The 57,671-nt window shown below is 61.5% G+C and carries 47 protein-coding genes, 3 tRNA genes and 1 pseudogene (1 of these 51 running past the window's edge); 10 read left to right on the top strand and 41 right to left on the bottom strand.

The window, feature by feature from the left end; all coding sequences use genetic code 11:
• The 4 genes from ACK4S9_RS16545 to ACK4S9_RS16530 form a co-directional block, all read right to left on the bottom strand.
• Window positions 1-148: the start of a hypothetical protein gene (locus ACK4S9_RS16545; protein ID WP_036215886.1), read on the bottom strand. The gene continues 269 nt to the left of window position 1, outside the view; 148 of the gene's 417 nt are visible here — the first part of the coding sequence; its start codon is at window positions 146-148; its stop codon lies beyond the left edge, outside the window.
• A 467-nt stretch (window positions 149-615) separates the two neighbouring features.
• Entirely contained in the window at window positions 616-1,401 is a 786-nt protein-coding gene (locus tag ACK4S9_RS16540; protein WP_229413188.1) for an extracellular solute-binding protein, read from the bottom strand.
• Window positions 1,402-1,517: 116 nt separating this feature from the next.
• Complete coding sequence (locus ACK4S9_RS16535; RefSeq protein ID WP_036215862.1) at window positions 1,518-2,960, bottom strand: 5'-nucleotidase C-terminal domain-containing protein; 1,443 nt, start codon at window positions 2,958-2,960, stop codon at window positions 1,518-1,520.
• A gap of 627 nt (window positions 2,961-3,587) precedes the next feature.
• Entirely contained in the window at window positions 3,588-4,379 is a 792-nt protein-coding gene (locus tag ACK4S9_RS16530; RefSeq protein WP_229413187.1) for a metallophosphoesterase, read from the bottom strand.
• Window positions 4,380-4,510: 131 nt separating this feature from the next.
• Between ACK4S9_RS16530 and ACK4S9_RS16525 the strand changes: the two genes are divergently transcribed.
• A complete protein-coding gene (locus tag ACK4S9_RS16525) occupies window positions 4,511-5,155 on the top strand; it encodes an HAD family hydrolase (RefSeq protein ID WP_084416571.1) in 645 nt (214 codons plus the stop codon).
• A 232-nt stretch (window positions 5,156-5,387) separates the two neighbouring features.
• Here the strand turns inward: ACK4S9_RS16525 and ACK4S9_RS16520 are convergent, their stop codons facing one another.
• From ACK4S9_RS16520 to ACK4S9_RS16495, 6 genes and pseudogenes are all read right to left on the bottom strand, one after another.
• The gene (locus ACK4S9_RS16520) at window positions 5,388-6,683 is read right to left on the bottom strand and encodes a tyrosine-type recombinase/integrase (protein ID WP_169728152.1); all 1,296 of its coding nucleotides are present in this window, start codon (window positions 6,681-6,683) and stop codon (window positions 5,388-5,390) included.
• A 368-nt stretch (window positions 6,684-7,051) separates the two neighbouring features.
• A complete protein-coding gene (locus tag ACK4S9_RS16515) occupies window positions 7,052-7,981 on the bottom strand; it encodes a hypothetical protein (protein ID WP_273029194.1) in 930 nt (309 codons plus the stop codon).
• Window positions 7,982-10,090: a tyrosine-type recombinase/integrase gene (locus tag ACK4S9_RS16510; RefSeq protein WP_084416570.1), complete on the bottom strand. Its 2,109-nt coding sequence runs from the start codon at window positions 10,088-10,090 to the stop codon at window positions 7,982-7,984.
• Complete coding sequence (locus tag ACK4S9_RS16505; RefSeq protein WP_409727682.1) at window positions 10,083-12,224, bottom strand: hypothetical protein; 2,142 nt, start codon at window positions 12,222-12,224, stop codon at window positions 10,083-10,085. The genes ACK4S9_RS16510 and ACK4S9_RS16505 overlap by 8 nt, the downstream gene beginning before the upstream one ends.
• A 93-nt stretch (window positions 12,225-12,317) precedes the next feature.
• A pseudogene (locus ACK4S9_RS16500) lies at window positions 12,318-12,557 on the bottom strand (radical SAM protein); the annotation flags it as partial.
• 227 nt (window positions 12,558-12,784) lie between these two features.
• Window positions 12,785-13,390 (bottom strand): tRNA-uridine aminocarboxypropyltransferase, encoded by a 606-nt coding sequence (locus ACK4S9_RS16495; protein WP_409727679.1) that lies wholly within the window; start codon window positions 13,388-13,390, stop codon window positions 12,785-12,787.
• Window positions 13,391-13,846: 456 nt separating this feature from the next.
• On the opposite strand from ACK4S9_RS16495, the gene ACK4S9_RS16490 reads away from it, so the two are divergent.
• The gene (locus tag ACK4S9_RS16490) at window positions 13,847-15,106 is read left to right on the top strand and encodes a dienelactone hydrolase family protein (protein ID WP_409727676.1); all 1,260 of its coding nucleotides are present in this window, start codon (window positions 13,847-13,849) and stop codon (window positions 15,104-15,106) included.
• Between the two features lie 252 nt (window positions 15,107-15,358).
• Window positions 15,359-16,543 carry an esterase/lipase family protein gene (locus ACK4S9_RS16485; RefSeq protein ID WP_409727673.1) on the top strand — a complete coding sequence of 395 codons (1,185 nt, stop codon included), beginning with the start codon at window positions 15,359-15,361 and terminating at the stop codon, window positions 16,541-16,543.
• 23 nt (window positions 16,544-16,566) lie between these two features.
• Here the strand turns inward: ACK4S9_RS16485 and ACK4S9_RS16480 are convergent, their stop codons facing one another.
• Complete coding sequence (locus ACK4S9_RS16480; RefSeq protein ID WP_409727670.1) at window positions 16,567-18,474, bottom strand: PAS domain S-box protein; 1,908 nt, start codon at window positions 18,472-18,474, stop codon at window positions 16,567-16,569.
• Window positions 18,475-18,667: 193 nt separating this feature from the next.
• On the opposite strand from ACK4S9_RS16480, the gene ACK4S9_RS16475 reads away from it, so the two are divergent.
• Window positions 18,668-20,911: an ATP-binding protein gene (locus ACK4S9_RS16475; RefSeq protein WP_409727667.1), complete on the top strand. Its 2,244-nt coding sequence runs from the start codon at window positions 18,668-18,670 to the stop codon at window positions 20,909-20,911.
• A gap of 8 nt (window positions 20,912-20,919) precedes the next feature.
• Window positions 20,920-21,375, top strand: a complete 456-nt coding sequence (locus ACK4S9_RS16470) for a response regulator (RefSeq protein ID WP_409727664.1) — start codon at window positions 20,920-20,922, stop codon at window positions 21,373-21,375.
• Here ACK4S9_RS16470 and ACK4S9_RS16465 read toward each other — a convergent pair.
• Complete coding sequence (locus ACK4S9_RS16465) at window positions 21,357-23,012, bottom strand: response regulator (RefSeq protein WP_409727661.1); 1,656 nt, start codon at window positions 23,010-23,012, stop codon at window positions 21,357-21,359. The genes ACK4S9_RS16470 and ACK4S9_RS16465 overlap by 19 nt on opposite strands.
• 134 nt (window positions 23,013-23,146) lie before the next feature.
• On the opposite strand from ACK4S9_RS16465, the gene ACK4S9_RS16460 reads away from it, so the two are divergent.
• Entirely contained in the window at window positions 23,147-23,476 is a 330-nt protein-coding gene (locus ACK4S9_RS16460) for a hypothetical protein (RefSeq protein WP_409727659.1), read from the top strand.
• Window positions 23,477-23,523: 47 nt separating this feature from the next.
• Here ACK4S9_RS16460 and ACK4S9_RS16455 read toward each other — a convergent pair.
• A tRNA-Asn gene (locus ACK4S9_RS16455) sits at window positions 23,524-23,599 on the bottom strand.
• Window positions 23,600-23,723: 124 nt separating this feature from the next.
• On the opposite strand from ACK4S9_RS16455, the gene purT reads away from it, so the two are divergent.
• Window positions 23,724-24,932 (top strand): formate-dependent phosphoribosylglycinamide formyltransferase, encoded by a 1,209-nt coding sequence (purT, locus tag ACK4S9_RS16450; protein ID WP_409727656.1) that lies wholly within the window; start codon window positions 23,724-23,726, stop codon window positions 24,930-24,932.
• A 242-nt stretch (window positions 24,933-25,174) separates the two neighbouring features.
• On the opposite strand, the gene ACK4S9_RS16445 is transcribed toward purT, so the two are convergent.
• From ACK4S9_RS16445 to ACK4S9_RS16430, 4 genes are all read right to left on the bottom strand, one after another.
• Window positions 25,175-25,250: transfer RNA gene (locus tag ACK4S9_RS16445), tRNA-Asn, on the bottom strand.
• 68 nt (window positions 25,251-25,318) lie between these two features.
• Window positions 25,319-26,077: an alpha/beta fold hydrolase gene (locus tag ACK4S9_RS16440; RefSeq protein WP_409727653.1), complete on the bottom strand. Its 759-nt coding sequence runs from the start codon at window positions 26,075-26,077 to the stop codon at window positions 25,319-25,321.
• 125 nt (window positions 26,078-26,202) lie between these two features.
• A tRNA-Asn gene (locus ACK4S9_RS16435) sits at window positions 26,203-26,278 on the bottom strand.
• 113 nt (window positions 26,279-26,391) lie between these two features.
• Window positions 26,392-27,603, bottom strand: a complete 1,212-nt coding sequence (locus tag ACK4S9_RS16430) for an aromatic amino acid transaminase (protein WP_409727651.1) — start codon at window positions 27,601-27,603, stop codon at window positions 26,392-26,394.
• A gap of 125 nt (window positions 27,604-27,728) precedes the next feature.
• Here ACK4S9_RS16430 and uvrB point away from each other — a divergent pair, with 125 nt between their 5' ends.
• Together uvrB and ACK4S9_RS16420 are read left to right on the top strand one after the other, a co-directional pair.
• A complete protein-coding gene (gene uvrB, locus ACK4S9_RS16425; RefSeq protein ID WP_409727647.1) occupies window positions 27,729-29,837 on the top strand; it encodes an excinuclease ABC subunit UvrB in 2,109 nt (702 codons plus the stop codon).
• Window positions 29,838-29,958: 121 nt separating this feature from the next.
• On the top strand, window positions 29,959-31,059 hold the full coding sequence (locus ACK4S9_RS16420; protein WP_409727645.1) for a DUF4268 domain-containing protein: 1,101 nt from the start codon (window positions 29,959-29,961) through the stop codon (window positions 31,057-31,059).
• 308 nt (window positions 31,060-31,367) lie between these two features.
• Here the strand turns inward: ACK4S9_RS16420 and ACK4S9_RS16415 are convergent, their stop codons facing one another.
• The 20 genes from ACK4S9_RS16415 to ndk all read right to left on the bottom strand — a co-directional run bounded on the left by ACK4S9_RS16415 (window position 31,368) and on the right by ndk (window position 52,232).
• Entirely contained in the window at window positions 31,368-31,832 is a 465-nt protein-coding gene (locus ACK4S9_RS16415; RefSeq protein ID WP_409727642.1) for an RES family NAD+ phosphorylase, read from the bottom strand.
• 81 nt (window positions 31,833-31,913) lie between these two features.
• Window positions 31,914-33,929, bottom strand: coding sequence for an ATP-binding protein (locus tag ACK4S9_RS16410; protein WP_409727639.1), 2,016 nt, complete (start codon window positions 33,927-33,929; stop codon window positions 31,914-31,916).
• Window positions 33,930-34,014: 85 nt separating this feature from the next.
• Complete coding sequence (locus tag ACK4S9_RS16405) at window positions 34,015-34,611, bottom strand: MarC family protein (RefSeq protein WP_409727637.1); 597 nt, start codon at window positions 34,609-34,611, stop codon at window positions 34,015-34,017.
• A 65-nt stretch (window positions 34,612-34,676) separates the two neighbouring features.
• Entirely contained in the window at window positions 34,677-35,162 is a 486-nt protein-coding gene (locus tag ACK4S9_RS16400) for an Lrp/AsnC family transcriptional regulator (protein ID WP_409727634.1), read from the bottom strand.
• 273 nt (window positions 35,163-35,435) lie between these two features.
• The gene (locus ACK4S9_RS16395) at window positions 35,436-35,975 is read right to left on the bottom strand and encodes a phosphoribosyltransferase (protein WP_409727631.1); all 540 of its coding nucleotides are present in this window, start codon (window positions 35,973-35,975) and stop codon (window positions 35,436-35,438) included.
• A 32-nt stretch (window positions 35,976-36,007) separates the two neighbouring features.
• Window positions 36,008-37,324, bottom strand: a complete 1,317-nt coding sequence (locus ACK4S9_RS16390) for an adenylosuccinate synthase (RefSeq protein WP_409727629.1) — start codon at window positions 37,322-37,324, stop codon at window positions 36,008-36,010.
• A gap of 3 nt (window positions 37,325-37,327) precedes the next feature.
• Window positions 37,328-38,482, bottom strand: a complete 1,155-nt coding sequence (locus tag ACK4S9_RS16385; RefSeq protein ID WP_409727626.1) for an ATP phosphoribosyltransferase regulatory subunit — start codon at window positions 38,480-38,482, stop codon at window positions 37,328-37,330.
• Between the two features lie 347 nt (window positions 38,483-38,829).
• The gene (gene hflC / locus ACK4S9_RS16380) at window positions 38,830-39,702 is read right to left on the bottom strand and encodes a protease modulator HflC (protein ID WP_409727624.1); all 873 of its coding nucleotides are present in this window, start codon (window positions 39,700-39,702) and stop codon (window positions 38,830-38,832) included.
• Window positions 39,702-40,988: an FtsH protease activity modulator HflK gene (hflK, locus tag ACK4S9_RS16375; protein ID WP_409727622.1), complete on the bottom strand. Its 1,287-nt coding sequence runs from the start codon at window positions 40,986-40,988 to the stop codon at window positions 39,702-39,704. Before hflK ends, hflC begins: the two co-directional genes overlap by 1 nt.
• Window positions 40,989-40,991: 3 nt before the next feature.
• The gene (gene hflX, locus ACK4S9_RS16370; protein ID WP_409727691.1) at window positions 40,992-42,170 is read right to left on the bottom strand and encodes a GTPase HflX; all 1,179 of its coding nucleotides are present in this window, start codon (window positions 42,168-42,170) and stop codon (window positions 40,992-40,994) included.
• Window positions 42,171-42,202: 32 nt separating this feature from the next.
• Window positions 42,203-42,439, bottom strand: coding sequence for an RNA chaperone Hfq (gene hfq, locus ACK4S9_RS16365; protein ID WP_026354376.1), 237 nt, complete (start codon window positions 42,437-42,439; stop codon window positions 42,203-42,205).
• Window positions 42,440-42,579: 140 nt separating this feature from the next.
• Complete coding sequence (gene der / locus ACK4S9_RS16360; RefSeq protein ID WP_409727618.1) at window positions 42,580-43,923, bottom strand: ribosome biogenesis GTPase Der; 1,344 nt, start codon at window positions 43,921-43,923, stop codon at window positions 42,580-42,582.
• A 9-nt stretch (window positions 43,924-43,932) separates the two neighbouring features.
• Window positions 43,933-45,114, bottom strand: coding sequence for an outer membrane protein assembly factor BamB (gene bamB, locus ACK4S9_RS16355; protein ID WP_409727615.1), 1,182 nt, complete (start codon window positions 45,112-45,114; stop codon window positions 43,933-43,935).
• Window positions 45,115-45,197: 83 nt separating this feature from the next.
• Window positions 45,198-45,869 carry a YfgM family protein gene (locus ACK4S9_RS16350; protein WP_409727612.1) on the bottom strand — a complete coding sequence of 224 codons (672 nt, stop codon included), beginning with the start codon at window positions 45,867-45,869 and terminating at the stop codon, window positions 45,198-45,200.
• Between the two features lie 49 nt (window positions 45,870-45,918).
• On the bottom strand, window positions 45,919-47,277 hold the full coding sequence (gene hisS, locus ACK4S9_RS16345) for a histidine--tRNA ligase (RefSeq protein WP_409727609.1): 1,359 nt from the start codon (window positions 47,275-47,277) through the stop codon (window positions 45,919-45,921).
• Between the two features lie 105 nt (window positions 47,278-47,382).
• Window positions 47,383-48,666: a flavodoxin-dependent (E)-4-hydroxy-3-methylbut-2-enyl-diphosphate synthase gene (gene ispG / locus ACK4S9_RS16340; RefSeq protein ID WP_409727606.1), complete on the bottom strand. Its 1,284-nt coding sequence runs from the start codon at window positions 48,664-48,666 to the stop codon at window positions 47,383-47,385.
• Window positions 48,667-48,677: 11 nt separating this feature from the next.
• On the bottom strand, window positions 48,678-49,691 hold the full coding sequence (locus ACK4S9_RS16335; protein WP_409727603.1) for a helix-turn-helix domain-containing protein: 1,014 nt from the start codon (window positions 49,689-49,691) through the stop codon (window positions 48,678-48,680).
• Window positions 49,692-49,715: 24 nt separating this feature from the next.
• Window positions 49,716-50,513, bottom strand: coding sequence for a type IV pilus biogenesis/stability protein PilW (gene pilW, locus ACK4S9_RS16330; RefSeq protein ID WP_409727600.1), 798 nt, complete (start codon window positions 50,511-50,513; stop codon window positions 49,716-49,718).
• On the bottom strand, window positions 50,513-51,682 hold the full coding sequence (gene rlmN / locus ACK4S9_RS16325; RefSeq protein ID WP_409727597.1) for a 23S rRNA (adenine(2503)-C(2))-methyltransferase RlmN: 1,170 nt from the start codon (window positions 51,680-51,682) through the stop codon (window positions 50,513-50,515). The genes pilW and rlmN overlap by 1 nt, the downstream gene beginning before the upstream one ends.
• 124 nt (window positions 51,683-51,806) lie before the next feature.
• Window positions 51,807-52,232: a nucleoside-diphosphate kinase gene (gene ndk / locus ACK4S9_RS16320; protein WP_027867147.1), complete on the bottom strand. Its 426-nt coding sequence runs from the start codon at window positions 52,230-52,232 to the stop codon at window positions 51,807-51,809.
• A 232-nt stretch (window positions 52,233-52,464) separates the two neighbouring features.
• Here ndk and ACK4S9_RS16315 point away from each other — a divergent pair, with 232 nt between their 5' ends.
• A complete protein-coding gene (locus ACK4S9_RS16315; protein WP_409727594.1) occupies window positions 52,465-53,163 on the top strand; it encodes a Bax inhibitor-1/YccA family protein in 699 nt (232 codons plus the stop codon).
• 139 nt (window positions 53,164-53,302) lie between these two features.
• On the opposite strand, the gene rlmD is transcribed toward ACK4S9_RS16315, so the two are convergent.
• From rlmD to ACK4S9_RS16295, 4 genes are all read right to left on the bottom strand, one after another.
• Window positions 53,303-54,688 (bottom strand): 23S rRNA (uracil(1939)-C(5))-methyltransferase RlmD, encoded by a 1,386-nt coding sequence (rlmD, locus tag ACK4S9_RS16310; protein ID WP_409727591.1) that lies wholly within the window; start codon window positions 54,686-54,688, stop codon window positions 53,303-53,305.
• A gap of 114 nt (window positions 54,689-54,802) precedes the next feature.
• Window positions 54,803-55,795, bottom strand: a complete 993-nt coding sequence (gene rpoS, locus ACK4S9_RS16305) for an RNA polymerase sigma factor RpoS (protein ID WP_409727588.1) — start codon at window positions 55,793-55,795, stop codon at window positions 54,803-54,805.
• A gap of 23 nt (window positions 55,796-55,818) precedes the next feature.
• A complete protein-coding gene (locus tag ACK4S9_RS16300; protein WP_409727585.1) occupies window positions 55,819-56,730 on the bottom strand; it encodes a peptidoglycan DD-metalloendopeptidase family protein in 912 nt (303 codons plus the stop codon).
• Window positions 56,731-56,934: 204 nt separating this feature from the next.
• On the bottom strand, window positions 56,935-57,671 hold a 737-nt coding region (locus tag ACK4S9_RS16295), incomplete at its 5' end, for a protein-L-isoaspartate(D-aspartate) O-methyltransferase (RefSeq protein ID WP_409727582.1).

Here is a 57,671-nt window from a genome sequence, read left to right as displayed (position 1 = left end):
CACGATCAAGTTCTCTCAAGCGCTGCTCTATCGCCTGCTTGTCTGCCCCCTTGAGTCGCGCGATATTCTCTCGTAACTGCTGGTCGAAGCGCTGCATAGCGGCCACTGACGTATTGCGTTCGGCTTTTTCAGTTGTTGCAGGAAACATCGGAGCCTCCATTTCAGGGTTGAAGACTGAACAGCTTTATCGCCAGTCCGGGATACGCTTGATTGCTAAAACAAACAGGGCCGGATGAGGCCTTACAGCCGATCTTAGACCAGTTTAGGAGAACGGCATGTACCGTTCCCCTTTGCAAAATTCGTGATTTTCCTTGTCAAGTTGTGTACTCCGGCGCGCGTTTGATTTACCGATGAACGCTGAAGGCTAATGTACGCTGCTCATCCTGTAAGCAAACCCAGAGGCCTTGTGGGGACTCTCCTTTTCTCGGTTACCCCCTGGTGCAGGGGTAGTGTCCAGAGAAGCGTCGTGTTGAACAGACGCGCGGACCACAGCGATCTGCATCGAACGGCGTCATGTACGCCTCTCAAGCTGAGCTCGCGATAACTATGCCTGGTCGGATACTCGGACACAGGACGCGGCACTTGCCGCGCCGTCCTTGTCGCACCGGATAACAATCAGGTTTTCCATCCCCACTTGGCAAAGATCCGTGCGCCCTCCTTCGATTGCAGGAAGTCGACGAACTGCCTGGCCAGCGGCTTCTTCATGCCTTGCAGCGACAAGGCGACTCCGGTGTCCCGGTAGATCGCATAGTCCGGCTCGATCGGCACCGTGTCGGCCAACTTAGGGTTTGCTACCTGCCAAATATTCCAGATCAGCCAGACGTCGATGTCGGTCTTTTCCGTCCAGGTCGTGCGGGCCACCGCGCTGTTCGGTGCATAGCTGACGATATTGCGGCGCAATTGGCGCACGGTGCCGATATCGCCTTTGCGGCCGGCGATGTCCTCCCAGACGCCGTTCTGGCCAGCGCCGTTGACGACCAGGATCTTCGTGCCCGGCTTGAGCAGGTCCTGGAAACCGGTAATGCGCTTCGGATTCCCGGGCCTCACCAAGATCGACATCGGACGAAGGTACAGGGGCGTGATCGTCTTCTCGTCGATACGGCCCTCCATCGCCACCACGAAGTCGGTCATCATGGTCTCTGAACCGCTGTAGATGACGTCGGCGTTCTGCCTGGCCTTGTCGATCCAGCTCGGCGTGGGCCCGGAAGTCACTTCGACCTGCACGCCATGCTGCCGCTGGAAGGCTGCAGCGGCTTCCTTCATTGCCGGCGCTGGTCCACCTGGACCATAGACGAACAGCGCATCGGCAGCGAGCACGCTGCCCCCGCTGACGAAACAGGCCAGTCCGAGTGCCAGCATCGCGATCGTGCGACGTCCCTGCGAATGACCATTCTTGTCCATTTTCCCTCCAGAGTTTGATGAGATAAGGCGTCCACACCATGTACCGTGTTCATGGAGCGAGCCCCCCTCTATTGTATGCTTCGCATGAGAAGCATCGCGCACGTCAACCTGAACCGCTATACTGCGGTTACCGAACCATTGCTGCAACTTCCGGCTGTCGAGAGCGCCAGGTAGCGCTGAAGCGCTTCAATGGCGCGCGTGTCGAGCACTGTGCGATTGCATCCGAATTTCATGGGGACGCCCTGGTCGGTCACGAATGCCGCCGTGTAGCGGCGGTCGGGATCGACGGGTGCACCAAGTACGAACAGGCGATCGACGCGGCTCCCGACCGGGTTCTCGATCTTCACATACAGCCGGACGCCGCGGCAGCGCTTCACGTATCCACCCATCTGTTGGAAAGGATCGGACGAAAAGGTGCGCTCCAGGTTCTCTTCCAACATGACGCGAATTTCCTCGCCCGTCAATTCCACCGTCTCGACCGCTGGATTTGTCGGAATAATATTCCACAGATCATTGATGATAATCGGGCCAGGCGGGATTGGCGCACCATAACGCCAGCCATTCGAGAATGCGATTTCGGTGCCGGCGGCCAGTGCGATAGCGTCGAGCAGCAGATCGTCCATCGAACATTGCAGTGACTGATAACGAGTCAGCGCTACATTTGTATGCCCAACGATCTGAGAAAGTATGGTCCGATACGGGGCCATCGCAGTATCGACCTGCTGTTGCACTTCTCTGTCAGGAGCGAAGCGTTCGTCGACCGCGATCAGCTGGTGATGGTGCCGCACGATCTCACCATCATCGATGTCCAGATTGAGCCGGCCGATGAACGAGCCATGGCACCCGGACTGAAAAATGATGGCGCCATTTTCCATGACGGGCGCTTCCATCCGGTTGTGGGTATGACCGCTAACCAGGATATCGATGCCGTCTACTTCGGAGGCAAGTTTCACGTCCTGCGGAAAACCGAGATGCGAGAGTATAACGACCAGATCAGCACGCTCATGCTCACGTACATGACGAATCCATTCTGGAAGCTCTTCGCGGCCAACACTGAAGCGCAAGCCTTCGCTAAACGCGCGCGGCATCGTCTTGTCGACGATATGACAAGCGATGGCGATCACCGCGACACGCAAGCCGCTTCTTTCGCGAATCAGGTACGGTTGAAAAAACAGTTCGCCGTCGACCCGAAAGCAATTGATGGCAAGGATTGGATAGCTCAGCATGTTCGCCAGCCGTTGTACCTGGTCCGGGCCATATGCGAACTCCCAGTGCACCGTCATCGCATCCGGCTTAAAGGCGTTCATGAGCGGGGCAAGCGCTTCCCCATTTGACTGTACCGCAAGATAGGTTCGATGGAAGGTGTCGCCGTTGTCGAGAAGCAGTACTCCATCCTGCATACCGGTACGGATTTGTTTCACCGGCGCAGCAATACGTGCGAGTCCGCCGAGAGTTTGGAACTGGTCGCCCTGCGCACTTCGGACGAGTTCAGGATGTGGCTCGACGCAGCCGTGCAGATCGTTAATCTGCAGGATGGTTAGACGCTTTATCATCATCATCTCCAGTCGGTCTGTGGGACAGAATGGTGGATGCCGATTAAGCGCACATTAACCAAGGGCGGAGAATCGGAACAAAGCGATTCGAAGATATCGGCGCGTTTCGGCGGACCGAAGGCGGCAGTTTCCCCTCCTACGTCGACGCGCGGTACTGCAAGGCGGGCAGATCCCGGTACTGGGCAATGGCATCTTGCGCACAGCAGAGCAATCAAGTATTGCGCCTTGCTCATGTTAAGCGAGGTGAAGTGCAGCGAAAAGACAGTGCCTTGTCGCGATCCTGCATGGGGCCGCCTATAGGCGTAAGGATGACAGCCATGACTATGCCACAGCTGAGACTATCGACGGGTCCTAGACCCTGAGTCTTTTCAACGGCGGGGTCCTTGGCAGACACGTGATCTCGTCGAAATGGACAAGCTTGGATGCAGGGTTGAATTGTCGTGGTATTAGGGCTCACTCGGCTATATTCCGCTGGTTGCAGATGAGGCAAAGAGCCAACTATTCCAGCCGAAGGCGTAGCTGGGCTGCGTCAGGCAGACTCACACCGGCCGGTGGCTGTGTCCGGGAAAAGCTGGGCAAGATCAATGCACTGGACACTGTAAGTCCACTTGATGTGGTATAGACATCCTGACGTTAGCGTTTTAAATGAACAATGAAGTTTGGATCAAACTCTTCGTTCTCAGGATGGCCATTCTGCATTGGATATCCCAGAGGATTAGATACGACACGACATCCTTCCACGTCATAATTCGAGCTATTATGCGTATGACCATGTATCCAGACGTCAGCCTTCACTATCAAGTCTTCCATGTTTGAAGCGAATGCAGCAGAAAGTGGATCCGCTACGTATTTAGATGAAATCGAGCACATTGAAGGCGCCATGTGGGTAACGACGATGGTCGGCCCCGTGAACGGCTCATCAAGTTTTCCTTTAAGCCATGCTCGTTGTGCGGCATGTAGGCGAGCAGTATCTTGTGGATGTAACTTCCTATATCCTGCAGACGCGACCTTAATACGTTGGTAATCATTCATTGCAGTCCTGGCGTCAAGCATGGCACTCCACCTGCGATCAGGATTAAATAGAGCAAAGTCAGTCCATAAAGTCGCACCTAAAAACCGAACTCCACTATAAATGTATTCGCCACAGTTAAGATAGTGTATATTAGGGTAACAGATGCATTCTCGGGCAATTGCCTCACCCGTTTTTTCGATTGTTTCCCCATAAAACTCATGGTTGCCAGCTACGTAAACCACAGGTAATCCCGAGAATATTTCTGAAGCCCATGAAGGTGCACGAAATTTTGTGTGAATGTCACCGGCAAGAATGACGACATCTGGCTGGCTGAGCGATATATCGATTTTAGGCACTTGATCGCACCATACCTCTAGGTGGAGATCAGATAAAACTAATAACTTCATCGTCATCCTCGTGTCTTGTTGACGAACTTCGCGTATGTGTGTGATTTACCACTGTCTACCGGCTTTATTTGAGCTCGCCATGAATATGACGTATGCCCGCTGTATATTTTCAAGCTTAACTTCATTGCTGAAAACAAATGGAAAAATTCAACAGAAGCGCGGTAAAGGTCATTCTGTTTGATGTCTACGGTACGCTTGTGACCATCTCTAACAAGCGTGCGCCCTTTCGCCAACTTATCAAAATCGGCGCGGGCCAGGGTAGAATGCCCAATTCCAAGGACGCTGAAATACTTATGGGCCAGCCTATTGGACTGCTTGAAGCTGGTGAGTTATTGGGAATCGCATTAACAGATGACGAACGTGAGCAACTAAAACAAGAGTTGGTTGTTGAGCTCGAATCTATCTTGCCATTTGTAGACACGCTACCAGCACTTTATGACCTAAAAAACCGTGGATACAAACTAGGGCTCTGTTCCAATCTTGCCAAAGAGTACGCCGAACCGGTCTTGTCGGTGCTTCCCCCAGTTTTTGACGCTTATGTTTGGAGTTTCGACGCAGGCGCAATCAAGCCTAATCCAGCGATTTATGCACATGCTTGCCGGCAGCTGCGCTGCTTGCCTTGTGATGTTTTAATGGTTGGCGATACCCTCGAAGCTGACGTTGAAGGACCTCGCGCTTTCGGAATGCAAGCGCTGTTACTGGATCGCAAACAACGCTCGAGTTCGAAAAACTCGCTCTCCTCTTTGTTAAGGCTATGTGAGATTGTTGAACGCGTAATGTAATCGGAGGCCGACTTGGGCCCTTCGACTAAGGCTCCTTTTGTGTAATGACGAGCACTCACAGTGTAAACTACTCATAGAGGAACTCAACATCAAGCCCGACTATCGCCTAATTAAGATCATTTACATCGAGTGTACTTCTTTAAGATGTATGTTGCTCTCGTCCAAAGTCAACAATATAAAATCTAGCGCCCTGCTGATAAGAGCTCGATTCAAGTAAACTTGATAACGGTCTTCAATAATCGATAGCATCAAGAAGCGCGTTCAAACCTTGATTAACGTGAGATTTTTTAAGGTCTGCCAACAGATCATCGTGATGAAACCTGTTCACAAGATGAACGTAGTATTTGTAAGTTGTCCCGACATCCTCATGGCCAAGCATCTTCCGAAGATCCTCATCAATTACCGGATCGTACACGTATTCCTTTCCAACTCTTCCTTCTTTTTTCAAGCGTTCATAAACGAAATAGGTAGCACAAGAATGCCGCAGCATTCTAGGGGTGTACTTTCGCCCATGAAACACGACAGCATGTCTACTATCTTTTTGTTCAGCACCATCTTCCATGCGATCAACCGGCACGACTTTCGCAAAATTGTATCGAAGCATATAAGGCGTAACAACAACTCCATCACTACTTAAAAAGAGCTGATTGTTTCGTGGGCTTACCCCATTCTTTTCATAATGGATTTCGGCCCGCTCTCTTCGCAATGGAATATAGACTCGGCAAATCAATTCCCACAAAGCTCCAGGGAATTCAATTGACCTATTCTTACCCTTAGAACGAAAATAGAATCGAATATCTTTACGTTTTAAGTCTGAAGGTATTTCGTCTATATCATAAGGGACGAAGCCGAAATTCTCTTTATTCCCTCGATAAGGTATCTGAAAAAGATCCCTAGGTCGAAGACCCGTTATCCGGATAATTGTAGCGATAATCTTATATACCACATCATCCAGTAAGAAAAGAGCCGCTCGATGGTTACGCTCGGTCACAAACTTTTCAACTTCTTTTTCATGCAGCGCAGGACGTCCAATCGGAGTAGTAAATGGAAGTTTTTCTACTTCCACATGTGATTTGACATGTCCTAACAAGAGTTGGTCTTTGAGGTTAATTTTAACAAGAGCATCACACTCTTCAACATCCCAACTAAAATAATTTTCGTAGCCATTGCTAGTTGCCCACTTATAGAATGAGGCAATTCTTGCGCAATAATAGGTTGCGGTTTCTGCAATTATTTTACTCTGGCAAAGAAACTCGATATATTCTTCGAAGATCTCTTGATCAACAGCCATCCATTGATGGGCTCCATACCCAGAGTCCTCAAGCCAACGCAAATACCTTTGCATCAACTGAGAATATGTATGCAGCGTTGCCTTACTTCTTGAGTATTTTGACGCGAGTTTAATTGCCCACAAAGACGGCGCTTCAATTACCCGATGCGAATTGTCAAGAAAAATTGGAGTAGAGATGTCTAATGGATCATCTTGCGAATTGCGTCGCGAACCTTTAGCGAAGAAGACATTGACCATTATTTCATTTGATATAGTTTAAGGTGCTGCGCAACCAACTCAATTGTGCAATCCAGTTGAGTAATTCCTTCTTTAAGATTAGTCAAACGTTTATTGAGACTATCCAAAGTTGACAGTTGCTGAACGTCGTCTAACGTCAAGTCATTGTCTGAACAAACTAGTATTCCCTTCTTTCGCAATCTTTCCTCTAGATGCCAAAGAATGGACACGACCTGGGAATCTTTATATAAACTTGAACGCGAGACAGACGCTTCTCTTACAAGCAATGCACGTGATACTCGAAGACGATCTTTTGAAACATATAAATCCCAGTCACCGGCAACATCTCGTGCCTCGATGAAATCACTAAGAAGCGATGCATTACTCATTTAAATAATTATGAAAGAGTCAAATGGCTCATCAAAACTAGGGTGCTCGAAAAATTCTGTATTGAATCTTGATTTCGCAGACTCATCAGTATGCCGGGAATTTTTGCCGACGTCCTTCATGAGTTGATCTCTCATCAACACACAGTGGATTTCTCCCGAAAGCATCGCTCGAATCTGTTGTAAGAAAAAAAGTCTTGTATCGCTAGTACCCGCGACTGAGTTTATGTACAAATTTAGTCCAGTTGACTTCGGCTCATGGTTATGGATCCACTCATCTCTGAAGTTCGAATTTAAGCTACACAAAATATAACTTGCTGCAGGACGACCTGGCAACAGATAATGCGAAGTTATCGACTGGAGTTGATTCATGAAAGATCCGAAGAACTCGCCTGCAGTCAAGCCGTCTTTCAGTATAATGGTTTTTTTGTGTGAAAGCATCCGCATATTAGTCGGACTTTCAAGTTGCGCTAACATAGATGCGTTTTCTTTCCGCAGCCTCTCGCACTCGGCTTTCAATTTCAAAAGTTCCGCCGCATCATGAACTTTCTTCTTTTTATTATTTGGTGTTTCAGAAGCAGCGACAAACCAGCGCTGGATTTCATCAATCAACTCAGGATACACTTTATCAGCAACTGACGTTATCCTTGTTAATTCACTTTCTGCTTCAGTGAGCCGTTTTTCTAATTCTTCAATTGCTAAAGCAGATGCACTTTTGATATTAACGTCAAGCGCAGTGGCTGCCAGCCTTTCGGAATCTTTTCCAGCAATAACATCTCTGACTTCTTTCCAATCTTCATCTTTAAGGTAAATAGTTGACCTAGCGACACCAGCTATTTTTCGAACTAGTTCAACATTTAATCTTTGCATCCCTTTTGCTTTTAGACTTGCAATTGCCTTATAAACCTTCTCGAGGTTTTCTTCGTTTGCCATTTATGCCGCCTCCATCTCCGTCGAGCCATCAGACACCCCTACTTCAGATAGGCGCTTTTTTGCATCTTGAATGCGTCTTTGCGAAAAAGTCTTTTGTGCACTACTGCTTAGAGGATGAGCAAGATATTTTTGGTGAAATAAAATCTCATTCTTCAATGACGGAACATTTGCTTCGACAAATGCGGCAAAACGACAGTTGAACGGGTCACATGCAAATAAATTTGGATGCAACTTTGTAGTGGGGTCGTCGTTCTTTCCATCACACGGTGCAGTTTCATAATAGCCTGGCGTTTTCATGCAAATCGCTAAATTCGTCCTATGCAGCATTTTAACGCCCTCGTCGAGCATCGACTCTACATACTGGACTAGCGCTTCTCGCCCTTTGTCTTGGAGCTTTGCGATTAAACGAGGCGAACCTTCTACAGATTTGCGCAGACGATTACCGGCTTCGCCACCAAGACGCCCAGTTGCAGCACCCTCTAAGATTTCAACCAAAATTTCAAGATTTTGCTCCACAATGATCTTCTTCATCTCATCGTTGACTCCTGGCAACGATATAATGTAACGCAAAGTCATTTTCAAACTTGCGTGCGAAAACAAGTGTCGAATAATCTCGATGTTCTTAGAATCCTGATATATAAGATACATCGCTAGTGTTTTTCTGAACCTATGCGGGTGTATCCTTTCATCAGCACCGACCGCTTCACACACTCGTTTAACTGCTCGCTCAGGATAAGCCGCATGAGTCTCTCCCCCGAAGAACTGTCGGGTGACGGATGAAAAAAGCTTATTATGCTTACCGTAATTTCGCGACTCACCACAAATCAACTCAACAATAGCAATGGCTTTTGCAGTTAATGCAGGAATTGGGATTCTTTTGGCGTCGCCTTGCGAGGCGATTGATGTTTTGAAAACAGTGTAACGTAACCAAAAGCCGCTTTCATCTTCTTCAACGCAACCACTAAGAAGTCCCATGACTTCTGAGCGACGCATACCGGTGGTAGCGAGTATCGTTACGCAACACGCATCGAGCAACGAAACGATCAAACTAAGTATTGCTGGTAGCGATACATAACTCGTGGAAGATTTGTTTGCGCCTTTTGGGTTTGCTCGTTCCTGGATCTTTAAGGACCACCAAGGTTTTCCATCAACCAGCACAGGTTGATAGTCAATAAAAGCTTTAACCCCAGCCTCGCTTCCAGGGGAGTAACATACCGGGTTTGTAGTCCCTCGGTCTGAATGCTTCCAACCGCCGATGATTGAGCGATAGTACGTTTCATACAGCCAAGTTATGTCTTTACTATATACATTTACTAACCCTACACAGTGATTAACAATGTTTGAATAATCGTCAAGGGCAATAGGCAGGAACGGTGCACTTTCATCTTCGTACTCAGCTCTGAGTTTAGCGATCTGCTCTTTTGTAACAAGTGGTGAAGTAATCGAGTACTCATCTGGCAGGAGGCAACCAGTCGATACTTTCTGCCAAAGTTGAATGGCAGAGGCTAATTCCCATTTGATTCCTGCTGTTGGCAACCCTGCTATATACCCGGCGATCGTTTCCCTATTTAAATCATTGATAGTCCTGAACGTCGGACTGCCTAGATTTCCCATATACAACTGCTCTTTTTGGAAAAGAGCGATAAGCCGACCGAATTTTGTTCGCTTCGAGCCTAAAGACCCGTACGATCGCGCATAATTTGAAACAGCAAAATGAGGGATGTTATAAAAGATTAGAGCTTTGACAATATTTTCCCAGTGATTATATTCCGGTCTGGTTAGGTTGATACCATTTTGGTTGTCGAAATCAAAGTTTAAACGAACAGATCTTTTATCCACGTGTGGATATGAAAGGAAACTCCAGAGCTTGTCGCCGAAAATACTCTCTGAACTAACCTTAATGTTTTTCCACTGTTCAACTGGTATTTTGCGCAATGCAAGAACTGCCGGGATCTCTTCTGCATCTTCTTCGGCAATAATGTCTTGGTTAGGCCCTAAGTCAGCAAGAATTAACTGGTCCTCATCGCTGTCGACCTCAAGAGCGCGAGACGCCACAACATCAATGGCTTTCTGTAGATCATCTTGCAGCGGTACGATTTTTCTATTCATTACTACCTCGCATGGTCAATGGCAGAGCATAAACATCATTTTTCGCAAGCACCTTGGCGTCTAACACCTGCTCTTGTGGATTCCACTGATTTAAGATCTGTTCCCAAGCGGCTAATTCGTCACCATAGTTACTGGTCCACTCAATTACATTGAGTCTTGATTTCAGCCGAATTAAGTCATCGACTCGTCGAGCGATAAACGGTAAAGCCTCACGGAAAATAACCGCTTGTCTGCACATGCAGCATCGATTAAAAAAACTGCATCTTTTAGACTCAGAAACGAATCTCTCGTGTCCCTCCCAAGATGGTTTCTTTGAGTCTAGACAAGCGACAATGAAAGTTTGTCCCTGTGGAGAGAGTAGATGAATAATCTGCTGCTCATCAACAAGCTTTAGTTCGTTGACGAGGCGCGATTTCACCCGACTTGCGTTCGCAAGATTTGTTGCGTTGCGTAGATCGCTAAGAGCAATCGAAGTTGCCAATCTCACACCATAATTGGTAAAGTCTTCAGTCCATTGGTTTTGTAATTTGCGTAAGCTCTTATTTCGCAATGATGTACATCCACTATCACTATCATAATAAGTTACTGTGGTCTCTAAATTCGCATGTCCCATCATTGGAGAAATCTCACCTATACTCAGACCTTGCTCTTTTCTTTTCGTTTCCCACGTCGTTCTCAAACGACGTGATTCGATTGCAGGACTCTTTGCGTCCCCATCCAAAGTAATAGAATGACGGCTTAAAAATACGCGCGATGCCGCGCCACAATTTTTTGCATCGATCTCTGTGATGAGGCTTCCGTACTTATTCCACAAATTCTTTTGTATAACGACTTGCCAAAGAAATCCTGTCCTGAAATGCGGAGATTCCTTATGTGCACGAACACGTTCACTAACGAAACGAAGAACGTTATATACAGAATAAGGATGAACCTTATTGCTGCGATGCGCTTGAGCGGTTTCGGTTCTGTTCTTCGTACCATAGATCAGTACATACTGATCAGGATCCACTAAGTCTTCTGCCACATGCGTCTCAAAGTCGTCAGTCAGCGAGAGAACAGTTTCCTGGTTCCAACCAGTATTCAGTTGAACAAATAAGATAAAAGGATATAGGGTCTGCGTAGTGAAAAAATCATGCGCAATATATGCGATTTTTCCAACCTCGAAATCTGTCGCCACTTGATTTTTTTTGGAGATGTCCGAATTCACGCACTGAACTCGCATACTCGCTATCGCACGCGAAACTTGGCGCTTGACGTCTTTAACAGGTAACGACTTCATCCATTCATTGGATGTGATTTGACTAGCCTCATCAAAGGACGTGTAAAGAGGCCAACCTGGAAACGTTTTCTTACCAGCAAGTAAAATTATGGAATTTGATTGTTCTCGCGTGTTGCGATTAACAATACCATCTTTCGTAATTTTTAGCTTGGAAGGGAGATCGAAACTAGAATCGGAAATCAATTTCTGATAGTCCGTCATAAGTTTCATCACGTACTTTATATCCGTGAACGAGGCTTCCAACAATCGGTTAAAAATCTGATCCGAGTAACTTTCTGACGGAGTGTCACTAGTTCTAGGTGTGAGAGACCATTCAATCTTTTTCCCGATTGATGGTTCGTCCTTATATTTTTCTTGCAATGCCGAGACAGCATGCTTAAGGCTGGAGTAAATCTTTCGATTTGAAGTTCTTCCTGAAAAGCGCTCCAGCAAATACGCGGAAAAATTTCGAGTCGTTTGAAAATCGATGTCCGCAACGGTGGAAATTTTTTTTTGCTCTGGACCTTTTTCCGAGTTGAGAAACTTAACGAAATCTTCAATTCCGTAATAAGCATTTTGTTGGGTCTGATACGTAACATGACGCTTTGCATAATATATTTCAGCTCCGAACAAAAGCTGTTTCAGCAAAGTCTGGTGATGTTCAAATTTTTCTGCCAAATAACTCAACGAGCGCTGGAACTTGCCGTTGCTCGCTCGATTATTTACTTCAAACGTAATGTGGCTAATATCGAAACGACGTCGCCGAGCCGCCCTTGCTTGAAGACTTTCAGTATCATTTGACAACTTCGGACGTGGCTGTCCCTGACGAGGGGACTGCTTTGAAGAAGACTTCTTTGTGAAAGGGCTACGTGCCATATGTCGTGAGGTTGCTGTGTGTCAAGAGAGCTATCCTCTCACAGATCACAACAGAACACCAGACTAGACACACAACATCTATTCAACGTTAACGTGCTCGCAGCCCCGGTAGGGATTGAGCGAGACATTGAAGGGCACGTCGGGCGAGGCATTGCGCGTGAGGATGGTTTTGGCGTGCTCGTCGGTGACGATGGTCTTGATGCCGGCCGCTTCGTCCTCGTCACGGTCCCAGCCGTCGTCGAAGTCTTCGCGGCCGTTGACTTCGTAGCGCCCCTGCAGGTTCGATACCGCGCCCCGCCCTTTGCGGGCCGTAGGCGAACGCGGGCCGAGCATGGGCTGCTCGTCCACGGGGTGGCGCTGGCTGGCTTGGGGGCGGTCGGGCACGTCGGCTCCATACTGTATGTTTATACAGTATGGTACGCCTCCCGAAGGCGGAATTCAAGTAGGGTGGACGGCTACGCCGTCCGCGCGTCCAGCTCCGGTTAGCGCAGCCATATGGCATCCGAAAGTTGGACGCGCGGTCGGCAGAGCGTGATCCGGTCCACTGGACCAGATCACCCCTACACCGGCAGGTAGGCAGCCTGTTGTTGTACGAAGCCGTCGAAGGCCTCCAGCAGGGGCCGGAACGCGGCATCGTCCCCTTCCAGCTGGGCCAGCGCCAGCGCCCCCGCTTCCAGCGAGGACAGCTGGTGCGGCGCATGCGCCTTGCGGATCCGGTAATTCGACGGCGCGACCTCACGCAGCGCCAGGCGCGGCAAGGCTTGCAGGGCCGGGTTGAGGTACAGCATCTTGCGGCTTTTGCGCCAGGTGGCGTCGAGCAGCACCAGGCGCAGGCGCCCCGCGTCCGTCTCCTGGAACGGCGGCGGCGCCGTCAGGCCGGCGTCGCCCGGCGTGTCCGGATACAACAGCACCGGCACCCGTCCATCCGCATGCAGCAGCGCATCCAGTTCGGCGCCGTCGAAGCGCTCGCCCACCGCTAGCTTGCTTCCGGCCACGCTGAGGTGCAGCAGGCGCGCGCTGTTCTTGGCATTGGACACTTCGAGCGGATGCTGCAGCACCAGCAAGGCAGCGCGCGCTTCGACCCGGGCGATCCAGCGGCAGATGCAGGCCGACTGCGCGCGCAGGCAGGTGGCGCAGCGCGCGCGTTTCATGAATGTGTCGCTCATGGGGACGCTCATTGCCCCAGGCTCCAGCCGCCGCCCAGCCGGCGCCCAGGCGCACGATGTCGGCGCTGGTGAACCAGCGCACGATCAGGAGCGGACTGGTGCGGTTGTGCTCCACGCAGGTCGGCGAAGCGCAGGGGAGTCGGCTGGGCTGGCGTGGAAGGAGAGCCCGGGAGCATCGGTTTCTCGTCGGGCGCCCATTCGCGCCGCGCGTACTTGCTCATCCGATCATTCCCCTACCTCCTTGCCAGGTTCGCATGATAACCGCTCGGGAAAAACCACGTCGGACGGGCAGGAAAGGGCGGCGGCGTGATTACTTTGTCACGCCGCAAAAATTTACCTTCGGAATTGCCAGATTGAGTATTGCCCTGTGTTTTCTACGTACCTAGAATCAACTTATGCCATGCGGAAATTTGTTCCGTATTTCGCTTCACGGTACGTAGTCGAGACAGAGTCACCATGGTCCCACGCTTCACGCTTCGCAAGCTCCTCGCCGCCGCCCTGGCCGCCGCCGCATTCACCCCGGGGATCGCCGTCCAGCAGGAGTTGCAACTTGATCATCGCATGAACGAACACATCGAGCAGGTGCCCGCCGGCCCGCAGGGCCGCGCCATGCTCGAAACCACCGTGTTCCAGCCCAACGGCCCGGGACCCTTCCCGCTCATCATCATCAACCACGGCAAGGATCCGGGCCGCCCGAACCTGCAGCCGCGCGACCGCTTCTACCACATGGCTTCCGCCTTCGTGAAGCGCGGCTACGCCGTGATGGTGCCGATGCGCCAGGGCTTCGCCAACTCGACCGGGCGCTACCGCGACTTCGGCTGCGACATGACCGCCAACGGCTACGCCCAGGCGGAAGACATCGCCGCCACCCTCGCCTATGCGCGCAAGCAGAAGTGGATCGACGCCAAGCGCATCGTCATCGCCGGCCAGTCCTATGGCGGCCTGGCGACCATCGCCCTCGGCACCAAGGAGCTGCCGGGCGTGCGCGGCCTGATCAACTTCGCCGGCGGCCTGCGCGACGACAGCGACCGCTGCGCCTGGCGCTCGGCGCTGGTGACCGCCTTCTCGGAATACGGCGCCAAGTCCAGGCTGCCGACCCTGTGGATGTATGGCCAGAACGACTCGCTGTTCGGCCCCGAACTGGCCCAGCGCATGCACGCCGCTTTCGAACAGGCCGGCGGCCGCGGCCGCCTGGTCACGGCCCCCGCCTTCAAGCGCGATTCGCATGGCATGCTGGCCAGCCGCGACGGCGAGAAGGTCTGGCTGGACGACACCATGCGCTTCCTGGCCCAGATCGGCATGCCGACGGAAGTGATCCACGAGGTGCCGCCACCGCCGAGCCCGGCGCGCACCGACTATGCCCAGGTGGACGACGTCGAGGCCGTGCCCTTCCTGTCCGAGAACGGCCGCCGCGCCTACCAGGAATACCTGACCAAGATGACCCCGCGCGCCTTTGCGGTGTCGCCCAGCGGCGCCTGGACCTGGGCCGAGGAAGGCGAAGACCCGGACGGCCGCGCCCTGGCCACCTGCACCGCCAAGAGCCGGGAGCCGTGCCGCCTGTACTCGGTGGACGACTACGTGGTCTGGACGGGCGACCTCGACCAGGCAGAGAAGACGTCGGTGACGGCCTCGGTGATCGATGCGCCGAAGCCGGCGGTGGATCCGACTGCGTCGGCGCCGACGACGTCGATCGGCTCCAACAAGGCCACGAACTAGGTGTTCGTAGGGTGGGCGGCTCTACCCGGCACCAAGCATCACGATGGCGCATGCGCCGCCCACGCGGTGATCGTCGGCAGCAAGATCATCCGGCACGCGAGCGGAGCCGCTAGCTATCACCGCGTGGGCAAGGAACTTGCCCACCCTACTGTCTGTGCGTAAAGCCTGACAGCCGCCAAGAGTCCGACCCAGCGCAAACCGCGTCCGGCCCGCAACTCCGACAATGGCCTTGAACTCATTTCGGAGAATGGCATGTTGCGCTTCAATCACGCCCTGCTCGCGCTGGCCGCGCTGTGCACCTGCGTGCCCGCCGCCGCCGAGAACAACGATCCGGTGATCCTGGTCCACGGCTTTCTCGGCTTCGGCCCCGATACCTTCGAACACAGCGGTTTCAACTACTGGGGCGGCTATGGCGACATCGCCTCGCACATGCAGGTCTACCGCGGCCCGCGCACCGTCTTCGCGGCGGTGGTCGGCCCGATCAGCTCCAACTGGGACCGTGCGGCCGACCTGTATGCCCAGATCAAGGGCGGCTGCGTCGACTACGGCGCCGCGCACGTGCGCAAGGTCGGCCTGCCGGGCCAGCAGCAAAAACCCGCCGGCAAGTGCTGGGCCGCCGACCCGAAGAACAACCCCGAGGGCTACCCGCTCGCGCTCTATCCGGCCTGGGATGCCCGCCATCCGGTCCACTTCATCGGCCACAGCCAGGGCGGTACCACCATCCGCGCCCTGATCGAACTGCTCGAACACGGTTCGCCCGAGGACGAAGGCGGCCACGAACTGTTCAAGGGCGGCAAGCTCGGTTGGGTGCGCAGCGTGACCACCATCTCGACGCCGCACAACGGCACCACCTTCGCCGACGCCGTGCTGAACCTGGTGCCGCCGCTGCAATCGCCCCTGGGCGAGTTGCTCAAGCACCGCTGGGCCAACTGGGAGCTGTCGCCGGACGGCGCGCGCGAATTCAACCTGTGGGCGCGCACCTCGCCGCACATCTACTACTACTCGATCGGGACGCAGGCGACGGAAGCCGGCAGCTGGTGCTGCAACCAGACCGACCGCGCGATCGCGCCGATCCAGACCACCCTCTACCAGTACCCGCGGCGCGACATGATCCCGGCCTTCAAGGGCATGGCGGGGGAATGGATCGTGCCCTCGGTGCTGCAGAACGGCTTGGGAGGCTATACCCAGGCGGGCGCGGGGCGGGTGCGCATCGACAGCGAGTGGTTTCCCAACGACGGGGTGGTGAACACGGCCAGCATGCGCGCGCCGCACGGCCATCCGGTGCGCGACTACGATGGCAAGTCGGCCAAGGGGACCTGGAACTTCCTCGGGAACTACAAGGGATACGACCACTTCGACATCCTGAACTGGCCGAATCCGGGGCCGTCGGCGAATCCGGTGTATGAGCGGATCAGCGATATCATCTTTGCGCTGTAGCCGCCGGCATCACATGGCGGCGCTCAATGCACGCTGCGCAACCCCCGCGCCAGGTCCGACAGCCGGTACGGCTTGCTCACGAAGGTGAAGTCCCCCAGCCGGTACTGGTCCAGCTTGAGCGCCGGCTGCGGATAGCCCGAGGCCAGCATCACCTTGATGCCCGGGTAGTTCTCGCGCGTGTACTCGGCCAGCTCGATGCCGTTGACGCCGTTCGGCATGACGATGTCGGTGAACAGGATGTCCACGTCGCGGCTGGCCAGCACGTTCATGGCTTCCTGGCCGCTGGCCGCGGTGGTGACCTCGTAGCCCATGCTCATGAACAGCGCCGAGGCCACGTCCAGCAGGTCCGGCTCGTCCTCGACGATCAAGACCGTCTCCGAGTCGCCGCGCGACAGTTCGCCTTCCTGCGCGCTTACGGCCGGCAGGTAGATCGCGATCGTGCTGCCCTCCCCCAGCGTGCTCTGGATGACCACCTCGCCGCCCGACTGCTTGATGAAGCCGTACACCTGCGACAGGCCCAGGCCCGTGCCCTTGCCGGTTTCCTTGGTCGTGAAGAAGGGTTCGAAGGCGCGCTGCACCGTGTCGGGCGACATGCCGGTGCCGGTGTCGGTCACCGAGGTGCAGACGTACGGCCCCGGCGCCAGTCCCGGCACCTCGCCCTCCTGCAGCGTGACCTGGGCGGTGTCCAGCGTCAGGCGGCCGCCGTCGGGCATGGCGTCGCGCGCATTCACGACCAGGTTGAGCAGGGCCGATTCGAAGCGCGCCGCGTCCACCACCGCGCTGCCGGCCTGCGGGTCAAGGCTGAATTCGAACTCGATGCCGGAATGCCCGGCGCGGCGCAGCACCGACTCGAAGCCGGAGATGAGGCGGTTGATGCTGCGCGTTTCCGGCTGCAGCGCCTGCTGGCGGGCAAAAGCGAGCAGCTGCTGGGTGAGCGTGGCGCCGCGGTCGATCGCGCGGCGCATGCTGTCGATGGTCTTGGCGTCGGCGCTGCCCTGGCGGTTCATGCTCAGCACCTCGAGGCCGCTGGCCAGCACCGACAGCAGGTTGTTGAAGTCGTGCGCCACGCCGCCGGTGAGCTGGCCGATCGATTCCATCTTCTGCGACTGGAACAGGGCGAGCTGGGCCTGCTCCAGCGCTTCCTCGGCGCGCTTCTTCTCGGTGAGGTCGCGCGTGATCTTGGCGAAGCCCAGGATCTTGCCGTCGTCGCCGTGGACGGCGTCGATGATGACGTGGGCCCAGAAGCGCGTGCCGTCCTTGCGCCGGCGCCAGCCTTCGGCCTCGTAGCGGCCTTCGCGCGCGGCGGTGGCGAGCGCGCGCTGCGGCATGCCGCTTGCGCGGTCCTCGTCGGTATAGAAGCGCGAGAAGTGGCTGCCGAGGATCTCCTCCAGGCTGTAGCCCTTGATGCGCTCGGCGCCGACGTTCCAGTTGGTCACCAGGCCTTCGGGCGAGAGCATGTAGATCGCGTAGTCGGTGACGCCCTGCACCAGCAGGCGAAAGCGCTGCTCGCTCTCGCGCAGCGCGTCCTCGGCCTGCTTGCGGCTGGTGACGTCGCGGGTGATCTTGGCGTAGCCCAGCAGGTGGTGATCTTCGTCGTAGATCGGGTCGATGACGACGTGCGCCCAGAAACGGGTGCCGTCCTTGCGCACGCGCCAGCCTTCGGCCTCGTATTTGCCGTGCTCCAGGGCGTGCGCCAGCGCCCGCGCCGGCAGGCCGTTCTCGCGGTCTTCGGGCGTATAGAAGCGCGAGAAGTGCTCGCGCAGGATCTCGTGCGTCCGGTAGCCCTTGAAGCGCTGCGCGCCGGCATTCCAGCTGGCGATATGGCCGGACGGGTCGAGCATGTAGATGGCATAGTCGCTGATGCCGGCGATGAGGTACTGGAACCGTTGTTCGTCGGTCAGGGGCGGCTTGGGTGGGTGGTGCGGTGTCATGACCGGGGCGCTTGCAATCTCTGGTGCGGCAAATATCCTATCATACCGATACTCAGCAATACCGGCCGCGCGTTTGACACGCTATTGACTTGTCTAGACATGTTAGTCGTTGGAAATTACGCCAGCGTCGCTTGAGCTGCCGGAATTGACGTTACAATGCCAAGTTGTATCTTCAGCAGGCCTCCCGTTTGACATGACCCTGGCATCCACCGACACCCTAGACCTCAGCCGCTGTGCGGACGAACCGATCCGTACGCCCGGCAGCATCCAGCCGCACGGCTTCATGCTGACGCTGTCGCCGGCGGGACTGGTGGTGCAGCAGGCGAGCAGCAACCTCGAAGGCTGGATCGGCATGGCGGCGCAGGATGTCGTCGGCGCGGCGCTTGCCGAGGTGGTGGGCGAGACCGCCGCGGCGCGCATCGCCGCCGAGATCGACGCCAACCCGGCGACCTCGCGCCCGGCCTATATCGGCACGGTCACGGCTGGCAACGGCGCCCATTTCGACGTCCTCGTCCACGCCTGGGACAGCCTGCTGATCCTCGAGTTCGAAGGGGTCGACCGCCGCCGCGCGGCCGATTTCCGCCACCTGTACCCCTTGATCGGCGACTTCCTCGTCAAGGTCAACCAGCCGGCCTCGATCCCCGCGATGTCGGAACTGGCCGCGCGCCGGGTGCGCGAAGTGACCGGCTACGGCCGGGTGCTGGTGTACCAGTTCGACACCGACGGCCACGGCCGGGTGCTGGCCGAATCGAAGGAAGACGGCTACGAATCCTACCTGGGACAGCACTTCCCGGCCAGCGACGTGCCGGCCCAGGCGCGCGCCCTGTACACGCTGTCGCCGATCCGCGTGATCCAGGACGCCAACTACACGCCGGCGCCGCTCGTGCCCGAACTGAACCCGCTGACCGGGGCGCGCAACGACCTGTCCTTCGCCTCGCTGCGCAGCGTCTCGCCGGTGCACCTGCAATACATGCGCAACATGGGCACGCTGGCCTCGATGTCGGTGTCGCTCATCGTCAAGGGCAAGCTGTGGGGCCTGATCTCCTGCCACAACGCCGCACCGCGCCCGGTCTCGGTGGAAAAGCGCACCGCCTGCGAGCAGCTGGGCCAGATCCTGGCGCTGGTCATCGAGTCGCGCGAGGACGCGGCCGAACTGCAGTTCCGCCTCGACGTGCGCCGCATCATGGTCGAGATGCTGGGCCACCTGACCAAGGGCGCCGACTTCCTGGAAAACATGAGCGGCGTGTTCCCCGAGCTGCTGCGCTTCGGGCGCGCCGGCGGGGTCGCCATCGTGGTGGACGACCGCGTGCTGACCTACGGCGACACGCCAGGCGAGCCGGAAATCCGGGCGCTGGCCGACTGGCTGTCGCTGCACGGGCACACCGAGGTGTTCCACACCGATCACCTGAAAGAGGTCTACCCGCCGGCCGCCGACATGATGCGCAATGCCAGCGGCCTGCTGGCCCTGCCGATCTCGCGCATCCACCAGCACTACCTGCTGTGGTTCCGCCCCGAGGTGGTGCAGACCATCGAGTGGGCCGGCAACCCGCGCGGCAAGCAGGCGTCGCCCGACGACCCGACCCAGCTGACCCCGCGCCTGAGCTTCGAAGCCTGGCGCGAGACCATCCACGGCCGCAGCCTGCCCTGGCACGCGGCCGAGATCGAGCTGACGATCGAATTCCGCAGCGCCCTGCTCGGCATCGCGCTCGAGCGCGCCGAGCAGATGGCCGAACTGGCCGAGGAACTCGGGCGCGCCAACAAGGAACTGGAAGCCTTCTCGTATTCGGTCTCGCACGATTTGCGCGCGCCCTTGCGCCACATCGTGGGATTCTCCGACCTCCTGATCGAATCGGCCGGCTCGGAAGACCCGGAGCGGCGCCAGCGCTTCCTGAAGAACATCAAGGAGTCGGCCCGCCTGGCCGGCAAGCTGGTGGACGACCTGCTGTCGTTCTCGCAGATGGGCCGCGCCGCCCTGCGCCCGACCACGGTGGACATGAACGACCTGGTGTCGGCCTGCATCGACAAGCTCGGCATGGAGATGCACGGCCGTAACGTCGACTGGCACATCGAGCCGCTGCCGAAGATCTGGGCCGACCCGACCTTCCTGCACCTGGCGGTGTTCAACCTGCTGTCGAACGCGGTGAAGTTCACCAGCCAGCGCGACCCCGGAGTCATCACCATCAGCTCCGAGGAAGACGGCGACTTCACGGTCTTCCACATCGTCGACAATGGCGCCGGCTTCAACATGGAGTACGTCCACAAGCTGTTCGGCGTATTCCAGCGCCTGCACCGCATGGAAGACTTCCAGGGCACCGGCATCGGCCTGGCGAACGTGCGCCGCATCGTCGAGCGCCACAACGGCCGCGCCTGGGCCACGTCCGTGCAGGGAGAAGGCGCGACCTTCTCCTTCAGTATCCCGAAACACCCATCCAACTGAGGCACACGATGCTCAAGCCTATCCTCCTCGTCGAAGACAATCCGCACGACCTCGAACTGACCCTCATCGCCTTGTCGAAGAGCCAACTGGCCAACGAGGTGGTCATCGTGCGCGACGGCGCGGAAGCGCTCGATTACCTCCATCGCCGCGGCGAATTCAAGGAGCGTACCATCGGCAACCCGGCCGTCATCCTGCTCGACCTGAAGCTGCCCAAGGTGGACGGGCTCGAAGTGCTCAAGGAAATCCGCGAAACCGAGGCCCTGAAGAGCATCCCGGTGGTGATGCTGACCTCGTCGAAGGAAGAACAGGACGTGGTGCGCAGCTACGAGCTGGGCGTGAACGCCTACGTGGTCAAGCCGGTGGATTTCGCCGAGTTCGTGCGCGCCATCGGCGACCTCGGCATCTTCTGGGCGGTCCTGAACGAACCGCCTCCCGGCTCGCGCCGCTACGTCAAGCCCAAGTGAGACCGACGGTCCGGCTGGGCCGACGAGCCCGGCTTCTGCTCCCGCTTGGCGCGGCGCAGCAGGTGGCGGATGCGCGCGCTGAGCGCATCCGGATGATAGGGCTTCTGCAGCAGGTGCACCGACGCGTCCAGCTTGCCCTCGTGCGCGAGCACGCCTTCCGCATACCCTGAGGTAAACAGCACCTGCACATGCGGCAGGCGGCGGCGCACCAGCTCGCCCAGCTGCAGGCTGCTGACCGGCCCCGGCATGATCACGTCGGTGAACACCAGGTCGATGTGGCGGCCGCTGTCGATGATCTCCAGCGCGCTTTGCGCGTCCTCCGCCTCCAGCACCTCGTAGCCCAGCGCCGACAGGATGCCGCAGGTCGAGCTGCGCACATCGACTTCGTCCTCGACCACCAGGATGGTTTCCAGGCCGCCCGCCAGCGGCGCGCTGTGGACCGGCTCGATGGCCGTGGGCGCGGCGTCGCTGCGCGGCAGGTAGATGCGCACGCTGGTGCCCTGCCCCACTTCGCTGCGCATCACGAGCTCGCCGCCCGATTGCTTCACGAAGCCATAGGCCATCGACAGGCCCAGGCCCGTGCCCTGCCCGGTCGGCTTGGTGGTGAAGAAAGGCTCGAAGGCGCGCAGCAAGACTTCCTGCGGCATGCCCTTGCCGGTGTCGGCCACCTCGATCATGACGAAATTCCCCTGCGGGACCTCGGGAGGACGCTCGTCTTCCGGACCCACGTTGCAGGCGCGGATGGTCAGGGTGCCGCTGCCGCCCATGGCGTCGCGCGCATTGATGGCCAGGTTCAGCAGCACGTTGTTGAGCTGGTTCGGGTCGACCATGGTGCTGCCCAGGCCAGGAGCGATCTCCGTGACGACGCGCGCGCTGGGGCCGAGCACCCGGCGCATCATGTCGTCCATCTCGCGCAGCAGGTGGCCGGGATCGACCACCACCGACTGCAGCGGCTGGCGCCGCGCGAAGGCCAGCAGGTGCGAGGCCAGCTTGGCGCCGCGCTCGACCCCGCCCAGGGCCATGTCGACGCGGCTGCGCGCGTTGTCGTTCAGGTTGCCCACCAGCTTGAGCAGCTGCAGGTTGCCGCCGATGATCTGCAGGACGTTGTTGAAGTCGTGGGCGACGCCGCCGGTGAGCTGGCCGATCGCTTCCATCTTCTGGGCCTGGTGCAGCGCCGACTGGCTGGCCGCCAGCTGTTCCTGGCTCACCCGCAGCGAGGCGAAAGCGCTATCGCGCTGGCGCCGCGCGATGCAGGCGCCGCTGTGGTAGCGCACGCGCGCCACCAGCTCGCGCGGGTCGGGCCACTTGACCAGGTAATCGTTGGCGCCCACGGCGAAGGCGCGCGCCTTGATCTCCGGATCGTCTTCGGACGACAGGACGATGACGGGGATGTCTTCGGTATCGGGATGGGCGCGCAGGCTGGCGGTGACGTCGAAGCCGTCCAGGTCCGGCATGCGCAGGTCGACCAGCACGACCGTGGCGCGCACTTCGCGCGCCACCTCGGCCGCCCGTGCCGGGCTCGACTCGTAGCACAGGGTATGGCCGGTGCAGCCCTGCAGTCCGTGCGCAATGATGTCTTGCGCAAAAGGCTCATCGTCGATGAGGAGAACGGAGCATTCGAGACGATCGTCAATCATTGCGGCGGGCTCACTGATACGACACGATCTTGCAAAAAGATAAGCATTGATTCTACTACATTTTGGAAACACGGCGCACGATTGACCACTTGAGGCATCTTGCAAGAGCGGCCTGGTGCCGCCATCTGGGGGCCATGCCCAAACGCCGGCCAGAACCGATCGCCCCCGCGCCCGTCGCCGATGCGCACTGCCCCCTGTGCGGCCGTGTGCTGGGCGCGGTCAACATCGACCGCCACCACCTGATCCCCAAGACCTTCAAGGGCAAGGAGCAGTTCCCGATCCATAAAATCTGCCACCGCAAGATCCACTCGGCATTCACGGAACGCGAGCTGCTGCAGACCTACCACACCTGGGAAGCGCTGCGCGGACACGAGGACATCCGGGCCTTCATCGATTGGGTGGCGAAGAAGCCGCCGGATTTCTATACCCGCACCTACACGGCGAACAAGAAGAAATTCCGGTGAGTGCCACAAACGAAAAGGGCCGCATTCGCATGCGGCCCTTCGTGTTCTGGCTCCCCGACCTGGACTCGAACCAGGGACCTGCGGATTAACAGTCCGTCGCTCTACCGACTGAGCTATCAGGGAAAGGAGGCCGCATTATAGCGGCCCGTTTCCGGTTTGCCTAGTGCTGCGCATAAACAGTTTGGCCGCCAGCAGCCGCCGGACTGCTTTGCTATAGTCGTCGCACTGTTCACAACCGCGATTTCCCATGACTGCTCCACGCCTCTTCGGTACCCCGCTCTCCCCTTCCGCCACCAAGGTCATGCTGCTCGGCGCCGGTGAACTCGGCAAGGAAACCATCATCGCCCTGCAGCGCCTGGGCGTGGAGACCATCGCCGTCGACCGCTACCCGAACGCCCCGGGCCACCAGGTCGCCCACCGCGCCCACGTGATCGACATGACTGATGGCGCCGCCCTGTCCGCCCTGATCGCGCTGGAAAAGCCCGACCTGGTGGTGCCCGAAATCGAAGCGATCGCCACCGAGACCCTGCTGGCCCTCGAAGGAGCCGGCCGGATCACCTGCATCCCGACCGCGCGCGCCGCGCTGCTGACCATGAACCGCGAAGGCATCCGGCGCCTGGCCGCCGAGGAACTCGGCCTGCCGACCTCGCCCTACCGCTTCGCCAGCAGCCTGGAAGAACTGGAACAGGCCTGCGCCGTGGTCGGCTTCCCCTGCGTGGTCAAGCCGGTGATGTCCTCGTCCGGCAAGGGCCAGTCCAGGCTCGACAGCGCCGCGGACGTGGCCGCGGCCTGGGAAGCGGCGGCCAGCGGCGGACGCGTCGATGCCGGCCGCGTGATCGCGGAAGGCTTCATCGACTTCGACTACGAGATCACCCTGCTCACGGTGCGCTCGATCGGCAGCGACGGACAGGTCGAAACCAGCTTCTGCGCGCCGATCGGCCACAAGCAGGTGCAGGGCGACTATGTCGAATCCTGGCAGCCGCAGCCGATGAACCCCGCCGCGCTCGAGCGCGCACGCGCGATCGCGGACAAGGTGACGACCGAGCTCGGCGGCTGCGGGGTGTTCGGCGTCGAACTGTTCGTCAAGGGCGACATGGTATGGTTCTCGGAAGTGAGCCCGCGCCCGCACGACACCGGCATGGTGACGATGGCCACGCAGGTGCAGAGCGAATTCGAACTGCACGCCAAGGCCATCCTGGGCCTGCCGACCGACGTGTCGCTGCGCTCGCCAGGGGCTTCCGCCGTGGTCTACGGCCAGGTCGATGCGGCCGGCATCGCCTTCGAAGGCGTGGCCGATGCCTTGCGCGCGCCGGGCGTGGACCTGCGCCTGTTCGGCAAGCCGGAGTCCTTCGAACGCCGCCGCATGGGCGTGGCGCTGGCGACGGCCGAGGATGTCGAGACGGCGCGCCAGCGGGCGCTGGAAGCGGCTGCGCGGGTGAAGCCGGTCGTGCGATGAAGCTGTCGAAGTTGCCTGTGCCGAGTTTCCGCGACGCTCAACAAGCTCATCCCGGGGCAGGCCGGGACTGAATTTCTTACGAACTCACTGATCGCATTCGCGAAGCACCGCGCGCATGCGACGAACCTGGGCCCCGGCCTGCGCCGGGGCGACGGTTGGGGTGGGCGACGAATCGACCGGCAGCTCCGCATTGAGACCACAAAAACAAAAAGGGCTGCACTCGCGTGCAGCCCTTCGTATTCTGGCTCCCCGACCTGGACTCGAACCAGGGACCTGCGGATTAACAGTCCGTCGCTCTACCGACTGAGCTATCAGGGATTAGAGGCCGTATTATAGCAGCGCTTTTCGATTTCGCGAAGCCCTGCCCTATCGAAAGGAAATATTTCTCAGCACTGCGACCGGCGGATCAGCTTCGCCAGGGCGTCCAGCACCAACTCCGGCTCCGACATCTGCGGGTAGTGCGCACTGCCCTTCGCGATCACATGCTCGCCCAGCGGCGACAGGCGCGCCAGCGCTTCCTGGTTGCGCGCGCGCTCACGTTGCGCCGCGCTCGACACCATCAGGCGCGGCGGGCGCTTGCCGCCCGACAGCACGGTGACGGGAATCGGCGGGAAGTCCGGCGCCTCCGCGATCTCGGCCACCGTCTCGGCCTCGTTGCTCACCTCGTCATTCGGATCCGGCGGGGAGACCCGGTCCAGCAAGCCCGTGACCGCGCGCTGCAGCCTGGAGCGGTAGCGCCGCATGTTCAGAACGTCGTCGGGCGCGGTCGCCTCGAGGAACAGCACGCCGCAGGTTTCTTCCGGATAGACGCGCGCGAACAGGTTTGCATGCAAGCCGCCGAAGGAGTGGCCGACCAGCAGGAAAGGCGGTTTGGCCTCGATCTCGCGCAGCAGCGCGCGCAACTGCAGGATGACCGTGGTGCCCATCTGCGCTTCGCGCGGGCGCGCACTGCCGCCGACGCCGGGCCGGTCGTAGGTCACCACCGTGCCGAGTTTTTCGATGTCCGGGAACAGCTTGAGCCAGCCCTCGAGCGCGCTGCCGGCGCCGCCAAGCATGACGATGGTCGGACTGCCCTGCCCCGACTGCGAAAAACGCAGGACCTGCCCCGCGACCGCGATCCGCTTGTTCGATGGTAGATGCTTCACTGTTTGACCCTGATGAGATTGGTGTTGCCAGCTTACCCATTTCACATGTAAATACGCAACTACCAAAACGCATCCACACGCAAAAACAAAAAAGCCACATCTTGCGATGTGGCTTTCTGGAAATCTGGCTCCCCGACCTGGACTCGAACCAGGGACCTGCGGATTAACAGTCCGTCGCTCTACCGACTGAGCTATCAGGGAATTGATGACAGCATTATATGTTTGCGGTGACAGTCTGTCAAATTCGACTCGTGTCGCGCAGCCACTTTTGCTGCTCTTCGGAACCGACTTGCGTCAACCGAAGAGCCGCGATTTTAAAGAACTTTCGCTACCGCGTCAACGACGCGGTCGAGGTTGGTCGAGTTCAGCGCGGCGACGCAGATACGGCCGGTGTCCACCGCGTAGATCGACTCTTCGCGCAACTTGCCGACCTGCTCCTTCGTCAGGCCCGAGTACGAGAACATGCCGACCTGCTCGCGCACGAATTCGAAGTCGTGGCCAGGCGCCTTTTCCTTGAGCTTCTCGACCATGAGGTTGCGCATCTCGCGGATGCGCACGCGCATGCCGGCCAGCTCTTCTTCCCACAGCTGGCGCAGCTCCGGGGTCGACAGCACCATCGCGACCACCTTGGCCGTATGGGTCGGCGGATTCGAGTAGTTGGTGCGAATGACACGCTTCAGTTGCGACAGCACGCGCGCCGCTTCTTCGCTGCTCGCGGCCACGATCGACAGCGCGCCGGCGCGCTCGCCGTACAGCGAGAAGGATTTCGAGAACGAGTTCGACACCAGCAGCGGAATGCCGGTCTCGGCGAAGCGGCGCACCACGGCGCCGTCTTCCGCGATGCCTGCGCCGAAGCCCTGGTAGGCCATGTCGAGGAAAGGCACCAGGCCATTGGCGACCACGGCCTCGATCACCTGGCCCCACTGCTCCTGGCTCAGGTCGGCGCCGGTCGGGTTGTGGCAGCAGGCGTGCAGCACCACGATCGCGCCGCGCGGCATGGCCTTCAAGGAGGCCAGCATGCCGTCGAAATTCACGCCATGGGTGCTGGGGTCGTAATAGGTGTAGTTGTTGACCGCGAAGCCGGCGCTTTCGAACAGCGCGCGGTGGTTTTCCCAGCTCGGGTCGCTGATGTAGACATCGGAATCCGGTGCGAAACGCTTGAGGAAATCGGCGCCCAGCTTGAGCGCGCCGGTGCCGCCCAGGGCCTGCACGGTGATCGCACGCTTCTCTTGAATTACGGCGCTGTCGGCCCCAAATACCAGCTCTTGCACGGCTTTGTCGTACGCCGCCAGTCCTTCGATCGGCAGGTAGGTACGCGGCGCCGGCTGCTCCATCAGCTTCGCTTCCGCCTTTTGCACGCACTGCAGCAAAGGAACCTTGCCATTGTCGTCATAGTAGACGCCCACCCCCAGGTTGATCTTGGCCGGGTTGGTGTCGGCGTTGAATGCTTCGGTAATGCCCAGGATCGGGTCGCGGGGCGCCATGTCGATGGCGCCGAAGAGGCTGGCGGAGGCTGTGGAAGTCATCGTGATAAACTGGGTAAAGAGCGAGTTTGTCGGTGGGTTCGCAGCAATTGAACAGGACGACACTGCTTGTCTAGTCATGCTGCAGTGCCGCAAGCGGACACCCATTCTAGCAAAGGTCTGAAAGTATGGCAGATTTATCCATCGCAAATGCCCCCGAACCTGCTCCGGAGCCGACCGTCATCACCTATCCCGGCTCGCCCTTCAAGCTGCACCAGCCCTTCCCGCCGGCCGGCGACCAGCCGACCGCGATCGCCGGCCTGATCGAAGGCATCAATGACGGCCTGATGTACCAGACCCTGCTCGGGGTGACCGGTTCCGGCAAAACCTACACGATGGCCAACGTGATCGCCCAGGCGGGCCGTCCGGCGATCGTCTTCGCTCCCAACAAGACGCTGGCGGCCCAGCTGTATGCGGAGTTCCGCGAATTCTTCCCGCAGAACGCGGTCGAGTATTTCGTCTCCTATTACGACTACTACCAGCCGGAAGCCTACGTGCCGCAGCGCGACCTGTTCATCGAAAAGGACTCGTCGATCAACGAGCACATCGAGCAGATGCGCCTGTCGTGCACCAAGTCGCTGATGGAGCGGCGCGACGTGGTCATCGTGGCCACCGTGTCGGCGATCTACGGTATCGGTAATCCGAACGAGTACCACAAGATGATCCTGACGCTGCGCCACAAGGACAAGGTGGCGCAGCGCGACATCATCGCGCGCCTGATCCAGATGCAGTACACGCGCAACGAGATGGACTTCGCGCGCGGCTCCTTCCGCGTGCGCGGCGACACCATCGACATCTTCCCGGCGGAACACGCCGAGCTCGCGATCCGCGTCGAGATGTTCGACGACGAGATCGAGTCGCTGCAGCTGTTCGATCCGCTCACGGGCCGCGTGCGCCAGAAGATCCCGCGCTTCACCGTGTACCCGGGCTCGCACTACGTCACGCCGCGCTCGACCGTGCTGCGCGCGGTGGAATCGATCAAGGCCGAGCTGCGCGACCGGCTCGAATACTTCCGCAACGAGAACAAGCTGATCGAAGAGCAGCGCCTCGAGCAGCGCACCCGCTTCGACCTCGAGATGCTGGCCGAGATCGGTTTTACCAAGGGCATCGAGAACTACTCGCGCCACCTGTCCGGTTCGATGCCGGGCGAACCGCCGCCGACCCTGATCGACTACCTGCCCAAGGACGCGCTCATGTTCATGGACGAGTCGCACGTGATGATCGGCCAGCTCAACGCCATGTACAACGGCGACCGCTCGCGCAAGGTGAACCTGGTCGACTACGGCTTTCGCCTGCCGTCGGCGCTGGACAACCGGCCGCTCAAGTTCCAGGAGTTCGAGGGCAAGATGCGCCAGACCGTCTTCGTCTCGGCCACCCCGGCCGAGTACGAAAAGGGCAAGGCCGACAACGTCGTCGAGCAGGTGGTGCGCCCCACCGGCCTGGTCGACCCGCTGGTGATCGTCAAGCCGGCGCGCTCGCAGGTCGAGGACCTGATGAGCGAGATCACCGACCGCATCGCCAAGGACGAGCGCGTGCTGGTGACCACGCTGACCAAGCGCATGGCCGAGCAGCTCACCGAATACCTGAGCGACCACGGCATCAAGGTGCGCTACCTGCACAGCGACATCGAGACGGTGGAGCGCGTGGAGATCCTGCGCGACCTGCGCCTGGGCACGTTTGACGTGGTGGTCGGCATCAACCTGCTGCGCGAGGGGCTGGACTTGCCGGAAGTATCGCTGGTGGCGGTGCTGGACGCGGACAAGGAAGGTTTTCTCCGTTCCGAGCGTTCGCTGATCCAGACCATCGGCCGCGCGGCGCGCAACCTGAACGGCGTGGCGATCCTCTACGCCGACCAGATGACCGACTCGATGAAGCGCGCGATCGACGAGACCGAGCGCCGCCGCGCCAAGCAGATCGCCTTCAACGAGGCGCACGGCATCGTGCCGAAGGGCGTGAACAAGAAGATCAAGGACATGATCGACGGCGTCTACAGCAACGCCGCCCAGAAGGCGATGGGCGAGGGCCTGGTCGACGAGGCCGCCACGGCCAAGGTCGAGGCCATGAGCGAGAAGCAGATCAGCAAGGAGATCAAGCGCCTCGAGAAGCTCATGGTCGACCACGCCAAGAACCTCGAGTTCGAAAAGGCGGCCCAGGTGCGCGACCAGCTGCACGTGCTCAAGCAGCAGGCCTTCGGGGCGCCGGGGGCGGACAACGTGGTGTCGATGCTGGGCAAGTAACGCTACCAGCCAGCAAAACGGCTCTCCGGAGCCGTTTTTTTCGTCCCGCGGCAAGCTGGACAAGTCATAGGGGGCCGGGCATGATGCGTTGCTCATCCATTTGGAACATCACATCCCTCTGATGGCTATTTTCGAAATCACGCGCGACTCTTTGGTCCCTCTCGCGGAAACCCGCTTCGACAATGAAAGGATTTACGAACGCAGCGATCTGCAGCGCTACCTCAAGCAGCATATCGGCATGCTGGCGCCCGACCTGATGGTGATTTGCGAAGAATACAGCGATTGGGTGGATAGCAACCGGCGGGTTGACCTGCTGTGCATCGATACCGAGGCCAATCTGGTCGTTGTCGAGCTCAAGCGCGATAACGATGGCGGACACATGGAGCTTCAAGCCATTCGTTATGCCGCGATGCTGTCCGCAATGACGTTCAAACAATTAGTGGACGCGCATGCCGCCTATATCCGCGCGTTTAACTGTACTGCTGAAGACGCAAAGGCCGCCATCCTCGCGTTTCTCCAATGGGATGAGCCAAATGAGGAGATGTTTGCAAAAGATGTGAAGATCATCCTTGCTGCATCCGATTTTTCGAAAGAGATCACGACAGCGGTTCTGTGGCTGAATGAGCGCGATCTCGATATTCGCTGCATCCGCATGAAACCGTATCGGACATCCGACGGTCGCATACTGGTCGACGTGCAACAGCTGATACCACTGCCGGAAGTCGCGGAATTCCAGACGAAAATTCGCGCCAAAGAACAGGCCGAACGCGAGAACCGGATCGAGCGCCACGACATCCGTTTCCAATTCTGGGCAGCTTTGCTCGACCATGCCAAAACGCGGACCAGTCTCTTTGCCAACAAAAAACCGACCTCGGCGGGCGGGTTCGGCGTAAGTCCTGGCCGGGCGGGCCTGTTGCTTGGGTTTATCACACGGGGCAATGATTCCCATGTCGAACTCGAAATCGCGCTCAAGGATATCGAAAAGTGTCACCGGATGTTTGCGCAGTTGAAGTCACATGCGCCGGAGATCGAGCGTGCATTCGAAGACAAACTCGTGTGGGATCATGTGCCGGATCGCCGTGCCTGCCACATCCTCAGCACCGTACCAGGCGGCTGGAAGTCACCAAGAGAAGAGTGGCCTGCAATACATCGACAGCTGATAGACAAGATCATCCGGCTCGACGACGCCGTGCGCCCCTATGTCGCGGCTCTGCCGATTTGATGCCGACAGTTGGGCCGGTTTGTCGCGACGCTGACACCCTGATTTCAACGCCGGACAAGCGAACAAGCGCTCCCGCTCCACTGGAACGCTCGATGTCGCCTCAGCCCTTGCGCGGCTCCGCCAATTGGGATCGAGCGCGGCAAGGTAAGCGAAGTTGGCGTTGAAACCGTGATACGACTGCTTGAGTCCGCGGATCGCCTCGATGTCGTTCTTCAGGTCGGTGCGCAAGCCGGTGAGGAAGGCGCGCACTTCCTGCTGCTGGAGAACTATACGCTATGCCTGAGTAAATATAAGCATATGCATGTCACTCACTTTTGGCGTTCAAACATTCTTGGATCGAAGCTGAACGTGCGCACGATGCTGAGCTTCACGTCCGCATAGGCCGGATGCTCCGGATTGATCACCAGGTTGACACCTTCCCCCACGATCACCGACGGCACCCGCATGTAGAGGTGGTGGCATTTCTGCAGGAAGGCGGTGCCGAATGCGGTGGCGCTGCCGCCGTCGTCCAGGTCGTCCCAGCCGTCCGGCAGCTCCTCGCGCGATACAATCATGCCCAGCTCCGGATCGTCCGGCAAGTCCACCGCCACCAGCACCAGCGACTCGTCCTGGCCGTCGGTGTGGACGAATTTTTCCAGCACCGCCATCTCCACCGTCATGGCCGAATAGAGCGCGGGGCAGCCCTCTTCGTGCCAGTGCCCGCCGCTCTTGCGCGCGCCTTCGCAGCTGCGGTCCAGCGCCACGTCTTCTTCCGCGATTCTCCAGGTTCTCATGCCTTGCTTGTCCCCTTGTTGTCCCGGAACCAGCATACACCGGCTCAGGACGCGGACCGCGCACGGATGGGGCTGAAGAACTCAGTCCGCGCGCCCGCGCACCTCGGCCAGGATGCCCAGCAGCTCCGGCAGGTCGGCCGGCTTGACCATGTGCCGGTCGAAGCCGGCCTGGCGCGCACGTTCGCGGTCTTCGCCCTGGCCGTAGCCGGTAAGCGCGATCAGCATGGCGTCGGCGGTACCGGGCGCGGCGCGCAGGCGGCGCGCGAGCTCGTGGCCGTCCATGTCGGGCAGGCCGATATCGAGCAGCATGACCTCGGGGCGCTCGCGCAGGGCGCGCGCCAGGCCGCCCGTGCCGTCGTACTCGACGCTCACCGCATGGCCGTGCGCCTCGAGCAGCGTGGCCAGCATCTGCGCGGCGTCGGCATTGTCGTCCACCACCAGCACCCGCACCGCGGCATCCATGGCGTGGCCGGGCGCCTGCCGCGCCTCCTGCGCCTGCGCATCCAGCAGCAGCGGCAGGCGGATCGCGAATTCGCTGCCCCGGTTCGGTCCCTCGCTGTAGGCCGCGACGCGCCCGCCATGCAGCGCCACCAGGCTTTTCACCAGCGCCAGGCCGATCCCCAGGCCACCCTGCGAACGGTCGGGCGTACGCTCGGCCTGGGTGAACAGGTCAAAGATGTAGGGCAGCACCTGCGGGTCGATGCCCTGGCCGTTGTCGCACACCGCGATCACGGCTTCGCCGTCCTCGCTGCGCACGCGTAGCGTGATCCTGCCGCCCGCGGGCGTGTACTTGGCCGCGTTGTTGAGGATGTTCGACACCACCTGCACCAGGCGCGTGCGGTCGCCCGACACGTGCAGGGGCTGCTGGCACAGCTCCAGCGCCAGTGCATGGCGCTTCATGTCCAGCAGGGGGCGCACCTGCTCGACCGCGTCGTGCACCACCGTCGCCACGTCCAGGTCTTCCTTCTCGATCTCGGCCAGCCCGCGCGTCACGCGCGAGACGTCCAGCAGGTCGTTCACCAGGTCGGTCATGTGCTCGGCCTGGCGCACGATGATGTCGCTGGCATGGCGCGCGCGCTGCGGGTCGAGCGAGCCGCGTTGCAAGAGCTGGGCCGCCGTGGTGATCGGCGCCAGCGGGTTGCGCAGCTCGTGCGCGAGCATCGCCAGGAACTGGTCCTTCTGGCGGTTGGCGGCGCGCAGCTCGTCCTCGACGCGCTTGCGGATGGTGACGTCGCTGCCCTCCACGAAGATGCCCTCGACCTCGCCCTTCGGGCCACAAATCGGCTGGTAGACGAAGTCGACGAAGCGTTCCTCCAGCGGCTCGCCGGCTTCGCGCTGCACGCGCAGCGGCACCGCATGGCCCACGAAGGGCTGGCCCGACTGGTAGACCTGGTCGAGCAGTTCGAAGAAGCCCTGGTCCGCGACCTCCGGCAGCGCTTCGCGCGCCGACTTGCCGATCAGCCCGCGGTGGCCGATCAGCTGCAGGTAGGATTCGTTGGCGATCTCGAACACGTGCTCCGGGCCGCGCAGGACCGCGAAGATGCCGGGGGCCTGCTCGAACAGGGTCATCAGGCGCTGGTTCTCCTGCTCGCGATAGCGCTCGGCCAGCACCTCGGCGGTGGTTTCGACGCAGGCGCAGAACATGCCGGCCACGGTGCCGTCCTCGTCGCGCACCGGCGAGTACGAGAAGCGGAACCAGGTGTCCTCGTCGTAGCCGTGGCGATTCATGCGCAGCGGCAGCCGGTCCATGTAGGTGGATTCGCCCTTGAGGGCGCGCACGATCAGCGGATGGATGTCGTCCCAGATCTCGCGCCAGATGTCGTGGAAGCGGGCACCCAGGGCCGCCGGGTGTTTTTCGCCGAGGATGATGGCGTAGGAGTCGTTGTAGAGGAAGCCCAGCTCCGGGCCCCAGGCCACGAACATCGGAAACTTCGCGTTGAGCATGAGGCCGACCGTGGTGCGCAGCGCCTGCGGCCAGGTGCGCGGATGGCCCAGCGGCGAATGCGACCAGTCATGGGCCCGCATCATGGCTCCCATCTGGCCGCCCCCGCTCAGGAAGGGCAGCCATTCGGAAGGAGTCTCGTGTTCGGGTTTCATGCTGGATTGATAGCGGATGAGGCCGTGCGGGTGGTGATGCCAAAAGTGTGCCAGAAAGACCTCGTTCGAGCCCGCACGGCTGTCCTCACAGCGTCTGGACGAATTCGCGGATGCCGCCCAGCAGCATTTCCACCGACATCGCCGTCAGGATCAGGCCCATCAGGCGCTCGAAGGCGGTCATGACCTGCGGTCCGAGGCGTTGCTGCAGCTTTTCCGCGCTGAGGAAGACCGCCAGCCAGACCACGCCGACCGCGGCCAATGCCGCCACGTGGACCATGGTCTCGTTGATGCTTCCGGAGCTGAACAGCAGCACGGTGGCCAGTGCCGACGGCCCGGCCAGCGCGGGAATCGCCAGCGGCACGATGAAGGGCTCGCCGCCTTCGCTGCGCCCGAGCACGCCGTCCGGATGCGGGAAGATCATGCGGATCGCGATGATGAGCAGGATCACGGCGCCGCCGATGCGCAGCGCCACCGGCGACAAGTGCAGGGCCGCCAGGAAGTGCTGGCCGAAGAACATGAACACCAGCAGCAACAGGAAGGCGATCGCGCATTCGCGCACCACGATGCGGGCGCGGCGCTGGATCGGGACTTCCTTGAGGGCCGCGGCGAACAGGGGAACGTTGCCGAAGGGGTCGGTGACGAGGATCAGGAGGATGAAGGTCTGGAAGAAACTCTGGGTCATCGGTGTTGTTTTTTATTGTTAAGCCATGGCGCGCGGCGAGGCCGCATCTTAACAGAGTAATACGCTCAAGGCTCCACCGAATGGGTGCGCTTGAGTGTGCGCAGCACGAAGGTCGAGCGGCTGTGGCGGATGCCGGGAATCTTGTACAGGCGCTGGCGCAGGAAGCGCTCGTAGCCCTCGGTGCCGGCCACGGCCACCTTGATCAGGTAGTCATAGTCGCCGGTCAGCAAACTCGCCTCCATCACCTCGGGCAACTTGGCCAGTTCTTCGCCGAAGCGGATCAGCATGTCGTCGTCGTGGCGCTCGAGGGTGACCTCGATGATGACCGTGTCCGGCAGGCCCAGCGCGCGCTGCGACAGGATCGCCGCGTAGCCCTCGATGTAGCCCTGCTCTTCCAGCGCGCGCACCCGGTTCCAGCAGGGCGTGGGCGAGAGGTGGACGCGCTCGGCCAGCTTCTGGTTGGTGATGCGGCCCTCGACGCGCAGGATGCGCAGGATCTTCCGGTCGATCTCGTCGAGAACGTCCTTCTTTGGCTTGCTGTCCGCTTCCATGAGAAGAAACTCCTGATGTTTTACGAATTGATAGGAGATTCTCCCACATTCATCGTGAAACAGGGAAACAACAAAAGCACCTTTTCGCCCCCTGCCACTACGATGGAGGGGTACTTCATCGAGACACTCCGCGCCGTCCCGAACCTCCGCCACGAACGGAGTTGCATCGCGCGCTGCGGGCGCCGCTTCACGAGAGAGGCTGAATAAAGCAGAACGGGCAGGAAAGGCTTGCGCCTTTCCTGCCCGTTCGCTTTGCCTTGCAGGCGCTGCGAATTACTTCTCGAACTTCTTCATCCACGCCGCCAGCTGGTGCGGGCGCAGGCCGTCGTAGTCTTCGAACGGCTGGTGGATCCACGGGTTGTGCGGCAGGTCTTCCAGGTGGTAGTCCGGCTTGAAGCTTGACGTACCCTTCACCCAGATGACGGCCGAGCGCACTTCCGAGACGTCCGGGTAGTTGGTCTGCAGGTGCTCGCGCACCCTCTGCAGGGTCACGCCCGAATCGGCCAGGTCGTCGACCAGCAGGATGCGGCCGGCCAGCGGGCCCTTGGTCATCGTCATGTACTTGGCGATGTCCAGGTTGCCCTGCTTGGTGCCGGCTTCTTCGCGGTAGGAGCTGGTCGACAGGATCGCCAGCGGCACGTCGAAGATGCGCGAGATCACGTCGCCGGGACGCACGCCGCCGCGCGCCAGGCACAGCACCATGTCGAACTTCCAGTTCGACTCATACACTTGCAGCGCAAGGCGCTCGACCAGGCGGTTGTACTCGTCCCACGAAACCCAGAGGTCCTTGTCGGTCGATGCAGGAGTGTTCATTTCAGGTAAATCCTATTGTTATACGTTGGTGCTTATGCCGCGAACGGATGGCGCAGCACGATGGTTTCTTCGCGGTCCGGACCGGTCGACACCATGTCGATCGGCACGCCCACCAGTTCTTCGATGCGCTTGATGTAGGCGCGGGCGTTGGCCGGCAGCTCGTCCATCGACTTGGCGCCGACGGTGGACTCGGTCCAGCCCGGCATCTCTTCGTAGACCGGCTCGCACAGGGCCGCTTCTTCGGCGCCGACCGGGAAGATGTCGACCTCGCGACCGTCGATCTTGTAGCCGGTGCAGAGCTTCAGCGACTCGATGCCGTCCAGCACGTCCAGCTTGGTCAGGCACATGCCCGACACGCCGTTGATCTGCACCGAGCGGCGCAGCAGCGCGGCGTCGAACCAGCCGCAGCGGCGGGCACGGCCGGTCACGGTGCCGAACTCGTGGCCGATGCGCGACAGGTGCTCGCCCACGCCGGCGTCGGTCGGCAGTTCGGCCGGGAACGGGCCCGAACCCACGCGGGTCGTATACGCCTTGGTGATGCCGAGGATGTAATGCAGCATGCCCGGACCGACACCGGCGCCGGCGGCGGCGTTGCCCGCCACGCAGTTCGACGAGGTCACGAACGGATAGGTGCCATGGTCGACGTCGAGCAGCGAGCCTTGCGCGCCTTCGAACAGCAGGCTGCCGCCGGCCTTGTGGGCGGCGTACAGCTGCGACGAGACGTCGCCCACCATCGGGCGCAGGCGCGGCACGAGGGCCATCGCGTCGTCGTAGGTGGTCTGGAAGTCGATCGGATCGGCGCCCAGGTAGTTCACCAGCACGTGGTTGTGGTACTCGAGGTTTTCCTTGAGCTTCTCGGCGAAGCGCTCTTCGTTGAGCAGGTCGGCGATGCGGATCGCACGACGGGCCACCTTGTCTTCGTAGGCCGGGCCGATGCCCTTGCCGGTGGTGCCGATCTTGTTCTCGCCGCGCTTGGCTTCGCGGGCCTTGTCGATGGCGACGTGGTAAGGCAGGATGACCGGGCAGGCTTCCGAGATCTTCAGGCGCGACACCACTTCGATGCCGGCGGCCTGCAGCTTGTCGATTTCGCGCATCACGTCCGGGACCGAGACCACCACGCCGTTGCCGATGTAGCAGGCCACGCCTTCGCGCATGATGCCCGAGGGGATCAGCTGCAGCGCGGTCTTCTGGCCCTTGATCACCAGGGTGTGACCCGCGTTATGGCCGCCCTGGAAACGGACGACGCCGGCCGCATGGTCGGTCAGCCAGTCGACGATCTTACCCTTGCCTTCATCGCCCCACTGGGTGCCGATGACAACGACGTTCTTTGCCACGTTAGTATTTGACATCACTTAACCTAAGTTTTTGAGAATCCAATTTCCGTTTTCGAGGACGAGCACGCGGTCGCACTCGAACTCGTCCTGAACATTGTCGTGACCCGGCATGGACTGGATCACGACTTCGCCTGCCTTGCGCAGGTCAGCGATCTTTTCCCTCAGTTCCGGCGCATTGCCCCAGGGCGCGCGGATGGAGTGCTTGCGCTCGGCCAGCGGCAGCAGCCGCGCCAGTTCGCGCAGGTCGAGCGAGAAGCCGGTCGCCGGACGCGCGCGCCCGAAGGCTTCGCCCACATGGTCGTAGCGCCCGCCCCTTGCGACCGCGTTCGGCAGGCCCGGCACGTAGAGCGCGAACATGGCGCCGCTTTCGTACTGGTAGCCGCGCAGGTCGGCCAGGTCGATCGCCACGTCGGCGCGGCCGATGGCGCCTGCCGCCAGCGCGGCCAGTTCGGCCAGCGCGCGGGTGACGCCCGGCAGCGCCGGCAGTTCTTCCTTGGCCTGGCCCAGCACCTCGACGTCGCCGTACAGGTGCGGCAGCGCCAGCAGGGCCTTGCGGGTGGTGGGCAGATAATCCTGCGTGAGCCCGTCCAGTCCCGGCGTATCCTTGGCGCGCAGCATGGCGATGAGCCGGGTTTCGTCGCGGCGCGCGGCCGGGTCTTCGGCAAGGATGGCGCGCAGGATGCCGACGTGGCACAGGTCGAGGCGCACGTTGTCGAAGCCGGCCAGGGCCAGCGTGCCGAGGGCCAGTTCCTGGATCTCGGCGTCCGCTTCCAGGCCGGCATGGCCGTAGATTTCGCAACCGATCTGGATCGGCTCGCGCGTGGCGTGCAGGCCCGAGGGACGGGTGTGCAGCACGCTGCCGGCGTAGCACAGGCGGGTGACGGTTTCCCGATTCAACAGGTGCGCGTCGATGCGCGCCACTTGCGTGGTCATGTCGGCGCGCAGGCCGAGCAGGCGGCCGGAGAGCTGGTCGACCACCTTGAAGGTGCGCAGTTCGGTGTCCTGCCCGGCTCCGGCCAGCAGCGACTCGACGTACTCGAGCAGCGGCGGCATCACCAGTTCGTAGCCGTACAGGCGGAAGGTATCGAGCATCTTGCGGCGCAGATCCTCGATCTTGCGCGCTTCGGACGGCAAGACATCGGCGATATTTTCAGGCAATAGCCAATTCGGCATGGGCGGAGCTAACGGGTTGTTGACAAGAGCGGTACAAAGGGCACGGGCGTGCTGGCGCGCGGTGCGAGCGCCGAATCGGCAATTTTACCCGAAAATGGTAAGCAGTAGGCGGGGGATGTTGGTTTGACAGGTCTGGCAGGTTGCCAGAGTGCCATGTTGCAACGCTTGTATAGACTGAAGAGTTAACACGGTACTACGTAAAACTGGATCCCGGCCTGCGCCGGGATGACGTTGGTTTGACTGGTTGGCCGAGATGCGTTATCCCTGCCTGCAACACCCAAACCAAGACCGTCATCCCGGCGAAGGCCGGGATCCAATACCAAGGCGCGGTGGTAGCGCCGGCCGGATTACTTCCCGCCCGGCTGCTTGAAGTACTTGAAGAACTCCGAGTTCGGATCCACCACCATCACGTCCCCACGGTTCTTGAAGGTCGCGCGGTAGGCTTCCAGCGAACGGTAGAACTTGGCGAATTCCGGGTTCTTGCCGAACGACTCGGCGTAGATCACCGATGCCTTGGCGTCGCCGTCACCCTTGATCTTCTCGGCCTCGCGGAAGGCTTCGGCGATGATCACGGTGCGCTGGCGGTCGGCGTCGGCGCGGATCTGTTCGGATTCGGCGGCGCCGGTCGAGCGCAGTTCGTTGGCCACGCGCACGCGCTCGGCCTTCATGCGTTCGTACACCGAGTTGTTGATCTGCTCGATGTAGTCGACGCGCTTGAGGCGCACGTCCACCACGCCCACGCCGATCTCCTTGGCTTCGGCCACGACCTTCTCCTTCACCGCGTTCATCACGGCGCCGCGCTCGCCCGAGATCACTTCGCGCACGGTGCGCTTGGTGATCTCGTCGTTCAGGGCGGCCTTGATGATCTGCGACAGGCGATCGCGCGCACGGGCCTCGTCGCCGCTGAAGCTGACGTAGTACAGGCGCGGATCGGTGATGCGCCACTTCATGAAGGCATCCACCAGGATGTTCTTCTTCTCGGCCGTGATGAAACGGTCGGCGTCGGGCGTATCGAGGGTCAGGATGCGCTTGTCCAGGTAGATCACGTTCTGGAACGGCGGCGGCAGCTTGAAGTGCAGGCCCGGTTCGGTGATCACGTCGCGCACCTGGCCCAGGGCGAACACGATGGCGAAGCGGCGCTGGTCGACCACGAACACGGTGGACGACAGCAGCATCAGGGCAATGAAGCCCGCCACAAAAATAGTTACGAGGCGGTTCATTAACGGCTCTCCCTGTCACGTGAGGAATCGCGGCTGCGGCTGTCGCGCTGGCGCACCGAATCCATGGCTTGCATGACGTCCGACGGCGGCGACGATTGCGGCACCTGCACCGGACCCGAACGGGCGCCGGCATTTTCGTTGCCGGCGCCTTGCTGGATCAGTTTGTCCAGCGGCAGGTAGATCATCGGATTGCCCGCGCGCGAATCCACCATCACCTTGCTGGTGCTGGAGAAGATCTGCTGCATGGTATCGATGTACATGCGGTCGCGGGTGACGGCCGGTGCCTTGGAATAGGCGGCCACCACCTGGTCGAAGCGCGAGGCGTTGCCCAGCGCGTTCTCGACCACCATCGAGCGGTAGGCTTCGGCGTCCTGCTGCAGGCGGAAGGCCTGGCCGCGCGCCTGCGGAATCACCTGGTTGGCGTAGGCCTCGCCCTCGTTGCGGGCACGGGCGCGGTCCTGGCCGGCCTTGACGGCGTCGTCGAAGGCTTCCTGCACCTGCTCCGGCGGCTGCACGCCCTGCATGGTCACGTTGGTGACCAGCGCGCCCAGCGCATAGCGGTCGAGGATCTGCTGCATCATCTGGTGCACGTCGGCGGCGACCTTCTCGCGGCCTTCGTACAGGACGAAGTCCATCTTGCTCTTGCCGACCACTTCGCGGATGGTGGTCTCGGCCACCTGGCGCACGGTCTCGTCGTTCTCGCGGTTGTTGAACAGCCACTGGACCGGGTCCTTCAGCGTGTACTGGACCGCGAACTGGATGTCGATGATGTTCTCGTCGTCGGTCAGCATCAGCGACTCTTGCGGCTGCTTGTTGCGCACGTTGGCGCGGTAGCCGATCTCGGCGGTACGGATCGTCGACACGTTGACGGTCTCGTGGGCCTGGATCGGGTACGGCCAGCGCCAGTTGAAGCCGGCGCCGGTAGTATGGCTGAGCTTGCCGAAAGTGGTGACGACGCCGGTCTGGCCTTCCTGGACGATGAAGGCGCCGCTCGCCAGCCAGATCAGGCCGACGATCACCGCCACCACGCCCGCGGTCACGCTGGCGCCGCGCATGTCGCCGCGGCCGCCCGGGCCGCCGCCGCCGTCGCCGCCGCCGTTGTTGCGGCCGCCGAAGACGCGGTTCAGGCGCGCATTGAAATCGCGCCAGAGTTGATCGAGGTCGGGCGGGCCTTCACCCGGCCGGCGGCCCTCCTGGGCCTTGTGGTCACCGTCGGGCTTGTGGCCCCAACGTGGGTCGTTCAGCGACAATTTGATGCCGCAACGTTTTAGTAAAGAAACGAGCATAGGCTAGTGGGGCCCGAGATGGGTGGAGGTTGTCATAGTGTTCTCTGCAGAATTGGCCAGGGTGCCGTCCACCGACGGTTCTTCCCCATCCCGCACATGGTCTTGTTGTTCGCGCGCCGCCATGGCCGCCTCGACGACGGCATCGCGCAGCAGGTCCAGGCCTGCTCCGCTGTGGGCGCTGATGAAAACGCGGCTGATCTTATCATACTCATCACGCTCGACCCCGGGCTCCAGCCCGGCCGCATCGATCTTGTTCCAGACCAGGATCTGGGGCACATGATCGGCGCCGATCTCGCGCAAGACCTCGTTGACCTGTTCGATCTGCTCCATGCGCACCGGCGAGTTGCCGTCGACCACGTGCAGCAGCAGGTCGGCGTGGATGGTTTCTTCGAGCGTGGCGCGGAAGGCCGCCACCAATTGGTGCGGCAGCTCGCGCACGAAGCCGACCGTATCGGAAATCACCACGCTGCCTGCCTCGTCGCCGAGGTAGAGGCGGCGGCTGGTGGTGTCGAGCGTCGCGAACAGCTGGTTCGCAACATACACCCCGGCCTTGGTGAGCGTATTGAACAGGGTCGACTTGCCGGCATTGGTATAGCCGACGAGGGAGACCGAGAAGGTCCGGTTGCGTCCGCGCTGGCGGCGCTGGGTCTCGTGCTGCTTGCGCAGCTTGGTCAGGCGCGTGCGCAGCATCTTGACGCGCTCGCCGATCAGGCGGCGGTCGGTCTCGAGCTGGGTTTCGCCGGGACCGCGCAGGCCGATACCGCCCTTCTGGCGTTCCAGGTGGGTCCAGCCGCGGATCAGGCGCGTGGCCAGGTGCTGCAACTGCGCCAGTTCCACCTGCAGCTTGCCCTCGTGGCTCTGGGCGCGCTGGGCGAAGATGTCGAGGATCAGGCTGGTACGGTCGACCACGCGCACCTCCAGCCTGCGCTCGAGGTTGCGCTGCTGGGCAGGCGAGAGGGCATGGTTGAAGATGACGATGTCGATGCCGTCGGCAATGCAGGCCATCTTGATTTCGTCGGCCTTGCCGCTGCCGACGAAATGGGCGGGATCGGGACTGTTGCGCTTGGCCGTGATCGTGGTGATCGGTTCGGCGCCGGCGGAGCGCGCAAGCAGGGACAGCTCTTCCAGGCTGGCGGAAAAATCGCCAGCGCCAAAATCGATGCCGACCAGCGCTGCGCGCATGGAGGTGTTGCCGGGGGCGTCAGCCATCGGCCCTACTCGGCTTCGGAGTCAAGGTTGAGGTTGACGGCACGGGCCGGGACAACGGTGGAGATGGCATGCTTGTAGACCATTTGGGTCACGGTGTTACGAAGCAGGACGACGTACTGGTCGAACGATTCGATGTGGCCTTGCAGTTTGATGCCGTTGACCAGGTAGATGGAGACGGGGACGTGCTCCTTGCGCAAAGCGTTCAGGAATGGGTCTTGTAACAGTTGCCCTTTGTTGCTCATAACAGCTCCGTAATGTTGTTGTAGTTTAAAAATAGTGGCGGTTTGCCTAATTTCAAGTGCCTGGGCTACATTCCGCTATGGCGAATGAAAGCCCTGAGCTACTGTAACCTGTTTCCCCACTTTCTGTCGTACTGCTACGCTTAATTCTGCTCCTTGGCAAATGGATTCTTCCCGGACTTGAATTCGATGCGTACCGGGGTGCCGACCAGGTTGAATGTGTCGCGGAAATGCTTTTCGAGGTAGCGCTTGTACGGGTCGCTGACGGCTTCCAGCGCATTGCCGTGGATGACGATGATCGGCGGGTTCTGGCCGCCCTGGTGGGCATAGCGCAGCTTGGGCCGGGTGCTGCCCTTGCGCTTCGGCTCCTGCTTCTCGATCGCTTCCTGCAGCGCGCGCGTCAGGCGCGGCGTCGACAGGTTGGCGGTGGCGGCGGCATAGGCCGCATCCACCGACTTCATCAGCTGGCTGATGCCGGTGCCCTTCAGGGCCGAGATGAAGTGCGTTTTCGCGAAAGACAGGAAGTCGAGCTTGCGGTCCAGGTCATTCTTGACCTGGTCGCGGTCGTCCGACTGCAGGCCGTCCCATTTATTCACGGCCACCACCAGCGCCCGGCCCGACTCCAGGATGAAGCCGGCGATGTGGGCATCCTGCTCGGAAATGTCCTGCTGGGCGTCGAGCAGCAGCACGATGACGTTGGCGTCCGAGATCGACTGCATCGTCTTCACCACCGAGAACTTCTCGATGGCCTCGAAGATCTTGCCGCGGCGGCGGATGCCGGCGGTGTCGATCAGGGTGTACTTCTTGCCCTCGCGCTCGAAGGGCACTTCGATCGAGTCGCGGGTGGTGCCCGGCATGTCGAAGGCGATCACGCGCTGCTCGCCGACCAGGGTGTTGATCAGGGTCGACTTGCCGACGTTGGGGCGGCCGACGATGGCGATCTTGATGCCGTGGTCCGGGTGTTCCGGCTCGTCTTCCTCGTCCGGACGGTTGGCGAAGGCGAAGTCGAGGGCTTCGTTCACCAGGTCGTGCACGCCGTCGCCGTGGGCGGCCGAAATGACGTAGGGGTCGCCCATGCCGAGTTCGTAGAAATCGGCGGTGACCGAGGTGTACTTCATGCCCTCGGACTTGTTGACTACGAGCATGACCTTGCGGCCCGTCTTGCGCAGGTAATCGGTGATGGTCTTGTCGTGCGGGGTCAGGCCCTGGCGGCCGTCGACGATGAACACGACGACGTCGGCTTCCGCCACCGCCTGGCGCGTCTGCAGCGCCATCTCGTGCATGATGCCCTCTTTGGCCACCGGTTCGAAACCGCCGGTGTCGATGACCAGGAACGGACGTTCGCCGATCCGGCCTTCGCCATAGTGGCGGTCGCGGGTCAGGCCAGGGAGGTCGGCCACCAGCGCGTCCCGCGAACGGGTCAGGCGATTGAACAGGGTCGACTTCCCGACGTTCGGGCGACCTACGAGTGCGATTACCGGCTTCATGTAGTTATTCTATTCGACCGCGATGGCGGCCACAGTTCCATTTTGTGTTTGAAAAATCAGGTGCGATCCAGCCACCAGAGGGGTGCCGATGACGGCGCTGCCATCAAGGGCGGCGCGCGCCAGGAAAGAGCCATCCTCGCGCGACAGGAAGTGCACGATGCCCTGGTAGTCGCCCACCGCCACCGCGCGGCCGAACGAGACCGGGGTCGACAGGCGACGGAAGGCCAGCTTGTCGTTCTTCCAGGCGTTCGAACCGGTGTCGCGGTTGAAGGCGTACAGCGCGCCCTTGTCGTCCGCCGCGAACACGAAGCGCTGGTCGACGGCGACGCCGACTTCGGACGACAGGTCGCGGGTCCACTTGGGCGAACCGCTGGCGGCGTCGTAGCAGGCGACCCGGCCCTGGTAGGACGCGGCGCAGACCTCGCCCTCGAACAGCACCGGGGCGCCGCCGATGTCGGTGACGCGTTCCAGTTCGGTGGCGCCGCGCGCCACGCCCACTTCCTGGTCCCAGCGCGGCGCGCCGGTGGCCAGGATCATCGAGGACAGGCGGCCGGCCGGCTGGGCGACGATGACGTCGCTGCCGTTGACGACCATGCCCGGCGCGGTGCGCAGGGTCAGCGACGGCGTCACGCGCTGCACGGTCCATTTCTTCTCGCCGGTCTTGGCGTCCAGGCCGACGATGCGGTTGTCCAGGCTGCGGGCGACCACGATGCCCTGGCCCACCGCCGGCGCGGACAGCAGCTCGCTCGACAGTTGCGAGGTCCACAGCTTGTTGCCGTCCATATCGAAGGCGATCACGGTGCCCTTGGTGCCGCCGACCGCGATCAGGTTGCCGTCGGTGCCGACACCGGCCGACAGTTCGCTGCCGGCCTTGACGCGCCACAATTGCTTGCCGCTGTCAGCCTCGACACGGGCGATGTCGCCATTGCCGCCGGCCACCACCACCGTGTTGCCCGCCAGCGCAGGCGAGAAGGTGTAGGGACCGGCCTTGCCGATGTCCAGCTTCCACGCGGTGCGCACGGCCATCGTGGCCTTCAGTTCGACCAGCGGCGCCGGCTGGTCGGTCTTCGACTTCGATGCGAAAGGATTGAGCGAGCTGAGTTTGTTGACCATGCTTGACGGGCTCAGGCTCGAGCAGCCGGTCACCAGGGCCAGGACACCAACACCAACAAGTTTGCTGCTGATACGCATATTTTGTAACCTTGTTTCAGGACTGTAGAGGACGCAAAGCCCGCGCGCGCCTTCGCGGCGTGCGCGGGCCTGTCAATCTTGGATTACGCCGCGGCCGCGGTGGCCTTGGCGTCTTTCTCTTCCGGCACGGTGCCGCCGATGGCTTCGAGCTTGAGCTGGACCAGCTGGCGGCCCGGATTATCCTTGTGCATCGCCGCCAGCGCGGCCACGTAGGCCTGGCGCGCCTCGCTGATCTTGTTTTGCGCCACCAGCACGTCGCCCTTGCGGTCGGCCACTTCGGCCGAGAACTGCGGCGGGTAGGTCTCGTTCAGCAGCTTGAGCGCGGCATCGAAGGACTTCTCGTCCAGCAGCACGCCGGCCAGGCGCAGTTTCGCGATCGCCTTGTATTCGTCGTTGCCATTATCCGCCACCCATTGCAGCTGGGTCTTGGCGGTCTTCAGGTCGTTCGCCTCGAAGGCCGTCTTGGCGGCCGCCAGGCCGGCCATCTGCGCATACACGGTGGCTTCATACTTCTGCTTGATGTCGCCGGCGATGCGCTGGGTCTTGGCGTTGTCGTTGGCGCTCAGCGCCACCTGCAGCTCGTCGTACAGGGCCGAGGCTTCGACCGACTGGGTGCGCTGGCGCGACTGCCAGAAGTTGTAGCCGGCGTAGGCCAGCAGCGCGACGATCAGCACGCCCATGATGAGGTTGCCGTATCGGGCCCAGAAGGCCTTGAAGTTCGCTATCTGTTCCTGTTCTTCGAGGTCGTATGCCATGGTCTGCTCAGTTGCTGGTTGTTATTAGGATGGATGGTGCTTGCTGCTGTTACGGACGGTGGTGATGCCCGTGCTCGTTGCAATTCTCGTCGTCGCAGTCGTGGCCGCCGCCTCCGACGATCTGGTCGACCACGTAGTCGACCACCTCTTCGAAGGGCACGCTGGCCTGCTGCTGCTCGCCGGCTTCCCCGCGCATGGACTTGACCGCCGCCTTCTGGTTCGCGATCTCGTCCTCGCCGATGATCACGGCGAACGCGGCGCCGCTGCCGTCGGCCTTCTTCATCTGGCTCTTGAAGCTGCCCGCACCTGCCGGCGTTGCGCAATGTAACACAACATCCAGGCCGGCATCCCGCAAGCGCTCGCCCAGGATGAAGGCTTGCATCTGGGCGTCCTCGCCCTGGTGCACCAGGTAGACGTCGCACTGGCTCGGCGTTTGCGTTTCGCCCAGGCCCTTCATCAGCTCGATGATGCGCTCGATGCCCATCGCGAAACCGACCGCCGGCGTCGGCTTGCCGCCGAACTGCTCGATCAGCGGATCGTAGCGGCCGCCCGCGCAGATGGTGCCCTGCGAGCCCAGTTCGTCGGTGACCCACTCGAACACGGTGCGGTTGTAGTAGTCCAGGCCGCGCACCAGGCGCGGGTTGATGGTGTACTGCACCGCGTTGCGGTCCAGGATCTTCTTCAGGCCTTCCAGGTGCGCCAGCGACTCCTCGCCCAGATAGTCGAGCAGCTTGGGCGCGGCGTTGACCATGTCCTGCATGGCCGGGTTCTTGGTGTCCAGGATGCGCAGCGGATTGCTGTGCAGGCGGCGCTTGGCCTCTAGGTCGAGGATGTCCTCGTGCTTTTCCAGGTAGGCGATCAGGTCGGCGCGGTGGCGCAGGCGCTCGTCGGCATTGCCGATCGAGTTCAGCTCGAGGCGCACGTTCCGCAGGCCGAGGTCGTCCCACAGGCGGCGGCACAGCATGATCAGCTCGGCGTCGATGTCCGGGCCCGAGAAGCCGACGGCTTCGGCGCCGAACTGGAAGAACTGGCGGTAGCGGCCGCGCTGCGGACGCTCGTGGCGGAACATCGGGCCCTTGTACCACAGGCGCTTGGGGCCGTCGTACACGAGGTTGTGCTCGATCACGGCGCGCACCGCGCCGGCGGTGCCTTCCGGGCGCAGGGTCAGCTGATCGCCGTTCATCGAGTCCTCGAAGGAGTACATTTCCTTTTCGACGATGTCGGTGACGGCGCCGATGGCGCGCGCGAACAGCGAGGTGTCCTCGACGATCGGCGTGACGATCTTCTGGTAGCCGTAGCTCTTCAGGATGGTTTCGGCGGTGTTCTCGAACAGCTCCCACATCGGTGCGTCTTGCGGGAGGATGTCGTTCATGCCTTTGACGGCGACGATTTTTTCTGGTTTGGACATAGTTTCTTTCGCTTCTCGTAGGGTGGGCGGCTTCGCCGCCCACGCGGTCGAACAGTGCATGCACTAGTTGACCGCGTGGGCAGGAGACCTGCCCACCCTACCAATTCAATTCGTCACGGCTTCGCGGCTGTAGTTCTTTTGTACGTAATTCAGCACGATGGTCTTGAATTCCTCCACGATGCGCTCGCCGCGCAGCGTCGCGACCTTCTGTCCGTCGACGAACACCGGCGCCGCCGGCGATTCGCCCGTACCCGGCAGGCTGATGCCGATGTTGGCGTGCTTCGATTCGCCCGGGCCGTTCACGATGCAGCCCATCACGGCCACGTTCATCGCTTCCACGCCCGGATAGGTCTTCTTCCATTCCGGCATCTGCTCGCGCAGGAAGGTCTGGATGTTGTCCGCCAGTTCCTGGAACACGGTGGACGTCGTGCGTCCGCAGCCCGGGCAGGCGATCACCATCGGGGTGAACTTGCGCAGGCCCATGGTCTGCAGGATCTCCTGGCCGACCACCACTTCACGGGTGCGGTCGCCGCCCGGTTCCGGCGTCAGGGAAATGCGGACGGTGTCGCCGATGCCTTCCTGCAGCAGCACCGACAGGGCCGCGGTCGAGGCGACGATGCCCTTGCTGCCCATGCCGGCCTCGGTCAGGCCCAGGTGCAGCGGGTAGTCGCAGCGGCGCGCCAGTTCGCGGTAGACCGCGATCAGGTCCTGCACGCCCGAGACCTTGCACGACAGGATGATCTTGTCGCGCGCCAGTCCGACTTCCTCGGCGCGCACGGCGTTCTCGATCGCGGAAGTGATGAGCGCCTCGTACATCACGGCCTGGGCGCTCCACGGGGTGGCGCGGGCCGCGTTCTCATCCATGATACGCGCCAACAAGGCTTGATCCAGCGAGCCCCAGTTGACGCCGATGCGCACCGGCTTGTCGTACCTGGCGGCGATCTCGATCATCTGGGCGAACTGGGTGTCGCGCTTGGCGCCCTGCCCCACGTTGCCCGGGTTGATCCGGTATTTGGAGAGCGCCTGCGCGCATTCCGGATAGTCGCGCAGCAGCAGGTGGCCGTTGTAGTGGAAGTCGCCCACCAGCGGGGTGTCGATCTCCATGCGGTCCAGCTGTTCGCGGATCGCCGGCACCGCGGCGGCCGCGGCCGGGGTGTCCACGGTGATGCGCACGATCTCGGAACCGGCGCGCGCCAGTTCCTTCACCTGGATCGCGGTGCCGATCGCGTCGGCGGTGTCGGTGTTGGTCATCGACTGCACCACCACCGGCGCGTCGCCGCCCACCCAGACGGTGCGCTTGCCATGCGAGACCGCCACCTTGCGGCTGGCGCGGCGCGCCAGTGGGCCCGAAGGGATCGGCTCGCCAATGCAGGGTTCGTTCACGATCATGTTCCGTTCCATTATTTCAAAGACACTTGCGCGAATTTCTTGCCCGGAGACTGCTCCAGGCTGACAGGCGAACCGCGCAGGGTCGCGGTGACGGCGCCGGGATTACCGACGGTGAGCACACCCGGCCCGGTGACGTCGAAAGTTTCGGTCGAGCCGGCCTTGACCTCGCGCCACAGCAGGCGCTTGCCGCCGACGACCACGCCGATCCAGGCGTCTTCGCGCACGTTCAGCACCAGCGCGTTGGCGCCGGCGACTGCGGGCGCCGCTGCCGGCACCACGGTCACGGGGGCTGCCAGCGTGGTGGCGGAAGCAGGCGGCGTCCCGGCTGCGGGTGCGGCGCCTGGCGCAGCGGCCGGCGGCGTCGTGCCCGCGGCGCCTGCCGGTGCTGCCGGCGGCGTGCCCGTGCCTGCCGGCGCGGCGCCCTCGCCTGCCGGCGCCGGCACCGAGATCAGCGGCACCGACGGATTCTGCAGCGGGTCATGGGGCGCCGGCGCCGCCGTGCCGCCGTGCGGGGTCACCACCACCGGCGTCTCGAGCAGGCCGCCATTGTCGGCCTCAGGCTGCCGGCTGCCCGGAATCAGGCCGAAGTGCCAGAGCGCGGCGCCGGCGGCGACCAGGACCGCCACGCCGGCGATCAGGCCGACCGGCACCTTGTTGCGCTTGCCGCCGATCGGGAAGCGGCTTTGCGAGAACGAGGCCGGACGCTGCTCGCGGCGCGGGATCGAGGCGGTGGCGCCGGCCTGGGCTTCGGGCGGCATGTTCATCTCGATCTTGGCGACCAGCGGAGCGGCGTCGATCTTCAGCAGCTTGGCATAGGCGCGCACGAAGCCGCGCGTCACGGCCGGGCTCGGAAGCGAGGCGTAGTCGCCGGCTTCCAGCGCCACCACCTGGCGCGGCGCCAGCTTCAGCTGGTCGGCCACCTGCTCCACGCTCCAGCCCATCGCTTCACGCTGGGACTGCAGGGTCTTGCCGGGAATGCCAGCGTCGTTGCCCGGCGTCGCCGGCTGGTCTGCATGCTCGTTCATGTTGCTCGTCTCACTCTAGCTAGTTCACTCATCGAATGCCCCGCGCTCGAACGCCGCGTACTCCTGCGAGCCGGGGAAGCGCCGCCGCAGCTGGGCTGCCAGGCTGGCTTCCTGCGTCCGGTCGCCCAGCTTGCGCTGCACGCGCAAAGCCAGCCACAACGCGTCGGCCGAAAGCGTGTCGATTTTCGAGGTCTCGATCAGGCGATTAATGAAAAAACCGGCGCGCGGGTAGTCGCGCCGCTCGTAATAGGTCCGCGCCAGGCCGGCATTGGTTGCCTGCAGGTCGGGGTTGTAACGCAAGGCCTCGAGCAGGTAGCGCTCGGCGGCCTGGAAATTCTTGCTGCGGATGCTGCACAGGCCCGCATTCACCAGCGCGCTCACCGGTGTCTGGTAGGCCGGGCTGCGCAGCGCCGTCTCGAAATACGGCATCGCCTGGGCCGGACGGTTCAGCGAGGTGCACAGGAAGGAGCCGTAGTTGTTCGACAGGTCCGGGTTGCCCGGCTTGAGGCGCAGGGCGGCCTGGTAGTTCTCGTCGGCCAGGGGCAACTGGCCCATCGCGGTGTAGATCAATGCGCGCAGGCCGTGGGCTTCGGCGTTGCCGGGGTCGGCCGCGAGCGCCTGCTTGACCTCGTCGAGGGCGATCTCGTGCTGGCCATTCTGGTAGTAGCCGACCGCCAATTGCAACCGGATCGCGGCGCGCTTCTCCGCCGCCGTCACGTCGGACGCGGTCTTCAGTTCGCCGCTACCGCCGCCATGGCTGGCGCAGCCGGCCACCAGGGCCGCAACGAACAGGAGCGCTGCACGACCGGCGTTGCTTCCCATCAGGACGGAATCTCCACGATGCGTCCGAAGTCGGCGCCGAACTTCTTCTGGTACTCGGCCATCTTTTCCATGCGCTGGGCCACGCGGGTGCGATCCTGCACTTCGCCGGCCAACTGGCCGCAGGCGGCGTCGATGTCGTCGCCGCGCGTCTTGCGCACGGTGGTGACGATGCCGGCATCCATCAGGACCTGGGCGAAGGCCTTGATGCGCGGGTTCTTCGAGCGGGTCAGGCCCGATTCGGGGAACGGATTGAACGGGATCAGGTTGAACTTGCAGTTCACCCCCACCACCGGGTCGTTCACCAGGGCGATCAGTTCGCGCGCGTGCTCGTCGCTGTCGTTGAAGCCGTCGAGCATGCAGTATTCGAAGGTGATGAAGTCGCGCGGGGCGAATTCCAGATAGCGCTTGCAGGCGGCGAGCAGCTCGCGCAGCGGGTATTTCTTGTTCAGCGGCACCAGGATGTCGCGCAGGGCGTCGTTCGAGGCGTGCAGCGACACGGCCAGGGCCACCGGCACGTCCTGGGACAGCTTGTCGATGTTCGGGACCACGCCCGAGGTCGACAGGGTCACGCGGCGGCGCGACAGGCCGTAGGCGTTATCGTCCAGCATCATCTTCAGCGCCGTCACCGTTGGCTCGTAATTGAGCAGCGGCTCGCCCATGCCCATCATGACCACGTTGGTGATCTGGCGCTCGCCCTTCGGGCCCGGCTCGATGCCTTTCGTGCGGCGCAGCTCGAACTCGGCCATCCACAACTGGCCGATGATCTCGGCCACGGTGAGGTTGCGGTTGAAGCCCTGTTTGCCGGTCGAGCAGAAGCGGCAGTTGACGGCGCAGCCGGCTTGCGTGGAGATGCACAGGGTGCCGCGATTTTCTTCCGGGATGAACACGGTCTCCACGGCATTGCCATTGCCGACGTCGACCAGCCACTTGCGGGTGCCGTCCGTCGAGGTATGGTCGCTGATGATGCCCGGGGCACGGATCTCGGCGCGGGTCTTGAGTTTTTCGCGCAGCGACTTGGCCAGGTCGGTCATGTCGTCGAACTCGGACGCACCGAACTGGTGGATCCAGCGCTGGAGCTGCTTGGCGCGGAACGGTTTCTCACCCAGCTCGGCGCAATACGCAACGAGTTGCGCGGGATCGAAGTCCAGCAAGTTGGTGAGAGTCGTCATGGCAAAATCCTTTATTTCCTGAAGCCACCCGTGCCGACCCTGGGTCGTGGACGAGTGGCTCACTCTTTCAATTAGTCCGGGGGAATCGACCGGGGCGCGCCCCGGACTGCGCTCCCCCTGCTAATTAACGCGAGTAGACGTTCAATGCCGGGAAGAAGTACGCGATTTCCACGGCAGCGGTTTCAGCGGCGTCCGAACCGTGGACGGCGTTGGCGTCGATCGAGTCGGCGAAGTCGGCGCGGATGGTGCCGGCTTCTGCTTTCTTCGGATCGGTGGCGCCCATCAGGTCGCGGTTCTTCAGGATCGCGCCTTCGCCTTCCAGCACCTGGATCATCACCGGGCCCGAGATCATGAAGTTGACCAGGTCCTTGAAGAACGGACGCGCTGCGTGCACGGCGTAGAAGCCTTCGGCTTCGGCTTGCGACAGCTGGGTCATGCGGGCAGCGACAACTTTCAGGCCAGCGCCCTCGAAGCGGCTATAGATTTGGCCGATCACGTTTTTTGCAACTGCGTCCGGTTTGATGATCGACAGGGTGCGTTCGATTGCCATGTAAAACTCCAATAAAAAGAATGGTTTGGATCAAGAACCTCTTGAGGCTCCTGCAACTGAATTTGGAACTCAATTAACCTTTAATTTTACCACAGCTGCCTCATATAACCGATATTGCGGCACTGGCAAGCAAAGTGGTAGAGTTGCGGAGCAAAATCGTCCTGATTTAAGGCTCTGCTAAGCATCAGCTTGTATGGTTTTCAGTGACGCTCATCCACCAACCGGAGGCAACATGATCCCTAATTCGCAACCCCGCAGCACGATCGACCTGACTAAAGCCGGCCGGGTCGACGTTACGCGCAACAAGGTACTGCGCAACACCTACTGGCTGCTCGCGCTGTCGATGATCCCGACCGTGCTGGGCGCCTACATCGGCGTGTCGTTCAACCTGATGGCCGGCATCGGCGGCCTCGGCTTCATCGGCTTCATGCTGGTCGCCTTCGGCTTCATCTTCGCGATCCAGAAGTTCAAGGACTCGGCGGTCGGCCTGGGCCTGCTGCTGGCTTTCACCTTCGTGATGGGCCTGATGCTCACCCCGCTGCTGCAGCACACCCTGGGCTACTCGAACGGCGGCACGCTGATCATGACCGCCTTCGGCGGTACCGCCTGCGTGTTCGCCGTGATGGCCAGCATCGCCACCACCACCAAGCGCGACTTCTCGGGCATGGGCAGCTGGCTGATGGCCGGCGTGATCGTGCTGATCCTGGCCGCGGTGGCCAACATCTTCCTGCAGATGTCGGCCCTGACGATCGTGATCTCGCTGCTGGCGATCGGTATCTTCTCGGCCTTCATCCTGTACGACGTGCAGCGCATCGTCAACGGCGGCGAAACCAACTACATCACCGCCACCCTGTCGATCTACCTGGACGTGTACAACATCTTCACCAGCCTGCTGCAACTGCTGGGCATCGCCGGCGGCGACCGCGACTAAGCGGTTTCAGCCGAACGAAAAAGCCGACCATTGGTCGGCTTTTTTTATACCAAGGGGGTCAGGTCTGACATTCGGACACAAGCTCAGCCGTACTGACACCTGAGGCCGTGTCCGAATGTCAGACCTGACCCCAATGTGTTTACGCGGCTTCGGCGGCGACTTCGTAAGCGGTGGCCGTGGGCTTCTCGCCCAGCTCGAACACGGCGATCGACTCGACGTGCGAGGTGTGCGGGAACATATTGCATACCCCCGCCTTCTTGAGCACGTAGCCCGCCTTGTGCACCAGGATGCCGGCGTCGCGCGCCAGCGTGGAGGGGCTGCAGGACACGTACACGATCCGCTGCGGCATCAGCTCCTCGTGGGTCTGGCGCAGGTCGGCCAGCGCCAGCGACAGCGCCATCGCGCCGTCGCGCGGCGGGTCGACCAGCATGCGGTCGAAATGGCCGAGCGCGACCAGGTCGTCCTTCGTCACCTCGAACAGGTTGCGGGTCGAGAACGAGGTCTTGCTTGCCAAGCCGTTGGCCTGGGCATTCTCCAGCGCGCGCGTGGTCAGCGCGGTGCTGCCCTCGATGCCCACCACTTCGCGCGCCTGGGTCGCCAGCGGCAGCGTGAAGTTGCCCAGGCCGCAGAACAGGTCGGCCACGCGCTCGCCCGGCTGCACCTCCAGCAGGCGCAGGGCTTTCGAGACGAGCACCCGGTTGATCTGGTGGTTCACCTGGGTGAAATCGGTCGGCTTGAAGGGCATGCGGATGCCGAATTCGGGCAGCGTGTAGTACAACTCCTTGCCCAGCGGGTAGAACGGATAGGCCGTGTCCGGTCCCTTCGGCTGCAGCCACCACTGGATGTCCCATTTGTCGGCGAAGGCCCTGGCCAGGGCCTCGTCCGCCGCGCGGAGCGGCGCCCTGGTGAGCAGCACCAGCACCGTGACCTCTTCGCCGATCGCGACCTCGATCTGCGGCATCTGGTTGTAGATCGACAGCTGGCCGACGAATTCGCGCAGCGGCACGATCAGGCGCGCCACGTGGTCCGGCAGAATCTCGCAATAGGTGATGTCGGCCACGTAGGACGAGGCGCGCTCATGGAAGCCGACCAGCACCCCGCCCTTCTTGGCCACGTGGCGCACCGACAGGCGCGCCCGGTAGCGGTAGTCCCAGGTCGGGCCGTACAGCGGGCGCATGATGTTCTCGGCCTTGACTTTGCCGAGGTGCCAGAGGTTGTCTTCGAGGACGCGCTGTTTCATCGCGACCTGGGCCGAGGGTTCGAGGTGCTGCATCGAGCAGCCGCCGCAGTAGCCGAAGTGCTGGCATTTCGGTTCCACGCGCATCGACGAGGCGCGCTGCAGAGTGACCATGCGGCCCGACTCCCAGTTCTTCTTCTTGCGCAGGGTTTCAAAGCTGACGCGTTCGCCCGGCAGCGCCCCTTCGACGAAGATCACCTTGCCCGGGGTGCCGTCTTCGTTGTCGAGGTGGCCGACGCCGCGCGCGTCCGCATCCAGGGATTTGATGTCGATGAAAATTTCTTGCATGCTGGTCAAAAAGAAAGAGGAAGTGGGCACAGGACTAGCTGTGCGGAGAGCTCGCAAATAAAAAATGGGCGAATGCGCCCGGGCAGCATGATAGCAAGGAAATGGGGGTGGGTGCTACAGCAGCGAATCGCGCACGACGCCACGCGCCGCCATGGCCCGCTTGAGCTTGACCAGCGCCTCCTGCTGGATCTGCCGCACCCGCTCGCGCGTCACGCCCATCTCCTCGGCCAGGGTCTCGAGCGTGGCCGGATCGTCGTTGTCGAGCCCGAAGCGCCGCGTGACCACCAGGCGCTGCTTGTCGGGCAGGCGCGTGAGCCAGTCGCGCACCAGGGCCGTCATCTCGTGCTGCTCGGCGCGCGCGTCCGGACTGGCCTCGCCGTCGTCGGGCAGCATGTCCATCAGGTTGGAGGTCGGGTCGTTGTCGAGCGGGGCGTCGAGCGAGGCGGCGTGCTCGGACAGCGCCAGGATGTCCTGCACCTCCTCCACCGGCCGCCCGACCAGGCTGGCGATGTCTTCGCAGGACGCGTCCTTGCCGTCGTGCTTCTGCGCCTCGAGATGGTACTTGGCGCGCAACACCTGGTTGAGTTCGCGCACCATGTGCACCGGGAGGCGCACGGTGCGCGCCTGGTTCATGATGGCGCGCTCGATGCTCTGGCGGATCCACCAGGTGGCGTAGGTGGAAAACCGGAACCCGCGCTCCGGTTCGAACTTGTCGATCGCGCGCATCAGGCCGATGTTGCCCTCTTCGATCAGGTCGAGCAGCACCACGCCGCGGTTGATGTAGTGCTTGGCGATCGAGACGACCAGGCGCAAGTTATGCTCGATCATCTTCTGGCGCGCCGCGAAGTCGCCCGCCTTGGCCTGGGTCGCGACCTGGACTTCCTCGCTCGCCGTCAGGAGCGGGCGGGTGCCGATCTGGTTGAGGTAGTGCTGGGTGGTGTCGGTGGCGAGTTCGGCCTGCAAGACCTTGCGCAACTCGTCCACCGTGTCGAGCTCGGGACCGGGAAGGATGCCCTCGCCGTCGGCCGCAGCGCCGCCGCCGTGTTCCGGTTCGTCCGGAAACTCGTCTGATTCCTGCTGGTCCAGCGAGTGCGGCGGCTGCGTCATGCTCTCTTTACATCCTCTAAGCTCTAGCGGCCGGGCAGGAACCTCGCGGGGTCGACCGGCTTGCCCTGCTGGCGTATCTCGAAATGCAGCTTCACCGAGTCGGCGTCCGAGTCGCCCATTTCCGCGATCATCTGGCCCTTGGCCACGTTGTCGCCTTCCTTGACGACGATCTTGCGGTTGTGCGCGTATGCCGACAGCAAGCTGTTGTTGTGCTTGACGATTACGAGGTTACCATAACCCCGGATGCCACTGCCAGCGTACATTACCTTGCCGGCCCCTGCCGCCACCACCTGCTGGCCCGGGCGGCCGGCGATGTCGATGCCCTTGTTGCGGCCTTCGTCGAAGGTGGCGACGATGCGGCCTTCCGCCGGCCACATCCAGCTCAGCTTCTCGTCGCCGCTGGCAACCGCGGCGACCGCCGGGGCGGCGGCGGCCGGCGCCGGCGCCGACGGGCGCAGCGACTCGGTGCGGGTACCCGATTCCGGACGGGCTGCCGCGACGGTCTCGTTGTAAGGCTGCTTGTCGGCGCGCGGTTCGGTCTTGCGCGGCACGGCCGGCGGCGGCACCGGCACCGGCTGGGTCTGGACGCCTGCGCTGCGCTCGCCGCGCTCCGGCGCCGCCACGCGCAGGACCTGGCCGACCTTGATGTCGTCCGGGTCGCGCAGGTTGTTCCAGGCGACGATGTCGCGGTAGTTCTCGCCGTGGTCCAGCGCGATGCGCAGCAGGGTGTCGCCGCGGCGCACGGTGTACATGCCCTTCTCGTCCGCTTTCGACTCTTCGGCGCGCGCAGCCGGGGCCGGGCGCGGACGCTCGGCCACGGAAGCGCCGGTGCGCTCGACGACCGGCGCCTGGCGGGTCAGGGAGTTACAGCCGGCCAGCAGGCCGAAGGCAAGAGTGAGCAGTGCAAGGCGGGGTAAGTGGGAAGCTTGGTTCATTGTCTTTCTATTTTCTGTTCATGTTCTATGGCGGGCCGTCCCGGCAGCAGCGCCGGGATTGCAGCACGCCGGCGGACATCGTCAGCCGTGGTCATGCCGGTTGGACCAGGCTCTTCAACGCCGTCCGGGCCGGCGGGGTTGACCCGGCAGGCCGGGACAGGCTGCAGCGCGCGGCCCGTCCGGGACGCAACAACGCAGGCCATGCTAGATTGTGCCGGGGCGCAGCGGTACGAAGTGGCACGCTTCCAGCGTCTCGCTGGCCCACTCGCTTTTGCCGATGCGGGTAATACGTTGCAGGTGCTGGACCTGGGCGCCAACCGGTGCGACGAGATGCGCGCCGATGGCCAGTTGTTCGAGCAGGGCTTGCGGCACTTCGAGTCCCGCAGCCGCAAGGATGATGCCGTCGAATGGCGCTACCTGCGGCAAGCCTAGCATACCATCGCCATATTGCAAACGCAGGTTCGAAATCCTCAGCGGCCGCAGGTTGGTTTTGGCCAGCTCGTGCAGCGGCTTGATGCGCTCGATCGAGTACACGTCGCGCGCGACGAAGGACAGCACGGCGGCCTGGTAGCCGCAGCCGGTGCCGATCTCGAGCACGCGGCCCAACTGGCCGCCCGCCCGCATCGCTTCGATCATGCGCGCGACGATGTAGGGCTGCGAAATCGTCTGGTTGTGCCCGATCGGCAGCGAGGCGTCGATGTACGCCTGGGCCGACAGGGCCGGTTCGATGAACAGGTGGCGCGGCACCGCTTCCATCGCGGCCAGCACGATGCCGTCCTTGACGCCCTGCTTCGCCACGCGCCCCACCATCGCACGGCGCACCGCTTCCGATGCCATCAGGTCGGAACGCTGCGCGACCGGCGCCGCGGGCGCATGCGCCTGGGCATAGCCCGGCGGGCGCGGCGCCGGGGGCGGCGCGGCCGGGCGAACCGCGCTGCCGG

The organism is Massilia sp. (assembly GCF_046293535.1).
Lineage (GTDB): Bacteria > Pseudomonadota > Gammaproteobacteria > Burkholderiales > Burkholderiaceae_D > Telluria.
Note: the sequence above shows the minus strand (reverse complement) of the source record. Positions and strands in the feature narration are given on the sequence as shown.

Bases quoted from the DNA above. Each gene is read 5' to 3' on its own strand.
- ACK4S9_RS16540 (WP_229413188.1), bottom strand. From the start codon at position 1,401: ATGGACAAGAATGGTCATTCGCAGGGACGTCGCACGATCGCGATGCTG.
- ACK4S9_RS16535 (WP_036215862.1), bottom strand. From the start codon at position 2,960: ATGATGATGATAAAGCGTCTAACCATCCTGCAGATTAACGATCTGCAC.
- ACK4S9_RS16530 (WP_229413187.1), bottom strand. From the start codon at position 4,379: ATGACGATGAAGTTATTAGTTTTATCTGATCTCCACCTAGAGGTATGG.
- ACK4S9_RS16525 (WP_084416571.1), top strand. From the start codon at position 4,511: ATGGAAAAATTCAACAGAAGCGCGGTAAAGGTCATTCTGTTTGATGTC.
- ACK4S9_RS16520 (WP_169728152.1), bottom strand. From the start codon at position 6,683: ATGGTCAATGTCTTCTTCGCTAAAGGTTCGCGACGCAATTCGCAAGAT.
- ACK4S9_RS16515 (WP_273029194.1), bottom strand. From the start codon at position 7,981: ATGGCAAACGAAGAAAACCTCGAGAAGGTTTATAAGGCAATTGCAAGT.
- ACK4S9_RS16510 (WP_084416570.1), bottom strand. From the start codon at position 10,090: ATGAATAGAAAAATCGTACCGCTGCAAGATGATCTACAGAAAGCCATT.
- ACK4S9_RS16505 (WP_409727682.1), bottom strand. From the start codon at position 12,224: ATGGCACGTAGCCCTTTCACAAAGAAGTCTTCTTCAAAGCAGTCCCCT.
- ACK4S9_RS16495 (WP_409727679.1), bottom strand. From the start codon at position 13,390: ATGAGCGACACATTCATGAAACGCGCGCGCTGCGCCACCTGCCTGCGC.
- ACK4S9_RS16490 (WP_409727676.1), top strand. From the start codon at position 13,847: ATGGTCCCACGCTTCACGCTTCGCAAGCTCCTCGCCGCCGCCCTGGCC.
- ACK4S9_RS16485 (WP_409727673.1), top strand. From the start codon at position 15,359: ATGTTGCGCTTCAATCACGCCCTGCTCGCGCTGGCCGCGCTGTGCACC.
- ACK4S9_RS16480 (WP_409727670.1), bottom strand. From the start codon at position 18,474: ATGACACCGCACCACCCACCCAAGCCGCCCCTGACCGACGAACAACGG.
- ACK4S9_RS16475 (WP_409727667.1), top strand. From the start codon at position 18,668: ATGACCCTGGCATCCACCGACACCCTAGACCTCAGCCGCTGTGCGGAC.
- ACK4S9_RS16470 (WP_409727664.1), top strand. From the start codon at position 20,920: ATGCTCAAGCCTATCCTCCTCGTCGAAGACAATCCGCACGACCTCGAA.
- ACK4S9_RS16465 (WP_409727661.1), bottom strand. From the start codon at position 23,012: ATGATTGACGATCGTCTCGAATGCTCCGTTCTCCTCATCGACGATGAG.
- ACK4S9_RS16460 (WP_409727659.1), top strand. From the start codon at position 23,147: ATGCCCAAACGCCGGCCAGAACCGATCGCCCCCGCGCCCGTCGCCGAT.
- purT (WP_409727656.1), top strand. From the start codon at position 23,724: ATGACTGCTCCACGCCTCTTCGGTACCCCGCTCTCCCCTTCCGCCACC.
- ACK4S9_RS16430 (WP_409727651.1), bottom strand. From the start codon at position 27,603: ATGACTTCCACAGCCTCCGCCAGCCTCTTCGGCGCCATCGACATGGCG.
- uvrB (WP_409727647.1), top strand. From the start codon at position 27,729: ATGGCAGATTTATCCATCGCAAATGCCCCCGAACCTGCTCCGGAGCCG.
- ACK4S9_RS16420 (WP_409727645.1), top strand. From the start codon at position 29,959: ATGGCTATTTTCGAAATCACGCGCGACTCTTTGGTCCCTCTCGCGGAA.
- ACK4S9_RS16415 (WP_409727642.1), bottom strand. From the start codon at position 31,832: ATGAGAACCTGGAGAATCGCGGAAGAAGACGTGGCGCTGGACCGCAGC.
- ACK4S9_RS16410 (WP_409727639.1), bottom strand. From the start codon at position 33,929: ATGAAACCCGAACACGAGACTCCTTCCGAATGGCTGCCCTTCCTGAGC.
- ACK4S9_RS16405 (WP_409727637.1), bottom strand. From the start codon at position 34,611: ATGACCCAGAGTTTCTTCCAGACCTTCATCCTCCTGATCCTCGTCACC.
- ACK4S9_RS16400 (WP_409727634.1), bottom strand. From the start codon at position 35,162: ATGGAAGCGGACAGCAAGCCAAAGAAGGACGTTCTCGACGAGATCGAC.
- ACK4S9_RS16395 (WP_409727631.1), bottom strand. From the start codon at position 35,975: ATGAACACTCCTGCATCGACCGACAAGGACCTCTGGGTTTCGTGGGAC.
- ACK4S9_RS16390 (WP_409727629.1), bottom strand. From the start codon at position 37,324: ATGTCAAATACTAACGTGGCAAAGAACGTCGTTGTCATCGGCACCCAG.
- ACK4S9_RS16385 (WP_409727626.1), bottom strand. From the start codon at position 38,482: ATGCCGAATTGGCTATTGCCTGAAAATATCGCCGATGTCTTGCCGTCC.
- hflC (WP_409727624.1), bottom strand. From the start codon at position 39,702: ATGAACCGCCTCGTAACTATTTTTGTGGCGGGCTTCATTGCCCTGATG.
- hflK (WP_409727622.1), bottom strand. From the start codon at position 40,988: ATGCTCGTTTCTTTACTAAAACGTTGCGGCATCAAATTGTCGCTGAAC.
- hflX (WP_409727691.1), bottom strand. From the start codon at position 42,170: ATGCGCGCAGCGCTGGTCGGCATCGATTTTGGCGCTGGCGATTTTTCC.
- hfq (WP_026354376.1), bottom strand. From the start codon at position 42,439: ATGAGCAACAAAGGGCAACTGTTACAAGACCCATTCCTGAACGCTTTG.
- der (WP_409727618.1), bottom strand. From the start codon at position 43,923: ATGAAGCCGGTAATCGCACTCGTAGGTCGCCCGAACGTCGGGAAGTCG.
- bamB (WP_409727615.1), bottom strand. From the start codon at position 45,114: ATGCGTATCAGCAGCAAACTTGTTGGTGTTGGTGTCCTGGCCCTGGTG.
- ACK4S9_RS16350 (WP_409727612.1), bottom strand. From the start codon at position 45,869: ATGGCATACGACCTCGAAGAACAGGAACAGATAGCGAACTTCAAGGCC.
- hisS (WP_409727609.1), bottom strand. From the start codon at position 47,277: ATGTCCAAACCAGAAAAAATCGTCGCCGTCAAAGGCATGAACGACATC.
- ispG (WP_409727606.1), bottom strand. From the start codon at position 48,666: ATGATCGTGAACGAACCCTGCATTGGCGAGCCGATCCCTTCGGGCCCA.
- ACK4S9_RS16335 (WP_409727603.1), bottom strand. From the start codon at position 49,691: ATGAACGAGCATGCAGACCAGCCGGCGACGCCGGGCAACGACGCTGGC.
- pilW (WP_409727600.1), bottom strand. From the start codon at position 50,513: ATGGGAAGCAACGCCGGTCGTGCAGCGCTCCTGTTCGTTGCGGCCCTG.
- rlmN (WP_409727597.1), bottom strand. From the start codon at position 51,682: ATGACGACTCTCACCAACTTGCTGGACTTCGATCCCGCGCAACTCGTT.
- ndk (WP_027867147.1), bottom strand. From the start codon at position 52,232: ATGGCAATCGAACGCACCCTGTCGATCATCAAACCGGACGCAGTTGCA.
- ACK4S9_RS16315 (WP_409727594.1), top strand. From the start codon at position 52,465: ATGATCCCTAATTCGCAACCCCGCAGCACGATCGACCTGACTAAAGCC.
- rlmD (WP_409727591.1), bottom strand. From the start codon at position 54,688: ATGCAAGAAATTTTCATCGACATCAAATCCCTGGATGCGGACGCGCGC.
- rpoS (WP_409727588.1), bottom strand. From the start codon at position 55,795: ATGACGCAGCCGCCGCACTCGCTGGACCAGCAGGAATCAGACGAGTTT.
- ACK4S9_RS16300 (WP_409727585.1), bottom strand. From the start codon at position 56,730: ATGAACCAAGCTTCCCACTTACCCCGCCTTGCACTGCTCACTCTTGCC.